General features: G+C 69.4%; 49 protein-coding genes and 1 pseudogene (1 of these 50 running past the window's edge). 28 read left to right on the top strand and 22 right to left on the bottom strand.

The annotated features are described in order from the left end of the window. Positions 1-1,207, top strand: the 3' portion of a protein-coding gene (locus ACWIHT_RS44835) for a sensor histidine kinase (RefSeq protein WP_456174438.1). 491 nt of this gene lie to the left of the window's left edge; the window shows 1,207 of its 1,698 coding nt (coding positions 492-1,698); its start codon lies beyond the left edge, outside the window; the stop codon is at positions 1,205-1,207. Continuing rightward, positions 1,204-1,887, top strand: a complete 684-nt coding sequence (locus tag ACWIHT_RS44830; RefSeq protein WP_456174427.1) for a response regulator — start codon at positions 1,204-1,206, stop codon at positions 1,885-1,887. Before ACWIHT_RS44835 ends, ACWIHT_RS44830 begins: the two co-directional genes overlap by 4 nt. Here the strand turns inward: ACWIHT_RS44830 and ACWIHT_RS44825 are convergent. Further along, a complete protein-coding gene (locus ACWIHT_RS44825; protein WP_456174426.1) occupies positions 1,877-2,443 on the bottom strand; it encodes a hypothetical protein in 567 nt (188 codons plus the stop codon). The genes ACWIHT_RS44830 and ACWIHT_RS44825 overlap by 11 nt on opposite strands. Positions 2,444-2,513: 70 nt before the next feature. Between ACWIHT_RS44825 and ACWIHT_RS44820 the strand changes: the two genes are divergently transcribed. The 5 genes from ACWIHT_RS44820 to ACWIHT_RS44800 all read left to right on the top strand — a co-directional run bounded on the left by ACWIHT_RS44820 (position 2,514) and on the right by ACWIHT_RS44800 (position 8,665). Then, positions 2,514-3,380 (top strand): 5'-methylthioadenosine/S-adenosylhomocysteine nucleosidase, encoded by an 867-nt coding sequence (locus ACWIHT_RS44820; protein ID WP_456174425.1) that lies wholly within the window; start codon positions 2,514-2,516, stop codon positions 3,378-3,380. Positions 3,381-3,417: 37 nt separating this feature from the next. Continuing rightward, a complete protein-coding gene (locus ACWIHT_RS44815; RefSeq protein ID WP_456174424.1) occupies positions 3,418-5,406 on the top strand; it encodes a tetratricopeptide repeat protein in 1,989 nt (662 codons plus the stop codon). Positions 5,407-5,489: 83 nt separating this feature from the next. After that, positions 5,490-6,860, top strand: a complete 1,371-nt coding sequence (locus ACWIHT_RS44810) for an extracellular solute-binding protein (RefSeq protein ID WP_456174423.1) — start codon at positions 5,490-5,492, stop codon at positions 6,858-6,860. Further along, positions 6,857-7,822 carry a carbohydrate ABC transporter permease gene (locus ACWIHT_RS44805; RefSeq protein ID WP_456174422.1) on the top strand — a complete coding sequence of 322 codons (966 nt, stop codon included), beginning with the start codon at positions 6,857-6,859 and terminating at the stop codon, positions 7,820-7,822. Before ACWIHT_RS44810 ends, ACWIHT_RS44805 begins: the two co-directional genes overlap by 4 nt. A 3-nt stretch (positions 7,823-7,825) precedes the next feature. Continuing rightward, on the top strand, positions 7,826-8,665 hold the full coding sequence (locus tag ACWIHT_RS44800; RefSeq protein ID WP_201053255.1) for a carbohydrate ABC transporter permease: 840 nt from the start codon (positions 7,826-7,828) through the stop codon (positions 8,663-8,665). Here ACWIHT_RS44800 and ACWIHT_RS44795 read toward each other — a convergent pair. The 3 genes from ACWIHT_RS44795 to ACWIHT_RS44785 form a co-directional block, all read right to left on the bottom strand. Beyond that, positions 8,655-10,769 (bottom strand): tetratricopeptide repeat protein, encoded by a 2,115-nt coding sequence (locus ACWIHT_RS44795; RefSeq protein ID WP_456174421.1) that lies wholly within the window; start codon positions 10,767-10,769, stop codon positions 8,655-8,657. The genes ACWIHT_RS44800 and ACWIHT_RS44795 overlap by 11 nt on opposite strands. Before the next feature lie 418 nt (positions 10,770-11,187). Further along, complete coding sequence (locus ACWIHT_RS44790) at positions 11,188-11,730, bottom strand: DUF6415 family natural product biosynthesis protein (RefSeq protein ID WP_456174420.1); 543 nt, start codon at positions 11,728-11,730, stop codon at positions 11,188-11,190. Positions 11,731-11,909: 179 nt separating this feature from the next. After that, on the bottom strand, positions 11,910-13,094 hold the full coding sequence (locus ACWIHT_RS44785; RefSeq protein WP_456174419.1) for a helix-turn-helix domain-containing protein: 1,185 nt from the start codon (positions 13,092-13,094) through the stop codon (positions 11,910-11,912). Between the two features lie 117 nt (positions 13,095-13,211). Between ACWIHT_RS44785 and ACWIHT_RS44780 the strand changes: the two genes are divergently transcribed. Together ACWIHT_RS44780 and ACWIHT_RS44775 are read left to right on the top strand one after the other, a co-directional pair. Beyond that, positions 13,212-13,760 (top strand): flavoprotein, encoded by a 549-nt coding sequence (locus tag ACWIHT_RS44780; RefSeq protein ID WP_456174418.1) that lies wholly within the window; start codon positions 13,212-13,214, stop codon positions 13,758-13,760. A gap of 495 nt (positions 13,761-14,255) precedes the next feature. Then, a complete protein-coding gene (locus ACWIHT_RS44775; RefSeq protein ID WP_456174437.1) occupies positions 14,256-14,885 on the top strand; it encodes an XRE family transcriptional regulator in 630 nt (209 codons plus the stop codon). A 16-nt stretch (positions 14,886-14,901) separates the two neighbouring features. Here ACWIHT_RS44775 and ACWIHT_RS44770 read toward each other — a convergent pair whose 3' ends face one another. Next, the gene (locus tag ACWIHT_RS44770) at positions 14,902-15,927 is read right to left on the bottom strand and encodes an ATP-dependent 6-phosphofructokinase (protein WP_456174417.1); all 1,026 of its coding nucleotides are present in this window, start codon (positions 15,925-15,927) and stop codon (positions 14,902-14,904) included. 223 nt (positions 15,928-16,150) lie between these two features. Between ACWIHT_RS44770 and pta the strand changes: the two genes are divergently transcribed. The 3 genes from pta to pyk all read left to right on the top strand — a co-directional run bounded on the left by pta (position 16,151) and on the right by pyk (position 20,983). Next, positions 16,151-18,262 (top strand): phosphate acetyltransferase, encoded by a 2,112-nt coding sequence (pta, locus tag ACWIHT_RS44765; protein ID WP_456174416.1) that lies wholly within the window; start codon positions 16,151-16,153, stop codon positions 18,260-18,262. Next, a complete protein-coding gene (locus ACWIHT_RS44760; protein ID WP_456174415.1) occupies positions 18,259-19,479 on the top strand; it encodes an acetate kinase in 1,221 nt (406 codons plus the stop codon). Before pta ends, ACWIHT_RS44760 begins: the two co-directional genes overlap by 4 nt. A gap of 73 nt (positions 19,480-19,552) precedes the next feature. Further along, positions 19,553-20,983: a pyruvate kinase gene (gene pyk, locus ACWIHT_RS44755; protein ID WP_456174414.1), complete on the top strand. Its 1,431-nt coding sequence runs from the start codon at positions 19,553-19,555 to the stop codon at positions 20,981-20,983. 78 nt (positions 20,984-21,061) lie between these two features. Here the strand turns inward: pyk and ACWIHT_RS44750 are convergent, their stop codons facing one another. The 5 genes from ACWIHT_RS44750 to ACWIHT_RS44730 all read right to left on the bottom strand — a co-directional run bounded on the left by ACWIHT_RS44750 (position 21,062) and on the right by ACWIHT_RS44730 (position 25,951). Then, a complete protein-coding gene (locus tag ACWIHT_RS44750; protein ID WP_456174413.1) occupies positions 21,062-21,544 on the bottom strand; it encodes a hypothetical protein in 483 nt (160 codons plus the stop codon). Positions 21,545-21,643: 99 nt separating this feature from the next. Further along, positions 21,644-22,969 (bottom strand): hypothetical protein, encoded by a 1,326-nt coding sequence (locus tag ACWIHT_RS44745; protein ID WP_456174412.1) that lies wholly within the window; start codon positions 22,967-22,969, stop codon positions 21,644-21,646. After that, the gene (locus ACWIHT_RS44740) at positions 22,959-23,573 is read right to left on the bottom strand and encodes a DUF6114 domain-containing protein (protein ID WP_456174411.1); all 615 of its coding nucleotides are present in this window, start codon (positions 23,571-23,573) and stop codon (positions 22,959-22,961) included. The genes ACWIHT_RS44745 and ACWIHT_RS44740 overlap by 11 nt, the downstream gene beginning before the upstream one ends. A 117-nt stretch (positions 23,574-23,690) precedes the next feature. Then, entirely contained in the window at positions 23,691-24,326 is a 636-nt protein-coding gene (locus tag ACWIHT_RS44735) for a DUF6230 family protein (RefSeq protein ID WP_456174410.1), read from the bottom strand. Between the two features lie 647 nt (positions 24,327-24,973). Further along, positions 24,974-25,951 (bottom strand): tetratricopeptide repeat protein, encoded by a 978-nt coding sequence (locus ACWIHT_RS44730; RefSeq protein WP_456174409.1) that lies wholly within the window; start codon positions 25,949-25,951, stop codon positions 24,974-24,976. Between the two features lie 216 nt (positions 25,952-26,167). Between ACWIHT_RS44730 and ACWIHT_RS44725 the strand changes: the two genes are divergently transcribed. After that, positions 26,168-26,809: a TetR/AcrR family transcriptional regulator gene (locus ACWIHT_RS44725; RefSeq protein ID WP_456174408.1), complete on the top strand. Its 642-nt coding sequence runs from the start codon at positions 26,168-26,170 to the stop codon at positions 26,807-26,809. A gap of 746 nt (positions 26,810-27,555) precedes the next feature. On the opposite strand, the gene ACWIHT_RS44720 is transcribed toward ACWIHT_RS44725, so the two are convergent. Continuing rightward, positions 27,556-29,256: an acyl-CoA mutase large subunit family protein gene (locus ACWIHT_RS44720; protein WP_456174407.1), complete on the bottom strand. Its 1,701-nt coding sequence runs from the start codon at positions 29,254-29,256 to the stop codon at positions 27,556-27,558. Between the two features lie 186 nt (positions 29,257-29,442). Here ACWIHT_RS44720 and ACWIHT_RS44715 point away from each other — a divergent pair, with 186 nt between their 5' ends. Continuing rightward, positions 29,443-30,054: a hypothetical protein gene (locus tag ACWIHT_RS44715; protein ID WP_456174406.1), complete on the top strand. Its 612-nt coding sequence runs from the start codon at positions 29,443-29,445 to the stop codon at positions 30,052-30,054. 16 nt (positions 30,055-30,070) lie between these two features. Here ACWIHT_RS44715 and ACWIHT_RS44710 read toward each other — a convergent pair whose 3' ends face one another. The 3 genes from ACWIHT_RS44710 to ACWIHT_RS44700 all read right to left on the bottom strand — a co-directional run bounded on the left by ACWIHT_RS44710 (position 30,071) and on the right by ACWIHT_RS44700 (position 32,295). Continuing rightward, entirely contained in the window at positions 30,071-30,409 is a 339-nt protein-coding gene (locus tag ACWIHT_RS44710; protein WP_456174405.1) for a DUF3817 domain-containing protein, read from the bottom strand. 66 nt (positions 30,410-30,475) lie between these two features. Continuing rightward, entirely contained in the window at positions 30,476-30,985 is a 510-nt protein-coding gene (locus ACWIHT_RS44705; protein WP_456174404.1) for a MarR family winged helix-turn-helix transcriptional regulator, read from the bottom strand. An 11-nt stretch (positions 30,986-30,996) separates the two neighbouring features. After that, positions 30,997-32,295, bottom strand: coding sequence for an MFS transporter (locus tag ACWIHT_RS44700; protein WP_456174403.1), 1,299 nt, complete (start codon positions 32,293-32,295; stop codon positions 30,997-30,999). A 73-nt stretch (positions 32,296-32,368) separates the two neighbouring features. On the opposite strand from ACWIHT_RS44700, the gene ACWIHT_RS44695 reads away from it, so the two are divergent. Next, positions 32,369-33,352 (top strand): DUF5937 family protein, encoded by a 984-nt coding sequence (locus ACWIHT_RS44695; protein ID WP_456174402.1) that lies wholly within the window; start codon positions 32,369-32,371, stop codon positions 33,350-33,352. A 393-nt stretch (positions 33,353-33,745) separates the two neighbouring features. Beyond that, the gene (locus ACWIHT_RS44690) at positions 33,746-34,738 is read left to right on the top strand and encodes a glycoside hydrolase family 6 protein (RefSeq protein ID WP_456174401.1); all 993 of its coding nucleotides are present in this window, start codon (positions 33,746-33,748) and stop codon (positions 34,736-34,738) included. Between the two features lie 29 nt (positions 34,739-34,767). Here the strand turns inward: ACWIHT_RS44690 and glxA are convergent, their stop codons facing one another. Continuing rightward, the gene (gene glxA, locus ACWIHT_RS44685; protein WP_456174400.1) at positions 34,768-36,723 is read right to left on the bottom strand and encodes a radical copper oxidase GlxA; all 1,956 of its coding nucleotides are present in this window, start codon (positions 36,721-36,723) and stop codon (positions 34,768-34,770) included. Positions 36,724-36,726: 3 nt separating this feature from the next. Next, positions 36,727-38,511 carry a glycosyltransferase family 2 protein gene (locus ACWIHT_RS44680; RefSeq protein ID WP_456174399.1) on the bottom strand — a complete coding sequence of 595 codons (1,785 nt, stop codon included), beginning with the start codon at positions 38,509-38,511 and terminating at the stop codon, positions 36,727-36,729. Positions 38,512-38,686: 175 nt separating this feature from the next. Between ACWIHT_RS44680 and ACWIHT_RS44675 the strand changes: the two genes are divergently transcribed. Further along, positions 38,687-39,562: an SAVMC3_10250 family protein gene (locus ACWIHT_RS44675; protein WP_456174398.1), complete on the top strand. Its 876-nt coding sequence runs from the start codon at positions 38,687-38,689 to the stop codon at positions 39,560-39,562. Positions 39,563-39,588: 26 nt separating this feature from the next. Here the strand turns inward: ACWIHT_RS44675 and ACWIHT_RS44670 are convergent, their stop codons facing one another. Continuing rightward, positions 39,589-39,882: an MTH1187 family thiamine-binding protein gene (locus tag ACWIHT_RS44670; RefSeq protein WP_456174397.1), complete on the bottom strand. Its 294-nt coding sequence runs from the start codon at positions 39,880-39,882 to the stop codon at positions 39,589-39,591. Further along, entirely contained in the window at positions 39,879-40,238 is a 360-nt protein-coding gene (locus ACWIHT_RS44665; protein ID WP_456174396.1) for a DUF3817 domain-containing protein, read from the bottom strand. The genes ACWIHT_RS44670 and ACWIHT_RS44665 overlap by 4 nt, the downstream gene beginning before the upstream one ends. Before the next feature lie 123 nt (positions 40,239-40,361). Here ACWIHT_RS44665 and ACWIHT_RS44660 point away from each other — a divergent pair, with 123 nt between their 5' ends. The 5 genes from ACWIHT_RS44660 to ACWIHT_RS44640 all read left to right on the top strand — a co-directional run bounded on the left by ACWIHT_RS44660 (position 40,362) and on the right by ACWIHT_RS44640 (position 43,422). Continuing rightward, a complete protein-coding gene (locus ACWIHT_RS44660; protein WP_456174395.1) occupies positions 40,362-40,697 on the top strand; it encodes a DUF6191 domain-containing protein in 336 nt (111 codons plus the stop codon). Between the two features lie 77 nt (positions 40,698-40,774). After that, entirely contained in the window at positions 40,775-41,407 is a 633-nt protein-coding gene (locus ACWIHT_RS44655; protein WP_456174436.1) for an AIM24 family protein, read from the top strand. A 1-nt stretch (position 41,408) separates the two neighbouring features. Further along, complete coding sequence (locus ACWIHT_RS44650; protein WP_399122025.1) at positions 41,409-42,059, top strand: AIM24 family protein; 651 nt, start codon at positions 41,409-41,411, stop codon at positions 42,057-42,059. Then, positions 42,056-42,853, top strand: a complete 798-nt coding sequence (locus ACWIHT_RS44645; protein WP_456174394.1) for an AIM24 family protein — start codon at positions 42,056-42,058, stop codon at positions 42,851-42,853. The genes ACWIHT_RS44650 and ACWIHT_RS44645 overlap by 4 nt, the downstream gene beginning before the upstream one ends. Before the next feature lie 92 nt (positions 42,854-42,945). After that, positions 42,946-43,422 (top strand): MarR family winged helix-turn-helix transcriptional regulator, encoded by a 477-nt coding sequence (locus ACWIHT_RS44640; protein ID WP_456174393.1) that lies wholly within the window; start codon positions 42,946-42,948, stop codon positions 43,420-43,422. A gap of 143 nt (positions 43,423-43,565) precedes the next feature. On the opposite strand, the pseudogene ACWIHT_RS44635 reads toward ACWIHT_RS44640, so the two are convergent. From ACWIHT_RS44635 to ACWIHT_RS44625, 3 genes and pseudogenes are all read right to left on the bottom strand, one after another. Beyond that, positions 43,566-44,799, bottom strand: a pseudogene (locus ACWIHT_RS44635) (MFS transporter). Positions 44,800-44,918: 119 nt separating this feature from the next. Beyond that, complete coding sequence (gene meaB, locus ACWIHT_RS44630) at positions 44,919-45,875, bottom strand: methylmalonyl Co-A mutase-associated GTPase MeaB (protein ID WP_200713168.1); 957 nt, start codon at positions 45,873-45,875, stop codon at positions 44,919-44,921. A 30-nt stretch (positions 45,876-45,905) separates the two neighbouring features. After that, on the bottom strand, positions 45,906-47,108 hold the full coding sequence (locus ACWIHT_RS44625; protein WP_456174392.1) for an acetyl-CoA C-acetyltransferase: 1,203 nt from the start codon (positions 47,106-47,108) through the stop codon (positions 45,906-45,908). 149 nt (positions 47,109-47,257) lie between these two features. Here ACWIHT_RS44625 and mce point away from each other — a divergent pair, with 149 nt between their 5' ends. The 3 genes from mce (at position 47,258) to ACWIHT_RS44610 (ending at position 52,885) form a co-directional block, all read left to right on the top strand. Further along, positions 47,258-47,698 (top strand): methylmalonyl-CoA epimerase, encoded by a 441-nt coding sequence (mce, locus tag ACWIHT_RS44620; RefSeq protein ID WP_033285428.1) that lies wholly within the window; start codon positions 47,258-47,260, stop codon positions 47,696-47,698. Between the two features lie 209 nt (positions 47,699-47,907). Further along, on the top strand, positions 47,908-51,756 hold the full coding sequence (gene scy, locus ACWIHT_RS44615) for a polarized growth protein Scy (RefSeq protein ID WP_456174391.1): 3,849 nt from the start codon (positions 47,908-47,910) through the stop codon (positions 51,754-51,756). 193 nt (positions 51,757-51,949) lie between these two features. Continuing rightward, the gene (locus ACWIHT_RS44610) at positions 51,950-52,885 is read left to right on the top strand and encodes a coiled-coil domain-containing protein (RefSeq protein WP_033285426.1); all 936 of its coding nucleotides are present in this window, start codon (positions 51,950-51,952) and stop codon (positions 52,883-52,885) included. A gap of 53 nt (positions 52,886-52,938) precedes the next feature. Here the strand turns inward: ACWIHT_RS44610 and ACWIHT_RS44605 are convergent, their stop codons facing one another. After that, complete coding sequence (locus ACWIHT_RS44605; RefSeq protein WP_456174390.1) at positions 52,939-53,505, bottom strand: TetR/AcrR family transcriptional regulator; 567 nt, start codon at positions 53,503-53,505, stop codon at positions 52,939-52,941. A gap of 96 nt (positions 53,506-53,601) precedes the next feature. On the opposite strand from ACWIHT_RS44605, the gene ACWIHT_RS44600 reads away from it, so the two are divergent. From ACWIHT_RS44600 to ACWIHT_RS44590, 3 genes are read left to right on the top strand one after another with little or no spacing between them, the layout of a single operon-like run. Then, the gene (locus ACWIHT_RS44600) at positions 53,602-54,966 is read left to right on the top strand and encodes an MDR family MFS transporter (protein ID WP_456174389.1); all 1,365 of its coding nucleotides are present in this window, start codon (positions 53,602-53,604) and stop codon (positions 54,964-54,966) included. A gap of 9 nt (positions 54,967-54,975) precedes the next feature. Next, complete coding sequence (locus tag ACWIHT_RS44595) at positions 54,976-55,956, top strand: ABC transporter ATP-binding protein (protein WP_456174388.1); 981 nt, start codon at positions 54,976-54,978, stop codon at positions 55,954-55,956. A 1-nt stretch (position 55,957) separates the two neighbouring features. Beyond that, positions 55,958-56,728: an ABC transporter permease subunit gene (locus tag ACWIHT_RS44590; protein WP_456174387.1), complete on the top strand. Its 771-nt coding sequence runs from the start codon at positions 55,958-55,960 to the stop codon at positions 56,726-56,728. Positions 56,729-56,915: the final 187 nt, after the last annotated feature.

The raw sequence follows: 56,915 nt of genomic DNA, 5'->3' as shown, positions 1-56,915 counted from the left end.
CGAGGCGATCACCCAGCGGGTGCAGGACCAGGTGACGGCCCTGATCGGCGTCGCGGCGGGCGCCCTGGCACTGGGTGCCGTAGGGACGTACGTCATCAACGCCCGTCTCCGCCGCCACACCCACAACATGAACGCGACCGAGCTGAGCCATATGCACGACTACCACCAGGCCGCGCTGCACGCGGTACGGGAAGGACTGCTGATGCTCGACGGGCAGTACCGGGTGGCGCTCATGAACGACGGCGGACGCGAGCTGCTGGGAGTGACGGGTGACGTGGTGGGCCGCTCGGTCGCGAACCTGGGCCTGCCCGCACCACTGACGGGAGCACTGCTCTCGTCGGAGGAACGGGTGGACGAGGTACACCTGACGGCGTCACGAGTGCTGGTGGTGAACACCTCACCGGTGTCGGGTGGTGAACGCCGAGGAACGGTCGTGACGTTGCGCGATGTCACCGAACTCCAGTCCCTGATGGGCGAGTTGGACTCGGAGCGCGGCTTCACGCAGGCGCTGCGGTCACAGGCGCACGAGGCGGCGAACCGCCTGCACACGGTCGTCTCGTTGATCGAACTGGGACGGGCGGAGGAGGCGGTGGACTTCGCGACGGCGGAACTGGAACTGGCCCAGACCCTGACCGATCAGGTCGTCTCGGCGGTCAACGAGCCTGTGCTGGCCGCCCTGTTGCTGGGCAAGACGGCCCAATCCAACGAGCGGGGCGTCGAGTTGGTGGTGTCCGAGGACAGTGGACTGGACGACGGTCTGCTGCCGGATTCGCTCTCCGCGCGGGACTTGGTGACGATCCTCGGCAATCTGATCGACAACGCCGTCGACGCGGCACAGGGAAGCCTGCGGGCGCGGGTCACGGTGACGGCGCGGACGGAGGCAGGGGCGATGGGCACCAGCTCCAGCTCCGGCTCCGCGCTGGTGCTGCGGGTGGCGGACACGGGGACGGGGGTCGATCCCGCGCACGCGGAGGCGGTCTTCCAGCGCGGCTTCTCGACGAAGCCGGCTGGACCGGGCGGCCGGGGACTGGGACTGGCGCTGGTACGGCAGGCGGTGAACCGGCATGAGGGGACGTTGACGGTGGCGGAGGCGGAGGGAGGCGGGGCGGTGTTCGAGGTGCGGTTGCCGTTGTGGGGCACGGACGCGCGTACGGGGGGTGCTCGGGCGTCGTCCCCGGGCACCGCTTCCAGAGGTGAGGGCTCATGACCACGGCCGAGCCGATCCGCGTGCTGATCGTGGAGGACGATCCCGTCGCCGCCGACGCGCACGTCATGTACGTCGGCCGGGTGCCGGGCTTCGTGGCGGTGGGCAAGGCGCACACGGGGGCGGAGGCGAGACGGGCGCTGGAGCGCACGCAGGTGGATCTGCTGTTGCTGGATCTGCACCTACCGGACGCGCACGGCCTGCAACTGGCCAGGTCGTTGCGGGCCGCCGGCTACCACGCGGACGTGATCGCGGTGACGTCGGCACGGGACTTGGCGGTGGTGCGGGAGGGGGTGTCACTGGGTGTCGTCCAGTACGTCCTGAAGCCGTTCACCTTCGCCACGCTGCGGGACCGACTGGTGCGGTACGCCGAGTTCCACGCGGCGGCGGGCGAGGCGAGCGGCCAGGACGAGGTCGACCGGGCGCTGGCCGCATTGCGTGCGCCGTCGCCCGCGGCACTGCCGAAGGGGCTGAGCGCACCGACGTTGGAGAAGGTGACGGTCGCGCTGCGGGACTGCGCGGAGGGGCTCACTGCGGCGGGCGTGGCGGAGGCGGTGGGGATTTCCCGGATTACGGCCCGGCGCTATCTGGAGCATTTGGTGGAGGCGGGGAGGGCGGCGCGGAGTCCGCAGTACGGGACTGTGGGGCGGCCCGAGTTGCAGTATCGGTGGGTCAAGGGGTAGGCGGGCGGGGCGAGTTGAGCGGGCGCGGTCGCGGTCGCGCATAGCTCAGGACCTGGTGGCCGAGACCGACGACGATGAGCGCCTCGACGAGGGAGAGGGCGAGCAGGCCGGGTGTCGTCTGGCCTGCGGCCCAGTAGACGATGAGCCCGGCGAGCGGGACGACGCAGAACGCCAGCAGGTCGATGGCGGACTGGATGACCTTGCGGGAGCGTCGGCGGGTGTCGGAACGGTGGGCGGTCTCCCATGTGAACACGGCTTCGGCGTGGGCGAGTTGAGCGAGCCGGGGCGCCAGGTCGTCGCGTACGTACGTCCCGATCGCGGAGATCTTCTCGTCGTTCACGAGGTAGGTCCACCCGAGCACGACACACACCGGCGGCAGCGCGAGCAGCATCTCGGACTGCTTGGCCTGGGCCGCGGCGGCGATGACTGCGGCGACGATGGTGAGGGTGACGTAGAGGAGGTTGTCGCGGAAGCCGATGCGGGTCTTCTGCTCGTCCTTGACGGTCTGGTACTCGGCCAGGAGGAGTTGGGCCACGGTGACGTCGCGTTCCGGCATGGCCCTGGCCTCTCCCCCGAGTGGTGCCAACACAGCGGCTGCGCAGGCGACTTGGAAGTACCTTATGTGAGTGACGCAACCCATTGTCGCGGTGCTGACCGCTCTGTCGCTGGAGTACAAGGCCGTGCGCGCCCATCTCACGGATGTACGGAAGCGGGAGCATCCGCGGGGTACGAGGGCCGCGGTCGGTCAACTCACCGGAACACCCTGGTCCGTCGCCCTGGTCGAGATGGGCGAGGGAAACCTGACGGCCGCCGCGCTCACCGAGCGGGTGATGACGTGGCTGGAGCCGCAGGCGGTGCTGTTCGTAGGGGTCGCCGGGAGCTTGAAGAGCGACATCGGGCTGGGCGACGTCGTGGTGGCGACGAAGGTGTACGGCATCCACGGCGGCAAGGAGACACCGGAGGGTTTTCTCGTACGGCCGGAGGCGTGGCGCGCGTCGCACCGGCTGGCCTCGGCTGCCCGGGAGGCGTTGCGGGACGACCCGCATGCCCACTTGAAGCCGATCGCCGCGGGTAATGTCGTTCTGGCCGCACCGGAGTCCGCGCTCTTGGAACGCCTGCGGCGGCACTACAACGACGCCGCGGCCATCGAGATGGAGGGCTCGGGCGTCGTGAGCGCGGTGGACCTCGCCGGTGGGGACGCGCTGGTGATCCGGGGAATCAGCGACCGGGCCGACGCGGACAAGTCCCGTACGGACGGGGAGGGTTGGCAGTCACGGGCCGCGGAGAACGCGGCGGCTGCGGCGGTGGCTGTGTTGCGGGAGCTGCGGCCGTTTCGGGGTTCGCGGGTGGGGGGTTCGGGTTCCGGTTCCGACAGGGAGGGCGAGGACTCTGAGGAGGGGCCCCATCAAGGGGCGCGGTACGGAGGGGATCACCTCGACTTTCGGGGGAGCACCTTCAACGGGCCGTTCGTTGCCAAGCGGGTGGAGCGGTAGCGGGGCGGGGCGCGGAACCGTTCATGGTCCGGTGCCGGTGGCTACGGCCGCGCTGCCTGCGGTGCCGGCGGGGTTCACCGGGCGGGACGAGGACTTGGCGCGGCTGCTTCCCGTACTGGACCAGGCCGCTGAGTCCGATCTGCCGGTGGTGATCTGCGCGGTGTCCGGGCTGGGCGGGATCGGGAAGACGTCGCTGGCGTTGTGCGCCGCGCATCGGGCGGTGCGGGACGGGTGGTTTCCGGGCGGGACGTTGTTCGTCGACTTTCGGGGGTACGACGAGGATCCGGTCACGGCGGATCAGGCGGTGGTCGCGCTGTTGGACGGGATGGGGGTTCGGGGGGCGGATCTTCCACAGACGGTGGCCGGGCAGTACGGCTTGTATTGGCGGCTGTTGGCGGAGGAGCGGGGGGCGATGCTGCTGGTCCTCGACAATGCGTCGGATGCGGGGCAGGTGATGCCGCTTGTGCCGGGGACGGATCGTCATCGGGTGCTGGTCACGTCTCGGGATCGGTTGACTGAGCTGGACGCTCAGTTGATCGACCTTGATGTCCTCAAGGCGGAGGATGCCGCCGACCTCATTGACAGGTCCTTGCGGCTCAGCGACCGCGCGGACGATCGGGCGGCGCGTGAACCTAAGGCCGTCTCGGAACTCGCCATGCTGTGCGGCCACCATCCGCTCGCGCTGAGGATCACTGCCGGCATGCTGCGTAAGCGCCGCCACCGGACCGTCGCGTCCCTCGTGGACGAGTTGCGGGGTGCCGAAGATCGGACGGCGGCTGTCGGACTCCGCCCGGTCTTCGAGGCGGCGTATCGGCAACTGCCGCCTGAGCAGGCCAGGTTGCTGCGTCTACTCGCCTTGGCTCCGGCGGCTGAGGTTGGCGGTGAGACGGCCGCTGCTATGGCCGACCTCAGCGTCGACCCGACGTTCGACCTGCTCGAAGAACTCGCCTCAGCGCACCTTGTCACGCCTGTTCCGGGAGAGGCGGACCTGCGGTGGCGGTTGCATGACCTGGTGCGGTCGTTCGGGGTGCGTGTGGTCAAGGGGGATGCGGGGCTGTGGGAGGAGGGGGAGGCCGCGCGAGGGCGGGTACTGGAGTTCTACCTGCCGTGGGCGGAGGCGGCGGACGACCGGTTGCGGTGGCTGCCAGGGATGCCGGAGCCGGAGCGGTTCGCGGACCGGGCGAAGGCGTTGGCGTGGCTGGACTCCGAGCGAGCGGCGCTCGTGGCGGCGGTGCAGTGGGCGAAGGAGGAGCGGTACGCGGACATGGCGGTGTGGCTGTCGCAGTGTCTGGGGGAGTATCTGACCTGGCGACGCTCTTTCGACGACAAGATCACGGTCTGCGGTGCCGCGCAGGAGGCCGCTCACCGCGCCGGACGCCAGGTGGACGAGGCCGTCGCGTGGGACGACCTCGGCAACGCCCTGCGGGAGGCGGGCCGGGCGGAGGAAGCCATCGACGCCCACACGCACGCACGCGACCTCTTCCAGGCGATCGGGAATCGCTCACGCGAGGGCCTCACGTGGAACAACCTCGGCAACGCCCTGCGGGAGGCGGGCCGGACGCAGGAGGCCATCGACGCCCATACCCGCGTCCGCGACCTGTTCCAGACCGTCAGGGACCGCCTCCACGAGGCCATGGCATGGGACAACCTCGGTGTCACCCTGGGGGAGGCGGGCCGGGCAGGGGAGTCAATCGATGCCCATATCTGCGCCCGCGACCTGTACCAGGCCGTCGGGGACCGCCACGGCGAAGCCAGGGCGTGGAACAACCTCGGCGCCACTCTGCGTGACACGGGCCGGGTGAAGGAGGCGGTTGAGGCGTACCAGAAGGCTCTAGAGGGCTACCGGGAGTTCGAGGACTGGTACGGGACGGGCCGCACCCTCTTCAACCTGGCTCTCTCCCACCAGGACGCCGCCCGCCCCGCCGAGGCCCGCACCTGCTACCTCCAGTCCGCCGCCGCCTTCACTCAAGCCAACGCCCCCACCGAAGCCGCAGCCGCCCAATCCCACGCAGACGCATTGACCTGACTAGACCACTCCACTTACCTTCACCGGGCAGCCATCCCCCCAGGCCCTGGCCACAAAGACGTGAGCCGTAGGAGGTCGTGCCCGTGCGCCCCACCGCCGTCGCCCTCGCAGCAGTCTCAGCCCTAGCCCTCGCCGCAACCACCCTCACCGCCTGCGGCAGCGGTTCCGGCAGCAGCCCCGACACCGTCAAGATCTCCTTCAAACAGTCGACGGACAACTCCATCAAGGTGATGGACACCTACCTCGCCGACATGAAGAAGCAGTTCGAGAAGCAGTACCCCGGCAAGAAGGTCGAACTCGTCCCGATCAAGGCCCCGGACTCGGAGTACTACACCAAGCTCCAGCAGATGCTCCGCTCCCCCAAGACCGCCCCGGACCTGGTCTACGAGGACACGTTCCTCATCAACAGCGACATCACGTCCGGGTACTTGAAGCCCCTCGACTCGTACCTCTCCAAGTGGCCGGACTGGAACCAGTTCGTAGACACGGCGAAGTCGGCCGCCAAGGCCGAGGACGGAAAGACGTACGGCGTCCCGGACGGCACGGACACCCGAGGCCTCTGGTTCGACAAGGGAATCTTCAAGAAGGCGGGCCTGCCCACGAATTGGCAGCCGAAGACGTGGGACGACGTCCTCGCCGCGGCCCGCACGATCAAGCAGAAGGTCCCGAGCGTCACCCCCCTCAACGTCTACACCGGCAAACCCGCCGGCGAAGCCGCCACCATGCAGGGCTTCGAGATGCTGCTCTACGGGACGAACGACGGCACCACGGACCCCCTTTACGACAAGTCGTCGAAGAAGTGGATCGCGGGAAGCCAAGGCTTCAAGGACGCCCTCTCCTTCGTGCACACGGTCTACAAGGAGAAGCTCGGCCCGGACGTGTCGGACGCCCTAGACCCCAACATCCAGACCTACGTGTTCGGTGACATGCTCCCCAAGGGCAAACTCGGCATCGCCCTCGACGGCTCCTGGCTGCCACAGGCGTGGTTGAAGGGCAGCGGTCACGAATGGCCGCAGTGGTCACAGGAGTTGGGCCTCGCGTACATGCCCACGCAGAACGGCCAGGCTCCCGGCAAGGTGAGCATGTCCGGCGGCTGGACCTGGGCGATCCCCTCCAAGGCCGGTAACCCGGACCTCGCCTTCGACTTCATCAAGACGATGCAGACGAAGGCGAACGCGGAGAAGTGGTACATCACCAACTCCGGTATCTCCGTGCGGAAGGACGTAGCCGCTGACCCCGCGTACGCGACCGCCCAGCCCGGCATCAAGTTCTTCACGGACCTCGTCGCGAGCACGCACTACCGCCCCGCCTACCCGGCGTACCCGAAGGTCTCCACCGCCATCCAGGAGGCGATGGAGGGCGTGACGACGGGCGACATGTCGGTTGACAAGGCGGCGAGTTCGTACGACGACGAACTCAAGTCGGCCACGGACAATCAGGTCACCCAGAAGTGACCACCGCACCCCGGCAAGCGGCGGGCCCGGACGCGACGAAGTCCGCCCCGGGCCCCCGAGGGTCCACGTACCAGCAGCCAAGTCCCCGCAACGACCACCGGACCCTCCGCCGCATCCTCACCCAACTCCTCCCCCTCTCCCCCGCCCTGACCCTCCTGCTCCTCTTCCTGGCCGTCCCGATCGGCTACTGCGCCTACATCGCCTTCACCGACCTCCAACTCACCGGCCAGGCCCACTCGTCCTTCGTGGGCTTCGCGAACTTCCGTACGGCCTTCAAGGACTCGGAATTCCTCAACGCGGTATGGCTGACACTGGTGTTCACGGTGTTGTCGTCCCTGATCGGCCAGAACACCCTGGGCCTGGCGCTCGCGACCCTCATGCAACGCGCGTCAAAACCGGTCCGCACACTCACAGGCGCGATCGTGATCACGGCCTGGGTCCTCCCGGAGGTCGTGGCAGGCTTCCTCCTCTACGCGTTCTTCCGTCGCGAGGGAACCCTGAACGCCATCCTGGACTGGCTCCATCTCCCGTCCGAGAACTGGCTGTTCACGCTCCCGATCCTGGCGGTGTCGTTCGCGAACGTCTGGCGGGGAACGGCGTTCTCGATGCTGGTGTACTCAGCGGCGCTCAACGAAATCCCCCAAGAGATCACGGAGGCGGCGGAGGTCGACGGCGCCGGCGGCTGGCGCCGCATGTGGCACATCACGCTGCCGATGATCCGCCGCTCGATCGGCACGAACCTCATGCTCAACACCCTCCAGACCCTCTCCGTCTTCGGCCTGATCTGGGTGATGACGAGAGGCGGCCCGGGAAACAAGAGCCAGACCCTCCCCCTCTACATGTACGAACAGGCCTTCCAGAACAGCATGATCGGCTACGCCACGGCGGTAGCCCTGCTCCTGCTCCTGGTCGGCTCCCTCTTCTCGGTGATCTACATGCGCCTGCTGCGAACGGAGGTCTGACCCATGGCACTCACTCTCTCCTCCCGCCGCAGAAGCCGACGCCTGGCGGCGGACGCGGGCCTGCTGGTGGTCGCGGCAACGTTCGCGCTTCCGCTCCTCTGGGTGATCCTGTCGTCCCTAGACCCCCACGCGGACCTGAAGGTGAAAGCCCCCGACGGCCTCACCCTGGACAACTTCCACGCGATCCTGAACTCGGACATCACCTTCACCCCCCTCCTCAACAGCCTGATCCTGTGCGGCTTCGGCACGCTGCTGACGGTGGTGTGCTCGGCGCTGGCGGCATACCCGCTGTCCCGCTTCCGCTCCCGCCTGAACCGCCCGTTCCTCCTGACGATCCTCTTCGCGACGAGCCTGCCGATCACGGCGATCATGGTGCCGGTGTACGCGCTGTTCGTGCAGGTGAATCTCATCGACACGATGCAGGGCACGATTTTCTTCTTCGCGGCCTCCCAACTCCCGTTCGCCATCTGGCTGATGAAGAACTTCATGGACGGCGTACCGAAGGAACTGGAGGAGGCGGCGTGGACGGACGGCGCGTCGTCATTCCAGTCCCTCGTACGGATCGTCCTTCCGCTGATGGGACCGGGCGTCGCGGTGGTGACCGTCTTCTCGTTCGTGATGATGTGGGGGAACTTCTTCGTCCCGTTCATGCTGCTGCTCACCCCGGACCAGATGCCGGCAAGCGTGAGCATCAATGAGTTCTTCGGGAATCGGGGGATGGTGGCGTACGGGCAGTTGGCCGCGTTCTCGGTTGTTTATTCGACGCCGGTGATTTTGTTGTACGTGCTGGTGGCAAGGCGCTTGGGTGGAGGGTTTGCTTTGGGTGGGGCTGTTAAGGGGTGATCTCTTCGGCCCAGCTGCGGGCTTCGGCGGCTTTGGTGGGGGCGTTGGCACGGGTGTAGGCGTCGGCGGACCGGAGGTAGCAGGCGTGGGCCTCGGCGGGGCGGGCGGAGTGCTGGTGGGCGAAAGCCAGGTTGGACAGGGTGCGGCCCGTCCTGTACCAGTCGTCGAACTCCTGATAGAGCTTCAGAGCCTTCTCGTAGGCCTCAACTGCCTCCTCCACCCGGCCCGTGGCGCGCAGGGTGGCGCCAAGGTTGTTCCAAGCCCTCGCCTCGCCATGGCGATCCCCGACGGCCTGGTGCAGGTCGCGGGCACGGGTGTGGGCGTCGACTGCGTCCTCCCACCGGCCCGTCTCCCGCAGGGCGGCGCCGAGATTGCCCCACGCCCTCGCCTCGCCATGGCGATCCCGGACGGCCTGGAACAGGTCGCGGGCACAGGTGTGCGCATCGACCGCTTTCCCTGCCCGGCCCGCCTCCCTCAGGGCGAAGCCGAGGTTGTTCCACGCGCTGGCCTCGCCGTCGCGGTCCCCGGCCTTCTGGTGCAGGTCGCGGGCGCGGGTGTGGGCGTCGACTGCGTCCTCCCACCGGCCCGTCTCCTGGAGGGCGATGCCGAGACTGTCCCACGAGATGGCCTCCGACACCCGGTTACCAGCGCGGTGCGCGGCCTCCCTCGCGAGACCACACACCGTGATCAAGTCGTCGAAAAACCGCCGCCAGTTCAGATACTCCGCCAGACATTGGGACAGCACCACGGCGGTGTCGGCATACCGATCCTCCCGCGCCCACTGCACCACCGCGACCAACCCCGCCCGCTCCGCGTCCAGCCACGCCAAAGCCCCCGGCCGATCCACAAACCGCTCCGGCTCCGGCATCCCCGGCAACCATCGCAACCAGTCATCCGCCGCTCTCGCCCATCGGCAGTAGAACTCCAGCACCCGCCCCCGCGCCGCCTCCCCCTCCTCCCACAACCCCGCATCCCCCTCAACCACACTCACCCCGAACGCCCGGACCAAGTCATGCAACCGCCACCGCCCACGCCCGCTCCCCCGCTCAACAAGGTGGGCGCGGGACAACCCATCAAGCACACGCACCGGAGCAGCACCCGCCCCGTCCAGCACGGCGACGACCTCGTCCGTCACCTCGGGCCCCGGAGCCAAGGCCAACAGCCGTAGCAATCGGGCCTGTTCAGCCGGCAGACACCGGTACGACAGGTCAAAGGCGGCCCGCACACTGCGCTCCCCGTCGTCGAGGTGAAAAAGTCGGTCGCCGGACTCGGCGAGTTCCGCCACGAGTTCGGCCACGGTCTTGTCCCGGTCGAAGACGAGCAAAGCCGCAGCGATCTGAAGGGCAAGGGGTAAATGCCCACAGAGCAAGGCGAGTTCGGCAGCAGCCTCACTCTCATCCACCACCCGCGCATCCCCCTGAGCGGCAATCCGCAACGCCCGGTCCAGAAGGTCGTACGCCTCCCCCGGATTCAACTCCCCCAACGGCACCAACCGCGCCCCGAGTTGGGGCAGCTTGCTCCGCGAGGTGGCAAGCAGCCGGTGCCGCACACCCCCGGGATGCAACGGCCGCACCTGCTCCGCCGAGGACGCGTTGTCGGCAAGGACCAGCACCGCCCCCAACTGCCGCTCCCGCGCCGCAAGCACCGAGCGATACAACGCGGCCCGCGCATCCACCCCGTGAGGAATGTGCTCCGGAGGCGTCCCCAGCCCCCTCAGCAAAGCCTCCAGCGCCTGCTCCGCCGTAACGCGATCATCGTCGTACCCATGCAAATTGACGAAGAGCACGCCACCCGGGAACCACCCCTTGCCGCAGGCCGCATGCGCCGCCTCCACCGCAAGCGCGGTCTTGCCGATACCGCCGAGCCCGGACACCGCTGCGACCAACACGGCTCCCGGCGCTTCGCCGCTCCCATCCGGGTCGAACGCGCCGAACAGTTCCCCGAGTTGGTCACCGCGACCAGTGAACCCGGCCACCTTCGGAGGCAAGGCATCCAGCGCGGTGGGCGCCAGCCCGTGCTGGTGAAACTCCGCCTTCGCGGTGAAGGGGCCGTTGAACTCCCCGCCCCGAAAATCCTGGTGATCCCCGCCGTACCGCTCGCCCATCGCGCCGTCCCCGTGCCACTGCCCCCGAATCGCGTGCCAACACGGTACGCCTACGGTCCCCGCCCAACACCCGCTCTGGCCAGGCGACTTGGCAGTACCGTGAAGAGGTGCCGACACACCACCCGCAGTCGCCGTCCTGACCGCACAGTCGCTCGAATACTCGGCAGTACGTGCCCATCTGACGGAGATCGAGAAGCGGCTACACCCCACTGGCACACGCGCCGAGACCGGCCAACTCCCCAGCACCTCCACTCGACTCTGACAGGCGGTCACTGGCAGTCGGGAACCTTGTCGTCGCACGACGAGCAGTCCGCACCGTCGAAGGCCCACAACTCCTCGTACACAGACCGTCGTTGCGGCGCGGCCCTGACCCGACGCAGGCAGCATGGGGTCCGGTAGCCAGGGCGAGAGGACCTGCCTAGCCGGTCAGCGAGTCATGGTGGTCGCAGAGAGCAAGCACAGAGCGGGCCAGCCGTTGAACCCTCTTGACCTCACCCGCCAGGCCCACGGCCTCGATCTCGTGGAGGCGGCGCCGGGCTTCCGCGACTCCGGCTTGCGCGACCTTGGCCGGGATGTCGTCGTCTGGGAGGCTTCCCGCCAACTGCTCGACTTCCGGGATCAGCTTCAGCAGGTTGCGTTGGCAGTCCGCCGCGAAGCCCTGTACGTCCTCGTAGCGCGGCAACGGCACACCCCCGGCGAGGAATGCGACAGCGCCGGCCCGCATGTGTGCGATGTCGGGAAGCAGCGGTGCCTCTGGGCTGGAGGCGTTGGTGGCCCGGTTTCCCTGCGCCGCGCAGCGGTAGCACTGGCACGGCAGGACAGCAGAGGCCAGTGGCAGCTCCTGCCCCGCCAGGATGTTCACGACACCCCGATCCTCGGTGACCATGCCGTCGCCGTTCACCGAGTACACGCGGATGGTCATCTTGACCTCCGGCTTTCGCAGGGCGGTACCGTTCGTCATGTCGATGCTCCTCAGCAGCGTTGGCCGGCCCCGGAGTCGTTCGCGCGACTGCCGGGGCGCACCTTGCGTCGAACGAAGCCCGACAGCAAGGGCGTTGACCAGGTGTGAGTACAGCGTGACGCTGTGAGAAGAGCGGAACGCTCACAGATCCGTGAGCGTTGTGCGCGCGGTGCGGTGCGCTACAGGCCGACCCAGGCCGCCAGGTGGCCGAGTGTGTCCGGGGCTCGCCGGGAGAGGTGCACCAGACCCGTGATCGTGTCCCGGGCCGCCGGGTGGTAACGGGTTTGCTCGGGAGCCAGACGGCGTGCCTCGACCAGCGACTTCAGGGCCGCCTCGGTGTGCCCGGTCTCCATCTCGGTGCGTGCCTGGTCGATCAGGAAGTGCGCGCGACGGGATGTGGCCAGCTGCGAGGGCAGCCTGATCTTCCGGGCCTGCTTGAGCGCGTCGTCGTAGCGGCGCATCTCTACGGCGGCAGACATCTTGTGCAGGGCGACGTTGGTCGGGCCGAAGCTGAGCCAGTGCACCTCGGAGGCGTCTCCGATGCGCTTCGCGATCCTGTCGGCCTCGGCGATGTGCCGACCGACGCCCGTCTCGTCCTCGGCGCGCGCGGCGATGACCGAGCCGCCGAGATGGAGTTGCCCGGTGACGGCCAGGGCCTCACGGGTCTTGTCGGCCTGGCCGACCACAGTGTGTCCCGAGGTGATCAGCCGCTGTCCGATCCCGTACTCCCCCTCGCGGAAGTAGACCAACGCCCGCATGTACTGGCGAACCGCGCCCAGACAGGCGTCGGAGGCGCGCTCGGCCGCCCAGGCCATGCGGTCCAGGGCGACCGAGGAGAGGTCGTAGTAGCCGAGCTTCACGCTGATGTCGTGGGCCGTGCGATAGGCCGAGGCCAGTGCCTGCCACAGCTCGGTCGAGGGCGTCGACCACGCGCTGTGGGTGAGTTCGGCGATCAGATCCGGGAGTTCGCGGGCCGCATTGCGCAAGTGCGTGGCCCGGATCTCCGCGCACAGATGATCGGCCCCCTCCATGAGCTGATCCCCCGGTCGGACGGTCAGGTCCGGGTTCGGACCGAGGTCGTAGAGGTCGAGGGACTCCCGGATGGGCCGCACCAGTTCGGCGAGCCGGTCTCGCTGCAACTCGGTCACGTATGGCTGCCCAGTAAGCACGGTGACGTCGATCTGGAGTACGCGGGCTACGGCGGCGACGAAGTCGGCCGTGGCCGGACGGGCGCCGCATTCCACCTGGTTCAGCAGGCTGTAGGAATAGGGCAGCAGAGCGGCGAGCCGACGCTGGGTGAGTCGGGCCAGTCTGCGCTGCTCCTTGATACGGGCGCCGGTGTGGTCCTCGTCCGGTGCGGGCATACCGGTCTCCGTTCTGAGCGGCCACCGGAAGAGTACCCAGGTCGGGCCACCCTGCTGCGCGCTTCCGTCCCGAATCCCTCCCGAGCAGGGGCCGTTGTGTGTGATCGGATGGCCCCCATGACCAAGCCCTCCCATGTCCTCTACCTCTTCGCCTCCGCCGCACCCCCCGCCCTCGACATCGCCGAGGTCATCGAGGACGCTCAGTCCCGCGGCTTCGACGTGTGTCTCGGGCTCACCCCCACCGCCGCCCGTTGGCTCGAACCCCAACTCGGTGAACTGGCACGGCTGACAGGCCACCCCGTGCGCAGCGAATACAAGATGCCGGGTGAGCCGGACGTCTGGCCGAAGGCGGATGTGATCGCGGTCGCGCCGGCGACCTTCAACACCGTCAACTCATGGGCGCTGGGGCTGACTCACGACTTCGTGGTGGGTGTCGTCGCCGAGGGCGTCGGGAAGGGCATCCCGATCGTCGCGATGCCCTGCGTCAACTCGGCCTATGTGCAGCACCGGCAATTCGAGCGGAGCATCGCCGAGTTGCGTGCCATGGGCGTGCAACTCCTTTACGGGGAGGGCGGCTTCGTGCCGAACCGGCCCGGGCAGGGCAAGCCAAAGGAGTTCCCCTGGGCGCTGGTGCTGGACGCCGCCGGGGACGCGGTGCGCACCTGAACCACCGGTCGACGGTCGGCGGCCGACGCCCGGCAACCCCGCCCCCACCCCCACCCCCACCGTCGAATTCACGCCACCCCTCACTTCCCCCCACACCCGATCATCACCCCCACCACAAACGCACTCCCCTTCGACCACCGCCCACACACCCGAGACCGGCCGGACCACCCCCACCCCCTCGGCCAGTGCCCGCCACCCACGCAAATGGCAAGGTAGATCGGCATATTCACCGCACCTCGGTCACCATCCGGCTCCCCCGGCCGCCACTCACCGTCACCGCGTAGCCCCACACCGGCCGCCGCCGAGCCCGTCCGTCCGACCGGATCCGTACGTTCCCACAATCCGTAATCCTGGCCGAACAGACCGTAGTCACCGCACGCGGGCGCCCCTAGCTTGTGCCCCGTGCGCCGACCCCCAGCTCAACACAGCCAGTCCACGCCGCCCACTCCGCCGTTCAACGCCCCCGCCGCCCGCAGGCTCAGGACCGCTCTCGACATGGGTCCCGAACACGTCGCGTACGGGATGCGTGTGTCGTTCGGGCTGCCCTATGTCACGCCGGACCTGGTCATCGCCTGGGAGCGTGGGCTCACCGCGCCGTCCAGTCCCGAACTCACCGCGCTCGCGGGCGTGTTGTGGTGTTCCGCGAGTGAACTCATCGGCAAGCCACGCACGCTGCGTGAGCACCGTCTCGCCCGTGGCCTCGCGCCGGAGGACATCGCCCGTGGCGTCGGGCTCGAACTCCTCGTGTATTTACGGATGGAGGAGAACGACGAGTGGCGCGGCACCGAGCGCCAGTCCGCCGCGCTCGCCGATCTGCTCGACCTCTCGCTGCCCGATTTCATCAGTGTCACCGGACGCGACGCGAAACTCGCGGAGTTGCTGCGCGGCGCCATGACCACTCGCTGGCAGGCCGCCGTACGGCCGATCGGCAAAATGGTGCCCCTGGACCGGCACGTCCTGGAGGAATCCCTCAAGGAACTCCACCAGGAATACCAGGGGCGGATGGTCGCCACCCTCAGCTGGGCCGGTGGCAACTCGCCCGGCGACGCGAGCGAGGCCGGGCGCGACTTCCTCGACCAGATCATCAGCCGTTTCTGGGCCGTGGTCGAGAGGAGTACCTACTGAGCGAGCCGGAACAGGCCTAGAAGACCGACTCCGCCTCGTCCATCCGGTCCTTCGGGACCGTCTTCAGCTCGGTGACCGCCTCCGCCAGCGGCACCATCACCACGTCCGTGCCGCGCAGCGCCGTCATCCGCCCGAACTGCCCCTGGTGCGCGGCCTCCACCGCGTGCCAGCCGAACCGTGTCGCCAACACCCGGTCGTACGCGGTCGGTACGCCGCCGCGCTGGATGTGGCCGAGGATGACCGGCTTGGCCTCCTTGCCGAGGCGGCGTTCGAGTTCGTACGCCAGTGCCGTGCCGATGCCCTGGAAGCGCTCGTGGCCGAACGCGTCGATCTCGCCCTTGCCGTAGTCCATGGAGCCCTCGGCGGGGTGCGCGCCCTCGGCGACGCAGACGACGGCGAACCGCTTGCCGCGGGCGAAGCGCTCCTCGACCATCTTGACCAGGTCGGCGGGGTCGAAGGGGCGCTCGGGCAGGCAGATGCCGTGGGCGCCCGCCGCCATCCCGGACTCCAGCGCGATCCAGCCCGCGTGCCGGCCCATGACCTCGACCACCATCACCCGCTGGTGGGATTCGGCAGTCGTCTTGAGGCGGTCCATCGCCTCCGTGGCGACGCCCACCGCCGTGTCGAAGCCGAAGGTCCGGTCCGTGGCCGAGATGTCGTTGTCGATCGTCTTGGGGACGCCCACCACCGGCAGCCCGGCTTCGAACAACATGTGCGCCGCCGTGAGCGTGCCCTCGCCGCCGATCGGGATCAGCGCGTCGATACCGAAGGCCTCGACCATGTCCTCGGCCCGTTCACAGGCCTCGCGCAGCCGGTCGCGCTCCAGCCGGGAGGAGCCGAGGATGGTGCCGCCGCGGGCGAGGATGCCGCTGACCGCGTTCAGGTCGAGGGTGCGGTAGCGACTCTCCAGCAGGCCGGCGTAGCCGTCCTCGAAGCCGATCACCTCGTCGTCGTAGTGATCGACCGCTCGGTGCACGACCGATCGGATCACGGCGTTCAGGCCGGGGCAGTCGCCGCCTGCGGTGAGAACTCCGATGCGCATCGTGCTGTGTCTCCTGCTCGCTGTCGATACCGGTGAGCCGGATCCGATTGTTTCACGTCCCCCAGGGCGACGCCGCTCCCGTCGGACCGAGGGGCGCCTTAACCACCCCCGGAGGTATTGTCAAGAGGCTTCCGCTCACCCCGGTGGGCGATTTTTATGACCACCGGAACGACCACCGGAACCACCATTGAAACGCCCACCGAAACGAAGCGAGGTAGCACGCGTGACCCGCAGCGTGTACGTGACCGGGATCGACCGCGGCGACGGCCGTCAGGTCGTCGAGCTGGGGGTCATGGAGCTCCTGACCCGGCAGGTCGACCGGGTGGGGGTGTTCCGTCCCCTCGTCCACGACGATCCCGATCGACTGTTCGAGCTGCTGCGTGCGCGCTACCGGCTGTCCCAGGACCCCGCGACCGTCTACGGCATGGACTACCACGAGGCGTCCGCCCTCCAGGCCGAGCAGGGTACCGACGAGCTGGTGTCGACGCTCGTCGAACGGTTCCATCTCGTCGCCCGCGACTACGACGTCGTCCTCGTCCTCGGCACCGACTTCGCGGACACCCAGTTCCCGGACGAGCTGGCCCTCAACGCCCGCCTCGCCAACGAGTTCGGCGCGTCCGTGATCCCCGTCGTCGGCGGACGCAAGCAGACCTCCGAGTCGGTGCTCGCGGAGACCCGCAACGCGTACCGCGCCTACGACGGCCTCGGCTGCGACGTCCTCGCCATGGTCACCAACCGGGTCGCCCGCGAGGACCGCGAGGAGATCGCCCAGCGGCTCACCTCCCGGCTGCCGGTGCCCTGTTACGTCGTACCGGACGAGCCCGCGCTCTCCGCGCCGACCGTCGCGCAGATCACCCACGCCCTCGGCGGCCGGGTCCTCCTCGGCGACGACTCGGGGCTCGCGCGGGACGCGCTGGACTTCGTGTTCGGCGGGGCGATGCTGCCCAACTTCCTCAAGGCGCTGACCCCGGGCGCGCTGGTCGTCACCCCGGGCGACCGCGCCGACCTCGTCATCGGGGCGCTGGCCGCGCACAGCGCCGGCACCCCGCCGATAGCCGGCGTCCTGCTCACCCTGAACGAGGTGCCGAGCAACGAGATCCTCACCCTCGCCGCCCGCCTCGCCCCGGGCACCCCGGTGGTCTCGGTGACCGGCACGTCCTTCCCGACCGCCGCCGAACTCTTCTCCCTGGAGGGGAAGTTGAACGCGGCCACCCCGCGCAAGGCGGAGACCGCGCTCGGCCTCTTCGAGCGGTACGTCGACACCGGCGACCTGCTCAGGCGGGTCTCCGCACCGAGCAGCGACCGCCTCACCCCGATGATGTTCGAGCACACGCTCCTGGAGCGGGCCCGCTCCGACAAGCGCCGGATCGTCCTCCCCGAGGGCACCGAGCCCCGTGTCCTGCACGCCGCCGAAGTGCTACTGCGGCGCGGTGTCTGCGAGTTGACCCTCCTCGGGCCCGAGGACCAGATCCGCAAGCGGGCCGCCGACCTCGGCATCGACCTCAGCGCCGCCCAGCTGATCGACCCCCAGACCTCCGAACTCCGCGACCGCTTCGCCGAGAAGTACGCCGAACTCCGCGCCCACAAGGGCGTGACCGTCGAGCTGGCCTACGACGTCGTCGCCGACGTGAACTACTTCGGGACGCTGATGGTGCAGGCCGGGCTCGCCGACGGGATGGTCTCCGGCGCCGTGCACTCCACGGCCGCCACCATCCGTCCCGCCTTCGAGATCATCAAGACGAAGCCGGACGCCGACATCGTCTCGTCGGTCTTCTTCATGTGCCTCGCCGACAAGGTGCTGGTGTACGGCGACTGCGCGGTCAACCCCGACCCGAACGCGGAGCAGTTGGCCGACATCGCCATCCAATCGGCCGCCACCGCCGAGCAGTTCGGGGTCGCCGCGCGGATCGCGATGCTGTCGTACTCGACCGGTACGTCCGGCTCGGGCGTCGACGTCGACAAGGTGCGCGAGGCAACGGAGTTGGTGCGGCTGCGGCGGGCCGATCTGCGGATCGAGGGGCCCATCCAGTACGACGCGGCCGTCGAGCCGAGTGTCGCCGCCACCAAGATGCCGGAGTCCGAAGTCGCGGGCCGCGCAAGCGTGTTGATCTTCCCCGACCTCAACACCGGCAACAACACCTACAAGGCCGTGCAGCGTTCGGCCGGCGCGATCGCCGTCGGGCCGGTGCTCCAGGGGCTGCGCAAGCCGGTCAACGACCTGTCCCGGGGCGCCCTCGTCTCGGACATCGTCAACACCGTCGCCATCACGGCGATCCAGTCCCAGAGCCCGAAGAACCAGGCAGCGAACCCGACCGAGAAGGCCTCCCAGCAGTGACCGCGACCCGTGTCCTCGTCCTCAACTCCGGCTCCTCGTCGGTCAAGTACCAGCTCCTCGACATGCGCGACGGCGAGCGGCTGGCGCTGGGGCTCGTCGAGCGCATCGGCGAGGAGACCTCCCGGCTCAAGCACACCTGCGTCACGACCGGCGCCGTACGGGAGTCGATCGCGCCGATCGCCGATCACGAGGCCGCCCTGAAGGCCGTGGCGGAGCAACTCGCCACGGACGGGCTCGGGTTGGACTCTCCCGAGCTGGCGGCCATCGGGCATCGGGTCGTGCACGGCGGGATGGCCTTCACCGCGCCCACGATCATCGACGACACCGTCCTCGCCGAGATCGAGCGGCTGATCCCCGTCGCTCCGCTGCACAATCCGGCGAACCTGGTCGGGATCCGGACCGCGACGGCGCTGCGGCCCGATCTGCCGCAGGTGGCCGTGTTCGACACCGCGTTCCACACGACGATGCCGGAGTCGGCCGCGCGGTACGCGATCGACGTGGCGACCGCGGACGCGTACCGGATCCGGCGGTACGGGTTCCACGGGACCTCGCACGCGTATGTGTCGCGGGCGACGGCGAAGCTGCTGGGGAAGGCGCCCGAGGACGTGAACGTCATCGTGCTGCATCTCGGGAACGGGGCGTCCGCCTCCGCCGTGCGCGGCGGGCGGTGCGTGGACACGTCCATGGGGCTGACGCCACTGGAGGGGCTGGTGATGGGGACCCGGTCGGGAGACCTGGATCCGGCCGTCATCTTCCATTTGATGCGTGTTGGCGAAATGTCCACTGATGAGATCGACACTCTTCTCAACAAGAAGAGCGGTCTGATCGGGTTGTGCGGGGACAACGACATGCGCGAGATCCGGCGCCGGATCGACGAGGGCGACGAACGGGCGGAACTCGCCTTCGACATCTACATTCACCGGTTGAAGAAGTACATCGGTGCCTACTGCGCGGTACTCGGCAAGGTGGACGCGGTCGCCTTCACCGCGGGGGTCGGGGAGAACGCGGGCGCGGTGCGGGAAGCCGCCGTCGCGGGCCTGGAGCTGCTGGGGCTTGAGGTGGACGGGGCGCTGAACGCCGTACGGAGTGACGAGCCGCGGCTGATCTCGCCGGCTTCGTCGCGGGTCGCGGTCGCGGTGGTGCCGACGGACGAGGAATTGGAGATCGCCACACAGACCTATGCACTGGTCGCACTGGTCGGAAATTCCAACGCCTGAGCGCCTGCCCGCCCATTTGTATCTTCCGCCAGACGGAATATTCCGTAGCGAAACAAACCGATAGGATCGTCCCATGCGCCGTTCGAAAATCGTCTGTACTCTCGGCCCCGCGGTCGACTCCCACGAGCAGTTGGTGTCGCTGATCGAGGCCGGCATGAATGTGGCCCGCTTCAATTTCAGCCACGGCACCCACGCCGAGCACCAGGGCCGGTACGACCGTGTCCGTGCCGCGGCCAAGGAGACCGGCCGTGCCATCGGCGTCCTCGCCGACCTCCAGGGCCCGAAGATCCGTCTGGAGACCTTCGCGGAGGGTCCCGTCGAGCTGGTGCGCGGTGACGAGTTCACCATCACCACCGAGGACGTCCCGGGCGACAAGACCATCTGCGGTACGACGTACAAGGGCCTGCCCGGTGACGTCTCCCGCGGTGACCAGGTCCTCATCAACGACGGCAACGTCGAGCTGAAGGTCCTCAGCGTCGAAGGTCCCCGCGTGAAGACGATCGTCATCGAAGGCGGCGTCATCTCCGATCACAAGGGCATCAACCTGCCCGGCACGGCGGTGAACGTCCCCGCGCTCTCCGAGAAGGACGTCGAGGACCTGCGCTTCGCGCTGCGGATGGGCTGCGACATGGTCGCCCTGTCCTTCGTGCGCGACGCGGGCGACGTGTACGACGTCCACAAGGTGATGGACGAGGAGGGCCGCCGGGTCCCCGTCATCGCCAAGGTCGAGAAGCCGCAGGCGGTCGCCAACATGGAGGCCGTGGTCGCGGCCTTCGACGCGGTGATGGTGGCCCGCGGTGACCTCGCCGTGGAGTACCCGCTGGAGAAGGTCCCGATGGTGCAGAAGCGCCTGGTGGAGCTGTGCCGTCGGAACGCCAAGCCGGTGATCGTGGCGACCCAGATGATGGAGTCGATGATCACCAACTCCCGCCCCACGCGCGCCGAGGCCTCCGACGTGGCCAACGCGATCCTGGACGGCGCGGACGCGGTCATGCTGTCCGCCGAGTCCTCGGTCGGCGCCTATCCGATCGAGACCGTGCAGACGATGTCGAAGATCGTCCAGGCGGCCGAGGAGGAGCTGTTCTCCAAGGGCCTCCAGCCGCTCGTGCCGGGCAAGAAGCCGCGTACGCAGGGTGGTTCGATCGCGCGGGCCGCGTGCGAGATCGCCGACTTCCTCGGCGGCCGGGCCCTGGTGGCGTTCACGCAGTCCGGTGACACCGCCCGCCGACTGTCCCGCTACCGCGCCTCCCAGCCGATCGTCGCCTTCACCACCGACGAGAGCACCCGCAACCAGCTCACGCTCAGCTGGGGCGTGGAGTCGCACGTGGTGCCGTTCGTCAACAGCACGGACGAGATGGTCGACATGGTCGACGGCGAGATCGCCAAGATCAACCGCTTCAACCCGGGCGAGACCGTCATCATCACCGCCGGTTCGCCCCCCGGTGTGGCCGGCACGACGAACATGCTCCGCGTCCACCACCTCGGCGGCGGCGAGGGCAACTGACGTACGCCTGAAGGTTGTTGTACGGCACTGAGGGCGTCCCCTGTGATCAGGGGGCGCCCTCGGTCCTTGTCTGTCGGATCAGACCGTCGACGGTGCTCCGACCGTCTCGCGCAGCCATGTGTGGGCGCGCAGCTCCGGGTGGGCGGTGGTGATCAGCCGGTACGCCTCGGCCTTGGCCCGGTCGGTGAGCTGCCGCAGTTCGGTCCAGGTCAACTCCGCCACCCGCGGCGCGTAGTTCGTCGTGAGGGTGACGGTCTCCCCTCCCCGGCTGAGCGAGAACACGTGGCCGCTCACGGTCGTCTCCACGGCGATGTCACTACCGGTTTCCAGCTCTCTTCTCGCGTACTCCAGCATGAGAGCGAAGTCGACGACGGGCAGTCCCGGCGTGCTCAGGCCGAGATCCACGCCGTGGACGACCAGCCGTACGTCCGCCCGGAAGAAGCTGGCGCAGAAGTCCGCGCCGGTCAGCTCCGGGTGTTCCGGCCGGTACGGGTGCTCCAGCGGATGCGCCGGGGACCAGAAGGGGTCGTCGGCGTGGGGCACGAAAGTGAAAGCGATCATCTGTCCTCCCCCCTCCTTCGAACGGAGCGATGCCCCGCCGAGAGGGTACTCGGCGGGGCACTGCCCCTTCGCGGCTCCCGAACGGGCTTGTGGACGGGCTCAGTTCTGGTAGCTGCGCAGACCGGGGACGGTCAGCGTGCCGCCGAACTGGCCGGCCTGGACCACCTTCACGTTGGTGAAGTAGATCAGCGGGATGTTCAGCGGCGGCGGGCTGGCCGGACTGAACGTGATCGGGATCAGTCCGAACAGGTTGCCCGAGATGGACTCCGTGTACATCACGGTGTCGCCGTCGCGGATCGTGGAGGTCGACCCGGAGGCCGCCTGCACGTGGTACGTCTTGCCGGACTGCTTGTCGTCCACCGTCTGGTGCAGGTCGCCGATGTCGGTGCCACCGGAGATGACGTACTTCAGGACCTTCTTGACCTTGCCGCTGGCGGTCTTCACCTCGACGATGCCCTGGTAGTCGGCGCCCTTGAGCAGCAGTGAACTCGCGTTCAGGTACCAGGGGTCGTCGGGCAGCAGCACCTTGTTGTCGACGCCGCTCAGGTCGTCCGTGGCGACCGGGCAGTCCGAGGTGTCGGTGCTCGCGCTCGCGGAGGGGCTCGCCGTGTCCGAAGCGGTGGCGGTGGGGGTGGCCGTGTCCTCGGCCGCCTTCGTCGCCGTGTCGGTCGTGTCCTTCACGGTGTCGTCGACCGTGTCGGTGACCTTCTTCGTCGTCTCCTTGACGGTGTCGGACGCGCTGGAGGAGTCGTCCGTGGACGTGTCCTTCGTGGCGCTCGCCGAGGCGGACGCGGTCGGCGTCGGCGTGGCGGTCGCCGTGGAGTCCGAACTCGACGAACCGCCGGTGAGGATGCCGGTGATCGCGTCGCCGATGGTGTCCAGGAGGCTTTCGCTGCTCGCGGTCGCCGAGGGCGTCGCGGTGGCGGTGGAGCCGGACGACGTGGTGCCGGACTCGGTCGACTTGCTCGCCGAGGCCGAAGCGGTCGGCGTGGGCGTGGACTCGTCGTCGGAACCTGAATCCGACGAAGACGTCTTGCCCGAGTCCTTCGTGGCGGAGTCCGTCGCCGTGGCCGACGGTGTCGTCTCGTCCTTGGTGGAGTCCGAGGACTCGCTCGCGGACGCGGACGGCGTGGCCGAGGCACTGGTCGTCGACTTGGCGAGGGCCGCGACGCAGTCCTTGTACTCGTCGGCGGTCAGGCTCTTCGACGACGGCGAGGTCGTCGAACCGTTGTCGGCGAGGGCGAGCGAGGACGTGAACCCCAGCCCCACGATCACGGCGGTCGGCATCGCCACCGTGGCTATCGCCTTGCCGGCGGGCATGTGGAACCTGGTGAGCAACGGCTTCTTGGGCGCCGCGTGCCGCGGCCCGGTTCTCACACGGGACGCGTCCACGTCAGTCCCGTGGGTCACCTCGTCAGCCGGCACTGTGCCTCCCGTTCGCCCCGTTGCTCACCGGGCTCGTTCCTGACAGATCCTTGGGCTCGTCCGCGTCGTCGGCGGACTCGTGCGGCGTCGGCTCCTGAGGCGCGGCTTCGTAGTACGCCGACGACTCGTGGGGCGCGGCCTCGTACGGTACGGCTGCGGGTGCGCCGCCTTCTCCCTGCGTGTCGTCCTGTACCGCCTGCGGCTCCGGCGGTGCGCCCGGCGCCCACGACACGGCCAGCGCTCCGCCGACCATGGCGAAGAGGAAGCCGATGAGGAAGCCGCCGAGGTTGGACACGGGGATGGACACCAGCGCCAGCAGAATCGCCGCGACACCCGCGAAGGTGCGCACGTGCTTCTGGAACCAGAGGCTGAAGCCCAGGACGACGAGCAGCACACCGATGATCAGGGACCCGGCGCCCGCGGTGGTGGCCATCGCCAGCGTCAGATGCCCGATCTGGAGATGCGCGTACGGGAAGTAGGCGATCGGGAGTCCGCCGAGCATGACGTACAGACCGGCCCAGAACGGCCTTGTGCCACGCCAGGCGCGGAACTGCAGCCTCCGGCGGGCGAACTGACCGGGTGCGGCAGGAGTCTCGGCGCTCATGGAAAACAGCTCCCTGGTACGGCGTTGCTGTGGTGGAGAGTTGCACCTCGTGTGAAGGTGCGGGTGGAAGGTGGACGGGCGGGGGCGCCACCGGCTCCCCCGCCCGCCGTCAAGTGCCTAGTAGCACTCGTGGGTGCCGGCCGAGACCGACATCTTCAGCCCGCTGAGCTTGAAGGTTCCGGCAGTGGTGGCCCACGCCGTCTGCTTCACGTTGGTCAGCGTGGCCGACTCGGCCTGCTGCGCGAATCCGTACGGGTTGGCAGCCTCGCTGCCGCCCTTCATGCCCGGACCCTTGGTCGCACTGCCGGCGGCAACACCGATGTCGATGTTGTGGAACACCGCGTCGGCGGCGAGATCCTGGACGTCGATGTACAGGTTCTCGGCCTGGACCGGCGTACCGTCGCCGCCCGCCTTCAGCACGAGGCTGACCGATCCGAAGATCGGGATGTTCGGGGTGACCACCGACTGGCACATGTTGGTGATCGAAGCGGACTTGAACGCCGAGACGGCGACGGGGTGAGCCGTCTTGCTGCCGTCCAGGTTGTAGCCCGAGTCCAGGGCTCCGTACTGCGTGAAGCCCGTGCCGTCGAGCTGGTCGGCCGTCACCTTGAACGACTGGCCGGAAACACTGAACGACGCGGCCAGGGCGCCCTGCGCGAGGGCGACACCTATACACGCCGTAGCGGCGACGCTGGGCACCATGACCACAGCGAAGCGCTTCCATCTCGTCCCGCCACGCACCTGGGACTCCATATTTCCTCCTTCTCGGACGTACATCTCCTGGCCCTGACTGCCCCCAGATGGCGGCTCAGCCGGGCAGGGATGGGAGAAGTGCTACGTCCTCGGGAAGGGGAGCGCCTGTACCCGGAGGCGCGAACCCGCGCACCGATCACCGGCGATCACCCCCGAGCGACAACCACTGGTCGCGCCTGACGCACATCACGCACAACCTTGCTGGACAGGCTCCGCCTCGCGGCGAAGACCCCCCTGCCCAAGAGCCGACTCCATTGTTTCCGGCTCTACTCGGTGGGGACCCAGGAGACCCCGTCGCCCCGACCGGCTGTCGGGGTACGGAAACGGACCGAGCGTCGCCGATCGTGGTGCATTCTCGCCGCCCGCACAAGGGGCTTCGTTACTGGGTAGTAACGACCGGATAACCGAACAACGACCCGCCGGTATCGGCCGACGACGCTGGGTGTCATCGTGGGCCAGGACAAAACCGTTGATCTTCGGACGGAATCCGACAGAACAACGGCCTCGGCTTACTCCAAGTAACAGCGACCGCGATTACCAAGATTTGGTAAAGCGCGGTCGCAGTGACACTCCGTCGGCAAATCTTTCACACCGGCAACACCGTTCCCGAGGTTTACCGACTGGTCAGAACCGGCCTCGCGCCCCGCTCAGAACAGCGCCCGCGCCAGCGCCCGCCGGGCCGCCGTCACCCTCGGGTCGTCGGCCCCGACGACCTCGAACAGCTCCAGCAGCCGCAGCCGTACGGTGTCCCGGTCGTCACCCACCGTGCGCCGCACGGTGTCGATCAACCGGCCGAAGGCGTCCTCGACATGACCGCCCACCAGATCCAGGTCGGCGGCGGCGATCTGCGCCGGCACGTCACCCGGCTTCTCGGCGGCCTCCGTCCGCACCTGCTGCGGGTCGAGCGTCGACACCCGCTGCAACAACTCGGCCTGCGCGAGCCCGAGCTTGGCCTCCGAGTTGGCCGGGTCGTCGCTCAGCACGTTCCTGTAGGCCTGTACGGCCCCGCCGAAGTCGCCCGCGTCCAGGGCCCGTACGGCGGCTTCCAGCAGCCCGTCGTAGGGTCCCGCCGGAATCTCGGAGACGGCCTCGGGGCGGTCGCCCGGCACGGCGTCCGGGTCGACGGTCAGCCCGGTGAGACCGAAGCGCTGCTCGGCGACCTGGATCAACTGGTCGAGCGTCTGGCGGATCTGCGGCTCGGTGGCGGCCCCCTGGAAAAGAGGCAGCGCCTGCCCGGCGACCACCGCGAAGACGGCCGGGATGCCCTGCACCCCGAACTGCTGCATCAGCATCTGATTGGCGTCGACGTCGATCCTGGCGAGGACGAAGCGTCCGGCGTAGTCGAGGGCGAGCCGCTCCAGGATCGGGCTCAACTGCTTGCACGGCTCGCACCACTCGGCCCAGAAGTCGATGACGACCGGGACCTCGGTGGACCGCTGCAAGACCTCGCTCTCGAAGCCCGCCTCATCTACGTCGATCACCAGGTCGGCCGGCGAGACGGCTCCGCCACCGCCCTGCCTGGCGGATTCGGCTCGCGCCTGCTCCGCCTTGGCCTTGGCCTCCTGGGCCGCCTTCACCGCGGCGAGGTCGACGACTCCGCTCATGGACATGTTCCGTGGCTGCATGCGTCTATCCTCCCCCGTCCGCGCGTGTGAATGAAAAGCGTTGTGAAAGCCGGTCCGGTCAGTGCGGTTCGGTTGATGCTGTTCGGCGTCGGGTCCCCACCCCACACCCATGGTTTCGCTACGGGTCGTAGCGTAATCGTGCCGGGTGCCTCGCGGAAAGGGATACCCCGTGATCTCCCTCACTGCACCACAGGAACCGCCGGTTATGGTCAAGGGATGCAGAGCCGCACTCCCGTCCCACGCGCCGCGGGCCGCCCCCGCAGCACCACCGCGGACACCGCGATCCTCGCGGCCACCCGGGAGGCCCTCGTCGAACTCGGCTGGTCCAAGCTCACGTTGGGAGACGTGGCGACCCGCGCCGGGGTTGCGAAAACCACCCTCTACCGCCGCTGGGCGGGCAAGAACGAACTCGTCGTCGACGCCGTCGCCGAACTCTTCGACGAACTCGAACTCCCCGACCGCGGCACCCTCGCCGCCGACATCGAGGGCGTCGTCCTCCAGTTCGCGGCGATCCTGGCCCGCCCGGAGGCCAAGAGCGGACTGATGGCGGTGGTCGCCGAGTCCGTCCGCGACGACGCCCTGCGCGAACGCATCCGCGAATCGATCGTCGACCGGCAGAAGTGCCTGGTCGTCGAGGGCCGGGCCCGCGCCCAGGCACGCGGCGAACTGCCCCCGGAATCAGACCCGTTGGAGGCCGCCCGCACCGCCGACCTGATCTTCGACGTGGTCGCCGGCGCGGTCGTCCACCGCACCCTCGTCAGCGCGGAACCGGCCGACGAGAACTGGGTCCACAGCTTCACCCAGGTCCTACTGCTGGGCCTGACCTCACTGAGCGGGGCACAGACGCCTCCGGGTTAGGCGGGGCGTGGGGGCCGCTGAGTGAGGTCAGGCGCGGCTCCGGCGGTGCGGTGCCGCTCCGGCGGTCCAGCGCGGCTCCGGCGTTGTGGTCGTGGCCGCGAAGTCCCGTCGTCCGCCCGGAGGGCGGGCTCCGCGGGGGCCGGTGCCTGTTCTGCGGGTCTCCCCGGCCGAAAGGGTGGGGGGAACCTCAGGCCGAGGCTGGAGGAGTGGCGGACGTCGCGGGGCAGGCAGGACTTCGCGGACACGGCCCGGCGCCGGTCCGGCGGGGCAGGCTGCGGGAGAGCTGGGGTGCCTGAACAGCGGCTCTCGCCGCGGGTGACGCGATGGGGTCCCCGCGCGAGGTCGTTCGAGTGCGGAGGCATCGACGGATGACGGCAACGCCGCCGCGGTCCGGCGGACCAAGCCGCAGGAGAGCAACGGCACTTGAGCAATGGCTGCCGCCGCGCGCGACGCGACCGGGCCCCCGCGCGAAGTCGACCGAGCGCGGAGGCATCAACGGGCGACGGCAACACCGCCCCGCTCCGGCAGACCAAGCCGCAGGAGAGCAACGGCACTTGAGCAACGGCTGCCGCCGCGCGCGACGCGACGGGTCCCCGCGCGAGGTCGTCTAAGCGCGGAGGCGTCAACGGGGGACGGCAACGCCTCCCCTGGTCCCCCACGCCCTCAAGGCAGTTGGGGAGTGCGGTCGACGCGACGCGTCCCGCGTGCGTCTGCGGCAGGGGCCGCCGGGGAGGCGCCCTGGTGCCCTAGAAGCCGGCCGGTTCCGTGTAGACGCCCCACTCCTCCCGCAGTACCCCGCAGATCTCACCCAGCGTCGCCTCGGCGCGCGCCGCGGCCAGCATCGGGCCGATCATGTTCGACCCGTCCCGCGCGGCGGCGAGCATCGCGTCCAGGGCCGCCGCTACGGCCGCCTCGTCCCGCGCTCCCTTCCGCGACCCCAACTCCCGGATCTGCTCCCGCTCCACCTCGTGGCTGACCCGCAGGATCTCCAGGTCCCCGGTGACCGACCCGTGGTGCACGTTGACGCCCACGACCCGCTTGTCGCCCTTCTCCACGGACCGCTGGTACTGGAACGCGGCCTCGGCGATCTCGCCGGTGAACCAGCCGTCCTCGATCCCGCGCAGGATCCCGGAGGTGATCGGCCCGATCGGGTGCCGACCGTCCGGGTGCGCCCGCAGCCCCCGCTCCCTGATCTGCTCGAAGATCTTCTCGGCGTCCGCCTCGATCCGGTCGGTGAGCTGCTCGACGTACCACGAACCGCCCAGCGGATCCGCCACGTTGGCGACCCCGGTCTCCTCCATCAACACCTGCTGCGTGCGCAGCGCGATCTCCGCGGCCTGCTCGCTGGGCAGCGCGAGGGTCTCGTCCAGGGCGTTGGTGTGCAGCGAGTTGGTCCCGCCGAGCACGGCCGCGAGCGCCTCAACCGCCGTACGGACGACGTTGTTGTACGGCTGCTGCGCGGTCAGCGAGACGCCGGCGGTCTGGGTGTGGAAGCGCAGCCACTGCGCCTTCTCGGACCGCGCGCCGTAGACGTCCCGCATCCAGCGGGCCCAAATCCTGCGCGCCGCACGGAACTTGGCGATCTCCTCGAAGAAGTCGACGTGCGCGTCGAAGAAGAAGGACAGGCCGGGGGCGAACACGTCCACGTCGAGGCCCCGGGACAGGCCGAGTTCGACGTACCCGAAGCCGTCGGCCAGCGTGTACGCCAGCTCCTGCGCGGCCGTGGAGCCCGCCTCGCGGATGTGGTAGCCGGAGACGGAGAGCGGTTTGTAGGCGGGGATGCCGGTCGCGCAGTACTCCATGAGGTCGCCGATGAGGCGCAGGTGCGGCTCGGGCTGGAAGAGCCACTCCTTCTGCGCGATGTACTCCTTGAAGATGTCCGTCTGGAGCGTGCCGTTGAGGACGGCGGGGTCGATGCCCTGGCGCTCCGCGGCGACCAGGTACATGCAGAAGACGGGGACGGCCGGTCCGCTGATGGTCATGGAGGTGGTGACGTCGCCGAGCGGGATGTCCTTGAAGAGGACCTCCATGTCGGCGGCGGAGTCGATGGCGACCCCGCAGTGGCCGACCTCGCCCAGCGAGCGCGGGTCGTCGGAGTCGCGGCCCATGAGGGTCGGCATGTCGAAGGCGACGGAGAGGCCGCCGCCGCCGTTGGCGAGGATCTTCTTGTACCGCTCGTTGGTCTGCTCGGCGTTCCCGAACCCGGCGAACTGCCGGATCGTCCAGGTCCGCCCCCGATAGCCCGTGGCGTGCAGCCCGCGCGTGTAGGGGTACTCGCCGGGCCACCCGATCCGCTCGAAGCCGTCGTACGTGTCCCCGGGGCGTGGCCCGTACACCGGCTCTACGGGATCCCCGGAGAGCGTGGTGAAGTCGGCCTCGCGCGTGCGTGCGGCGTCGAACCGGGCCTGCCAGCGTCGGCGGCCCTCTGCGATGGCGTCAGCGTCCATGCTCTCAAATTTACTAGGACGTCCTAGTAAATGTCGAGGATCGCCATCGCTACGGCCCGCACACCTTCGCCCGTGACCCCGGGCACCGGCGCGGGACCCGGACTGGCAGGGTTGCTTCGGCGAGGCGCGCCCTCGGTACGGCCCACCGGCCGGACGAGGGCGTGAAGGACGCAAGGGAAGGCAGGCGTGGTGCCACGTTTTACGGAGTTCGACTTCGGTGTGTCGTGGGTGATGAGGTTCTTCCATCAGGACTGGACCCATGACGGGGACACAGCCGCCGAGGTCGTCGCGAACCATCTCGCCGCGTGGAGCGACGAGTCGGCCCTGGCGGTGCGCCGTGACGCGCGGACCCTCGGCAACCTGCCCTCGGAGACGCTGGAGGTGCTCTGGAACGCCGGGGCGGAGTGCCTGCCGAGTTTCGAGACACGGCTCGGCAGCGGGGCGAAGTGGACGCGGACGATCGTCCGCCTCTGCGACGCGCGGCTGTCCACGGAAGCCGGCATACGCCCACTCGCGGGAGCGGACACGGAGGACGGCACGGCCTGTCTCGACGCTGTCGTCGCCGAGATCGAGGAGGCCCGGTTCCTGACGGCCGAGGTACGGGCGGCGCTGGTCGACTGCGCCCGCCGCTGCACTCCGGACCTGGCGTTCCGGGTGCTGCTGAGAGCGACGCTCCGCGCCACGCCGTCCGCCTCGCTGTCCCCGGACCAGTACGGGCGGCTGGAGGCCATCGGATCGGCCCTCCGCTACGGCGAGTTCGTGGTGGACGACGTCAGGTTCCTGGTCGAGGAGTCCTGACAGCGGGCCAGGGGCCCTACGCCTTCGCGGCGACCGGAGTCGGCTCGACGAGCTTCGACTCCAGCTCGTGGCTGATCTTCCGCTCCACGAAGAACGCGGCGGTCGGGATCGTCCCGGCGAGCAGCACCCAGAGCTGCTTGCCGACCGGCCACTTGGCCTTGGAGCCCAGGTCGAAGGCGAAGAGCAGGTACACGACGTACAGCCAGCCGTGCGCGATGGCGACGACCTCGGTGAAGCTGCCGGCGCCGTCGATCTTGAGGAGGTACTTGGCGATCATGCTGAGGCACAGCAGGACCAGCAGGACACCCGTGACATACGCCATGACGCGGTAGCGGGTCAGCACGCTCTTTTTCATGAGGACGAGCGTAACGACCGGTTCCGGGCGATCTTTCCCCGGGTCAGTCCTCGTCCTCCGCCCGGGTCATTCCTCGTCGAAGTCCGCCGCCGCGACCCTCAGCGGGCGCAGCATCGCGAAGATCTCCCCGCACTCCTCCGCGTCGTACGCGCTGAGCCCGAAGTCCATCTCCATCAGGTCGCGGGTCGCCGCGTCGCAGACCTCGCGGCCCTTGTCGGTGATGGAGGCTAGGGTGCCGCGGCCGTCGTTGGGGTTGGGGCGCTTGTCTACGAGCCCGGATCTGACCAGCCGGTCCACGGTGTTGGTGACGGACGTCGGATGCACCATGAGCCGCTCGCCGATCTTCGACATCGGCAGCTCACCCGCCTTGGAGAAGGTGAGCAGCACCAGCGCCTCGTACCGCGCGAAGGTCAGTCCGTACGGTTTGACGACCGCGTCGACCTCGGCGAGCAGGATCTGCTGTGCCCGCATGATCGAGGTGATGGCGGCCATCGACGGTACGTTTCCCCAGCGCTGCTTCCAGTGTTCGTCGGCACGGGCGATGGGGTCGAAAGGGAGACTGAGCGGCTTCGGCACGGCACCAGACCTTACCGGCCGGTCACATCGTGGTCAGCCCCGTCTCGTCTTTCGGTCCGGCGGCGGTCCGGCGGCGGTCCAGCAGCGGTCCCCGGCAGTCTCGCGGCAGTCCTGCGGGCTTCCACGGCGAGCAGGACGCAGCACACCGTACCGAGCGCCCCGGCCCCCACCACCGCCCCGCGCACCCCCGCGAACTCGGCGGCCGCACCGGCCAGGGCCATGCCCACGCCCTGGATCGTCATCAGCCCGGCGGTGAGCAGGGTCATGGCCCGGCCGCGCAGTTCCTCGGGGACGTCCCGGACGAACCACTGGTCGAGGCCGAGCGTGTACGCGGACCCGGCGCCCGCGACCGCCAGCAGCGCGAGGGAGACGGCGAGGCCCGGCCGGGAGGCGTAGGCGAGGTAGGGCAGGAGGGTGCAGCAGACCAGCGGGAGGGCGATCCGTTCGCGGGTGGCGGGGCGGAGTCGGGAGCCCGCGTACAGTTCGCCGGCGATCGTGCCGACGGGCAGCGCGCACATCAGCAGCCCGAGCCCGGTCGAACCGGCGCCGAGTTCGGCCGCGTAGGGCGCGGCGAGGGCCTCGGGGGCGACGGAGAACATCGCGGGCAGCCAGAACAGCAGGAGCAGCGCCCGTACCCGGCGGTCGGCGAGGACCTGCCGGGCGCCCTTGAGGGAGTCGGCCAGCAGGGCGCTCCCGCCGCTCGCCCGGGCGGGGCGGCGCCGGGTGCCGAGCCGCAGCAGGGTCGCGGAGGTGAGGAAGGTGCCGACGGTGATCAGCAGGGCGTGGCGCGGAGAGACGACGGTGAGCAGCAGGCCGCCGAGTCCGTATCCGACGAGCAGCGCGCTCTGCGAGACGATCCGCAGCAGCGAGCGGCCCAGCACGAAGAGGTCTCCGTCGCCGAGGATGTCGGCGAGGGTCGCCATCCGGGTGCCCGCGAACACCGGTGAGACGACGGCGAGGGCGCAGCGGAGCAGCAGCAGTACGGCGATGCCGGTGCCCGGCGCCACCATCGCCGCGACGCAGCCCGCGCACACCAGGTCGCAGACGACCAGCACGCGCCGGGCCGGGTAGCGGTCGGCGACCCCGGCGAGCAGCGTCCCGCCGACGAGATACGGGAGGAATCCGACCGCGAACGCGAGCGCGCTCAGCAGGGGCGAGCCGGTGAGGTCGTAGACGAGGACGGAGAGCGCGATCTCGGTGACGACCACGCCGAGCAGGGACAGCGCGTGCGCGGCGAAGACGAAGCGGAACTCGGGGACGGCGAGGACGCGGCGGTAGCCGGTGGGCGGCGCGGGAGGGGCTTGGAGCATGGGGAGCAGCGTGCTCAGAGGCGGCCCGGCGTCCTAGAGTTTCGGACAGGGCCGAATCTCTGGGGGTTGGCGCATGCCGTCGCGGCTGTATTTCGGGGAGGACGACTTTCTCCGGTGCCGGTTCGCGGTGTCGCCGCTCTGGGAGACGCAGGAGGTGGTGCGCACGCTGAAGCGGCCGGAGCGGCACGGGTATCACGTGCCCTGGCTGCGGCGGACCGGCGCGGCGGTGGCCGGTCTCGATCTCGCGCCGCTGTGGCTGCTGATGCCGCAGACCGGGCACTGCCCCGGCTGGCTGTGTCCGCCGCCGAGCGGTCCGGCGGCCACCTTCGAGGAGGAGATCGCCGCCGTCCGCGCGGCCGATCCGGCCCGGGCCCGTACGGACACGGCCCGGTCGCTGGCCTCCACCCCGGGCGCGCTGGAGTCCGCGCGCGGCCGGGCCTGGCTGCGTGAACCCGCCCGCATGATCGAGGAGTTGGCGGACGCGATGGAGGCCGTCTGGCACACCCTGGTCGCGCCGGACTGGCCCCGGCTGCGCGCCCTGCTGGAGGCAGACATCGCCTTCCACTCACGCCGGCTCGCCGAGGTGGGGCTCGGCGTGCTGCTTCCGGAGATCAGCGGGCACTGCGCCTGGGACGGGGGGACGCTGACCGTGGAGTTCCGCGGCGAGCACGAGCGCGATCTCGGCGGTCAGGGCCTGGTCCTGCTGCCGAGCGTCTTCATCTGGCCGAACGTCGTGAGCACCTTCGAGCACCCCTGGCAGCCGACCCTGGCCTACCCGGCCCGGGGCATCGGCGCCCTGTGGTCCAGGCCGTCGGACCACACCCCCGACCCGCTGCTACGACTACTGGGCCGGGGCCGGGCCACCGTACTGACCGCGCTCACCGAACCCACCTCCACGACCGCCCTCGCCCACCGCCTCCGCCTGGCCCCCTCGTCGGTCTCCGCACACCTGACGGTCCTGCGCGACGCGGGCCTCCTCACGGCGCGACGCTACGGCCACCAGGTGCTCTACGAACGGACCGCACTGGGAACAGCACTGACGACGGGCGGGGGCTGACCGGCGCACCGGGACCCGACCTGGCGCTCGAACACACACCACGGGGAGTCCGCGCCCGACCGACGCGCCAGGCCCGGCACGGTCCGCCAACACCCGACACCGCGCGCCGACAGACACCGCCGGAAATCCACACCGCCCTCGAACCGCGACCTACCGACGCACCGGCACCCAACCCGGCACGCGGACGTGTACCGCCGGGAATCCGCGCCCACCTCAAGCACCGCCCGACCAACGCACCAGCACCCGTCCCAGCGCACGAACGAACACCACCACCAGCAGCCCGCACCCACCTCCCGCACCGGCCGACCGGCGCGCCAGGGCCCGGCAGGGTGACGGATCGTCCACAATTACTGACGAATCGTCACTTAATGTCCCCTCGCGCAAGGGAGCGGCATGTCCCGGCTGATCCGCACGTTCGCGGTGGTCTCGGTGTTCGGGCTCGCGGTGGGCTGTTCGTCCGCCGCCGACGTCGACGAGGCCTCCGTCGCCGGTGCCCGGTCCAAGGACCCGGCACACGCCACGTCCTTCTGGATCGACCCGGCGAGCCCGGCCGCCGAGCAGATCCAGATGTGGGAGCGGGAGGGGCGTAAGCACGACGCCACGCTGCTCAAGCGGATCGCCGATCAGCCGACCGCGCTGTGGCCCGCCGGCGAACTCGACCCCGGCCCGGTGATCCGGGCGGCGACCGCGTCCGCGCGTCAGGAGGGTCGTACGCCCATCTTCGTGGCGTACGACATCCCGCACCGGGACTGCGGTCAGCACTCGGCGGGCGGAGCGGCGGACGCGGACGCGTACCGGGCCTGGATCGGCAGGTTCGCCGAGGCGCTGGGCGACTCCAAGGCGCTCGTCGTGCTCGAACCGGACGCCGTCGCGCACATGGTGGACGGGTGCACCCCGGGCGAGTACCAGGGCGAGCGGGAGCAGTTGCTGGGCGAGGCGGTGGTCCGGCTGAAGCAGCAGTCAGGTACGAGCGTGTATCTCGACGCGGGCAACCCGGCCTGGATCAGGGACCCTTGGAAGCTGGTGGAGCCGTTGAAGCGGGCGGGTGTCGAGGAGGCCGACGGGTTCTCGCTCAACGTCTCCAACTTCCAGACGGACGCCGTGACGAAGAAGTACGGCGTCCAGTTGTCGAAGGACCTCGGCGGCAAGCACTTCGTCGTCGACAGCAGTCGGAACGGCAACGGGCCGCTGGCCGGTGCCTGGTGCAACCCGCCGGGCCGGGGTCTTGGCACCCGGCCGACCACCGACACCGGCGAACCCGCCCTGGACGCCTACTTGTGGATCAAGCGGCCCGGCGCCTCGGACGGCACCTGTGCGGGTGGTCCGGACGCCGGGCAGTGGTGGCCGGAGTACGCCTTGGAGCTGGCACGCAACTCCAAGGCGTAGCAAGGCGGTTCAGTTCATCCGGGTCAACTTCAGTGCACCTGGATCCACTTCGCCTCTGACGGCGTGCCCTGCGCGTCCGTAACGAACAGCATGTACCACCCGGGCGGCACCAGTGCCCGGTCGTTCGGTACGTCCACCGTCACCGACTTGCCGTCCTTGACCAGACCAAGCTCGATGGAACGCTGCTCGACGTCCGTCGTGTGCGTGACCGAACTCGGGCGCATCAGGCGGGCCTTGACGACCCGGTCGGGGTGGTCGGTGCGGAAGGTCGCCCGGTGGTGGCGGTCCAGGGTCTCCGGACCGTCCTGGAGTACGGGCCTGTTGCCGCCGTTCTTGTGCAGCGCGGGCGGGGTGAAGATCTCCATGCGCTGCTCGAAGTGGCCGAGTTTGGTGTTGGCCTGGTCGTCGAAGAGCGGGTCGGAGCCGAAGGTGACGACGCGGCCGTCGGGCAACAGCAGTGCCTCGGAGTGGTAGTTGCGGCCGACCATCGGGGCGGCGGCCTCGCGGAAGGCGTTGCCCTTCGGGTCGTAGAACTGCGCCTTGAAGATGTTGCTGGCGCTGCGGCCCCGGTAGTCGGAGGAGCCGTTGGTGGTGAAGACCGAGTCGTCCGGCATGATCACGCTGTTCAAGTACCGGGTGCCCTGGGGGAGGTTGGGGCCGTCCTTGAAGACGGGGCTGTCCTGCTTCAGGTCGACCACGGCTGTGCGCGGGGTCGACTTCTTGGACTCGCCGACGCCTCCGCCGCCGAGGATCATCACCTTCTGGTCCTGCGCGGGGGGCAGCAGGAGCGAGGACGAGGTCTCGGTCTCTTCGGGGTCGCGCAGGCCCGCCACCGTCGTGAACTTGTTGGTCTTCAGGTCCCAAATGCCGGGCTCGCGGCCCTTGTTGGCGGGGCCGTAGCCGGCGTTGGAGGCCGGGTAGAAGAGCTTGCCGCCCTTGGTGAGGAAGAGGGCCGGGTAGGTGGGGAAGTAACGCTGGGGGCCCGGGGTCCACTTCTTGGTCTTGGGGTCGTAGATCTCGTTGTCGCCCTGGTCGATGACGCCGACGTCGTCGAGCCCGGAGACGGCGAGGACGCGGCCGTCGTCGAGGCCGACGAGGGTCGGGTACCAACGGGCCTTGTCCATCGGGTCGACGGCGATGTACCGCTCGGCCTTCGGGTCGAACTCGTAGGCGGCGCGGATGCCTTGGTAGTCCTGCTTGTCGAGCGTGATCTTCTCGGAGAGGCCGTACGTGTTGTTCGCGTCGATGCCCTTGAGGCCGACGACGTCGTACTGGGCCTGCTTCTCGGTGACCGACATCGGGCCCGCCTCGGTGGCCTCGACGAAGACCCGGACCTCGCTCGCGGTGACCTTGGTCTGCCAAGGCTGCATCACACCACGGGCGTTGTACGTGACCTTGAACTCGCGCTTGGCCTTGGGGACGGTGACGTCGAACCTGGTGACGTAGTCGACGCCGGCCGGGGAGCGGAAGACGGTGCCCTTCTTCAGGAACATCGGCTTGTTGGGGTTCTCGTTCTTCACGCGCATACCGCCGCCGGCCCGCTTGACCTCGCCGTCGAGGAGCTCGTAGCGGGCCGTGCCACCGGCCACCAGCAGGTTGCCGCTGGGGAGTTGGCTGTGGCCGCCGCAGAAGAAGTCGACCGGGGTGGGGATCTTCTTGAAGGTGTTCGCCTTCGGGTCCCACAGGACGGTGTCGAAGGACCCGGCGTTGAACTTCTTCTGCTCATTGCCCGATCCGGCCACGATCAGCACCTTGCCGGTGTGCAGGAGCGAGGCGTGGATGGCGTTGGTGCGGTACTCCTTCGGGATGTCGATCTGGTCCCAGGAGCCGTACTTGGCCATGTAGTCGGGCCGGGTGATCTTGTACTCGTGGTACTGCTCGCCGGCGAATTCGAGGGCGGCCGGGGCGTTGAGACCGGCCAGGACGGCGATGCCGCCGATGCCGAGGACGGTCTTCCTGGTTTTCTGGGACGGCTGGTACGCCATGGTCTAGTTGCCCCCTGTCGTGGTGCCGGAGACGGACGGCCCGGCGCCGGTGGTGGCGAGAGCGGGTTCGACGGTGTCGAGGGTGCGCGCGGCGCCGAGCAGCGCGTGCCGCTCCCGGCGCTCCTTGACCAGCGAACCCACCCAAACGCCTATCGGCGCAAGGGAGATGACCATCGCGAGGACGGCCCAGGTGCGCATGGCCGCGTGGGTGTGGTCGAGGACGACGGAGGCGGCCAGCGAGGTCGCCAGGAGGATCGCCCAGAAGAGGTGGATACGGAAGGTCATCAGCCGGTCCGGGCTGGCGTCGCCGCCCTTGGGAGTGACGACGAACCGGCTGGGGCGCCGGATCAGCGCCTCGCCGAAGGACTTCAGATAGATCGGCGCGGAGAGCGCGGACATCGCCATGCCCGCGAGACCGCCCGACCCCTCCGGCTCGTGCGGGGAGACGTTGTGCCGCCGGTTCCACAGATACAGCCCGATCTGGAGCGCCGCCGCGTCGCTGTAGAGCATCAGCCACACGGACGCGGCGACCTGCGTGCCGGAGGCCCCGAACCACAGGAACAGGAAGCAACTCATGATGCCCAGCAGCCAGTTGACGGCCGTCATCGGGTAGTAGACGAGCATCATCGTGTACGAGAACAGCCGCCCCGGAGGCATCGTGAACGGCGCCTTCCAGTACTGCTTGATCAGCGTCTCGTACGTGCCACGCGACCACCGCATCTGCTGCGTGAAGAAGTCGGTCCAGGAGGCGGGCCCCTCCCCCACGGCGAGCACGTCGGGCGTGTAGACGGACCGCCAGTGCGTACGCGTCAGGGGATTGCGGTGCCGGTGCAGCTCGAAGCCGGTGGCCATGTCCTCGGTGATGGAGTCGTACAGCCCGCCGATCTGCTTGACGGCGGCGATCCGTACGACGTTGTTGGTGCCGACGAACATGGGAGCGCGGTAGCGGTTTCCGGCGCGCTGGATCAGCGCGTGGAAGAGGAACTGCTGCGACTCGGCGGCCTTGGTGACGGGGTTGTGGTAGTTCCCGTACACCTGCGGTCCCACGACGAAGGCGATGTCCGGGTCGCGGAAGTAACCCATCATCCGCTCAAGGAAGTTGGGGAGCGGAACGTGGTCGGTGTCGACGGAGGCGAAGAACTCGTAGTCGCCGCCGTGCATCGCGATCCAGGCGTTGTAATTCCCGTGCTTGGTACGGGCCTTGTGGACACCCTTGGGTCGGTTCCACTCCGGGACGCCGTGCCGCGTGAAGTGCCGTACGCCCAACTCGGCGCACAGGGCCTTGGCTTGCTCGTCGTCGCCTTCGTCGAGGAGCCACACGTCGACGGGTCCGGTGTGCGTGACCCTGACGGCACCCTCAAGTGTGGCGCGGACCATGGAGAGGGGTTCCTTGCCCGGGACGTACGTCGTGAGGAAGGCGACGCGGGTGCCGGGGGCGGGGACGACGGGGACCGGGTCGCGGGCGACCAGCGTGGCGTGGGCGACGGAGGCGACGTTGACGACCATGAACAGCTCGATGAGGCCGATGGCTATCAGCATCGTGATGTCGAGCCCGACCATCCACTCCTGACCGCCCTCGCGCTCCACCCAGTGGGTGGGCCAGACGAGATAGACGAGCAGGGCGGCGGTCAGCACCGGGGCGAGGCTCATCAGGAGGACAGCGCGTATTCGGTGGGGCTCGCGCGAGAGGAGCGAGTTGTACTGCACCTGGTACGACGCACCGGACGGCTCGGTGAGCGGCCCGGCCAGTCGGCTGTAGGTGTCGTAGTCGTAGCCCTCCGGCCGCACAGCGCCCTCCAAATGATTGAGGAGTGATCGACGCCCGGGGGGCCTCCGGAACCGCTGGGTTCCGAAGATCGACCGGGCCGATAACCTCACACAAGTGGAGAATTGAGGGCGTGTCGAACTGGGTGCGTCCAGGTGGGTGGGGGGTTGACCCCGGCGGCGGAACGGGGGCCGGGGTGTGCCCGGCGGGTGTTCACGGCCGGCTGTGTGTTCCGTAGCGTTCGTATCGGCCGCCGACCGCGCGAGGAGGAACCGTGGCGGACCTTGTGTACGTGTCCGAGCAGAGGCTCTTCGGACGGCTCGGAGTTCCTCGCACCAGTTCTCAGCGGGAGGTCAACGGATCGGTCGGGTTTCCCCCGGAGCACCGGTCCTGGAGGTTTCCGGATCCCGCTCCCTGAGTGACGAGCCGCATGCGCGGGCTACGCTCGCCGAGCTGGCCAAGGGAGTCAAAGAGGTCGAGGACAGACAGAATCCCGCCCAGTTCACCGACTTCGGTCTTCGGCCGAATCGTTGGATCCATTTCGACCTGGACATGACTCACGCCGCAGTCCATGAGGACGACGGCGAACCACCGGAAGACGTTGTCCTCTTCGTCGGAGACATAGCTGCCGGCAGTCGGGGCCAACCACGCGACATGGGACTTCTGCTGTGTGGCTCCGTTCAACACCTGCGCACCCGAGCGGTCGCCGCGGGGCGCATGGGGTCGGACACCACGTGGCTGCACGACCTCGTCCTCGGACTTGAGCGGAGAGACCAAGAAGGCCACCAGGTGACTCCCGAGTCTCCGACCTACGGGGCCCCCAGCCGGAGACGGGATCAGAGGCGCGAGGAGGCGGCCATGGGCGTGTTCTTCTGGGTCTCGCGCGACTACCCGGCCAACTGCCGATCGCGTATGCGCGGACACGCGGTCGTGCTCATGGACATCGAGGACTCGTCGTGGTCCGAACGCCTGGTCGTGGCTTCTCCGCTCCACGTCGAGGCACTTCCGCCGAGTTCTGGTCGCCGTCGGCGCCCGCGCGCTCCCTGGTCCTGGCGTCGACGCGCTCCGTCATAGGCACCGTCAGGACGCTGTCCCGTCGGCTACCGCTCCAGGTGTCGTTCGATCGTCTCCACCTTGGAGGTGAGGCCGTCCGTCACTCCGGGGCGGATGTCCGCCTTGAGGACCACGGAGACGCGCGGGGCGCGGGCTTCCACGGCGGCGACCGCCCGCTTGACGACGTCCATGACCTCGTCCCACTCGCCCTCGATGGACGTGAACATCGCGTCGGTGCGGTTGGGCAGGCCCGACTCGCGGACCACGCGGACGGCGTCGGCGACGTACTCGCCGACATCCTCGCCGACACCCAGGGGTGTCACGGAAAAGGCGACGATCATGCCTTCACGGCTCCTTCCTGCTCCTGGCGGGCACGGGACGCGATGGCTTCGTTGACTGCGTTCTCGGACTCGCGGCGGAGCTTGCGCTCGGCGAAGAAGCCGCCGGTGGGCAGGACCGAGAGGACGAAGTAGAGGGCCGCCGTCTTCGGGCCCCACTTGGTGCGGTTCCAGGCGTCCGCCCAGAAGAGGACGTAGAGGATGAAGAGGACACCGTGGACCATGCCCATGACGGGCACCGCGTTGAAGTCCGTGGTCCGCTTCAGGACCGAGCAGACGAGCAGGAGGAGGAAGGACACGGCCTCGGGGGCCGACACCAGGCGGAGGCGGCGGATTGCGGTGGCGGTCTTGATGTCCACAGGTCACCTTCGGTGAGGGAGACGTCCACAGCTTGTGAACGCGAGCACAAACGTTCACCCATTGTGGCAAACGGCCGAGCGGGCCAAGACTGGGGGTCCGCCGCCGATCCCCCGGGAGTGTCCGTGCAGTTCGTTTTCTTCATGACGCTGCCCGGACTGGTGGTCCTGCTGACGCTCCTCGCCTTCCTCGACCAGCTGCTTCTGAGGGCCGGCCGGGCCGGGGTGCTGCCCTGGCGGAACGCCGGGCGGCAGGGGCAGATCTCCGCGACCGGCTTCGAGCAGCTGCACGCGAGCCTCTCGCCGGGCAAGCAGACCGAGTTGAAGGAACGGCAGAGCGCGCTGGTGATGCGGGACGACGAGGAGGACGGGGACCCGCCGTGGTCGACGGTCGACCTGCGGGCGGGTACGGCCGTCATACGGCTGGCCGCACCTCACGACACGCCCCGCGACACGCCCTAGGGGGCAGGTCAGGGTCGTTCTCCACCCACGGGCCCTGTCCGCGACCGCGCCCCTGCGGTTACCTTCGCACGGTGGCGATGTTTCGACTCCAGGGCAGCAAGGTGCTCGCCGTCGACATGACCGGGGACGCCGTGAAGGCGAAGAACGGCTCGATGGTCGCGTACGACGGGCAGATGGCCTTCAAGAAGATGAGCGGCGGCGGTGAGGGCATCCGGGGGATGGTCACCCGGCGGCTCACCGGCGAGCAGATGACGGTGATGGAGGTGAGGGGGCAGGGCACCTGCTGGTTCGCGGACCGGGCGTCCGAGATCAACCTCGTGAACCTCCAGGGCGACAAGCTGTACGTCGAGTCGAGCAACCTGCTCGCGACCGACGCGGCACTGAGAACGGGCACGACGTTCACGGGACTGCGCGGCGCCTCGCAGGGCAACGGGCTGTTCACGACGACCGTCGAGGGCCACGGCCAGGCGGCGATCATGTCGGACGGCCCCGCGGTGGTGCTGCGGGTGAGCCGGCAGTACCCGCTGACCGTCGACCCCGGCGCGTACATCGCGCACCAGGGGAACCTGAACCAGTCCTTCCAGTCCGGTGTGACGTTCCGCACCTTCTTCGGGGAGGGCGGCGGCGAGGCCTTCCAGATCCGCTTCGAGGGCGACGGGCTCGTCTACGTCCAGCCCAGCGAGCGGAACACGATCGCGGGGGACGTGTGACATGACGTTCACGGAGATCAACTCGAAGATGATCCAGGCGACCGTCATGCCGGGGCAGCGGCTGTACAGCCAGCGCGGCGCGATGCTCGCCTACAAAGGTGACGTCTCCTTCACCCCGAACATCCAGGGCGGCCAGGGCGGCGTCATGTCGATGCTCGGCCGCCGCGTCGCCAACGAGGCCACTCCCCTGATGACGGTCGAGGGCAGCGGCACCGTGATGTTCGGTCACGGCGGCCACCACATCCAGATCATCCGTCTCACCGGCGACACCCTCTACGTGGAGGCCGACCGCCTCCTCGCCTTCGAGGGCACCCTCCGGCAGGGCACGATGTTCATGGGCTCACAGGGCGGCGTCATGGGCATGGTCCGCGGCCAGGTCACCGGCCAGGGCCTGTTCACGACGACGCTCCAGGGACAGGGCGCGGTCGCCGTGATGGCCCACGGCGGCGTCTTCGAGGTGCCGATCACCCCCGGCAGACCCGTCCATGTCGACCCGCAGGCCTACGTCGCCCACCACGGCGACGTCCGCAACAAGCTGTCCACGGCGCTCGGTTGGCGCGACATGGTGGGCCGGGGCTCCGGCGAGGCGTTCCAGCTGGAGCTGAGCGGCAGCGGCGCGGTCTACGTCCAGGCGTCGGAGGAGAAGCTGTGAGCCAGTACGCGGGGTCCGGCCCCACGGTCTTCGACCCGATGACCCTGCCGGTCGACGACAACGTCAACAAGTACACCTTCTGCGTGGAGCTCAAGGGGAGCCAGTGGTTCCTACAGAAGGGGAAGATGATCGCCTACTACGGCTCGATGGAGTTCAACGGCATCGGGCACGGGCGACTCGACCGACTTGTCCGTACGTCCTTCCATTCGCCTCTGCACGCGAGCGACTGGGTCGTGGCGGACGGCTCGGGCAAGATGCTGCTCGCCGACCGGGCCTTCGACGTCAACGCGTACGACCTCGAAGACGCCAACATGACCATTCGCTCCGGCAACCTGCTCGCTTTTCAGCCAAGTCTCGCTCTGAAGCAGTCGATTGTTCCCGGCTTTCTGACACTCATCGGAACCGGAAAGATCGTGGCCGCCTCCAGCGGCCCGGTGGTGTTCATGGAACCCCCGATCCGGGTCGACCCGCAGGCGCTCGTCGGCTGGGCCGACTGCCCCTCCCCGTGCCACCACTACGACCACGCGTACATGACCGGCCTGTTGGGCGGTCTACGTGCGATGACGGGCATCGGCGGGGCCTCCGGGGAGGAGCACCAGTTCGAGTTCGTGGGGGCGGGCACGGTACTGCTCCAGTCCTCGGAGAATCTGATGCCCGAGCAGGCCACAGGGGTTGTGCCGCACGAGCCGAGGGTACCGGGCGGGGGCGGGGTTCGCACAGGTCCCGCACAGCAAGCGGGCGCACCGCGCCTTCCCGGACAGCTGGGAGATCTCCAGCGTCGCTTCGGGCTGTGAGCGGTAGTCTGCGGAGTGTGACGTCGAACGTGTGCGCGCCGTCACGCCACCCTCACTAGTTCGCCTTTCAACATTTTAGGTAGACTTCATTCATGGAGACCGAGACGGCCACGCGCTGGCTGACCGATGAGGAGCAGTGCGCCTGGCGCACCCACCTGGAGGTCAACAGGCTGCTGACGTACCAGCTCGAAAAGGACCTGCAGCCGTTCGGCCTGACGATGAACGACTACGAGATCCTGGTGAACCTCTCCGAGGCGGAGGACAAACGGCTGCGGATGAGCGACCTCGCCGCCGCCACGCTCCAGTCCAAGAGCCGCCTCTCGCACCAGATCACCCGCATGGAGAACGCGGACCTGGTACGCCGGGAGAACTGCGAGTCGGACCGCCGGGGACTGTACGCGGTGCTCACCGAACACGGCCTGGAGACGATGCAGAAGGTCGCGCCCCATCATGTGGCGTCGGTACGGCGGCACTTCATCGACCTCGTGCCCCCCGAGGGCCTGTCGGAACTCGACAAAACACTGAAGCCGATCGCGGAACATCTGCGGGGGCAGCGGGGCCGTCCCTAGGTTGAGCGGGATGGCCGGGACGTCTGGGGGCTGCCGCCCCCAGACCCCCGCTTCGGCCCTGAAGGGGCCTCGTCCTCAAACGCCGGACGGACTGGATGATGCCGACCGGAACGAGTGAGTCCGGGGCGCTACAGCACCCGACTTCAGGGGCGCGGGGAACTGCGCGACCAGCCACGACGAACCGGCAGGCAAGACGCAACCCCCGCCGCACCCGCCACCACCCCGGCGATCACAAAGCACACCCCCACCGGCAACCGCCCAATGACCAGCCCCGTCACCACCGATCCCCCCCGAACTCCCCGCGTTCACCGCCATGTTGACCCACGCCCCCGCCTGAGTCCGCGCCTCCGGCGCGGCCACCTCGTCGGCCAGCAGATACGCGGTGGTCAGCGCCGGTGCGACAAAGAACCCCGCGCACGCCACCGCCACGGTGAGTGACCACATCCCCGCCGCCAGCCCGGCCGCGGCCAGCGCCAGCCCAAGACCCAGCGCCGACAACGCCAGCCGTACCCGCGCGGCCCGACGCCAGTCGACCGCACCGTTCAGCAGGCCGCCGACCGCACTGCCCGCGGACACCGCGGCCAGCACCCAGGGCACGACACCGTCGCCGTACCCCCGTTGTTCGGCGAAGGCCATCACCAGCAGGTAGACGGCGCTCAGCGCGAGCCCCATCCCGGCGGCCACGACGACCGGTGCGAGGAGCCCGCGAACCCTGGCGAGCCTCAGCCCCGGTCGACCCCCGGCGGGAACCCGTACCCCGGCCAGCGCCGGTGACGTGACGAAGGCGAAGGTTCCCGCGCCGATCAGCACCGCGCTGAGCAGGACCCCGGCGGCCGGCGGGGCGAAGCTCATCAGCGCGCCGATCGCCAACGGGCCGACGACGTACAGGAGTTCCTCGGCGACACCGTCCAGGCTGTACGCGCGCCGCAACAGCCCCTGGTCGCCGACCAGTTCGGCCCACACGGAGCGCATGGTGGGTCCCAGTGGGGGCGCGCACATGCCGGTCAGCGCAGCCACCGTGCCGAGCACCACCTCCGGTGTCCCGGGGCGCCAGGTCACCGCCGCGAGGACGCACAGGAGGGTGCCGTAGAGCAGGGCCATGGGGAGCAGGGCGCGGCGGGGGCCGTGGCGGTCGACCAGGGCCGCGCGCAGGGGCAGCAGGAGGACGGTCGCGGTGCCGAAGACGGCCATGACCGTGCCGGCCGCGGCGTACGAGCCGGTGGAGTGGACGACCGCGAGCAGCACGGCCGGTGACACCGTGCCGTAGGAGAGGCGGCCGACGAGGGCGGCGGTGAACGTGCGGCGTGCGTACGGGACTTGGAGTACGGCGGCGTACGAAGGGCACGCCGGAGTCGGCGTGGAAGAGGGCGCGGACATGCGAATGTTCCTCAACTGGAGGCATGGGAAAGGGACGCCGGTGTGTTCGGCGTGCCCTATGCCATGAGGAGGAACATGTGGGTCAACGTAGCAGCGGCGCAAGGACGTTGACCAGCGTATTAACCCTCCGTGATGCCCGCGATCAGTTCGTCCGCCGCGCGGTACGCGTCCAACTCCCCCGCCACGACCCGCTCCGCGAGCGCGCCGACACGGCGGTCCCCGTGCAGGTCGCCGATGCGGGCGCGCAGGGCAGTGACCGCGATCGTCTCGATCTCGCGGGCCGCCCGGGCCGCTCGACGCTCGGCGAGAACCCCGTGCTCCTCCATCCACGCCCGGTGCTTCTCCAACGCCTCCACCACCTCGTCGATGCCCTCCGCGCGGGAGGCGACCGTCTTGACGATCGGGGGGCGCCAGTCGCCGGGGCCGCGGGACTCGCCGAGGCCGAGCATGTGGTTCAGCTCGCGGGCGGTGGCGTCGGCGCCGTCGCGGTCGGCCTTGTTGACGACGTAGACGTCGCCGATCTCCAGGATTCCGGCCTTCGCCGCCTGGATGCCGTCGCCCATGCCGGGGGCGAGCAGCACCACGCTGGTGTCGGCCTGGGAGGCGATCTCGACCTCCGACTGGCCGACCCCGACCGTCTCCACCAGGATCACGTCGCAGCCCGCCGCGTCGAGGACGCGGATGGCCTGCGGGGCGGACCAGGCGAGGCCGCCGAGGTGGCCGCGGGTGGCCATCGAGCGGATGTAGACGCCGGGGTCGGAGGAGTGGTCCGACATGCGGACGCGGTCGCCGAGCAGGGCGCCGCCCGAGAACGGCGAGGACGGGTCGACGGCCAGGACGCCGACCCGTCTGCCCTGCTTGCGGTAGGCCGTGACGAGCGCGGAGGTGGACGTCGACTTGCCGACGCCCGGGGAGCCGGTCAGACCCACGACGTACGCCCCGCCGGTCAGCGGTGCGAGGGTCGCCATGACCTCCCTGAGCTGGGGGGACGCCCCCTCCACCAGGGAGATCAGCCGGGCCACGGCCCGCGGCCGGCCTTCCCTGGCCTGGGCCACCAGCGAGGCGACGTCCTGCATCACAGCTCCGTTCCGTCGGGAAAGTACAGCTCAGGCCTTGGGTACCCGCACGATCAGTGCGTCACCCTGACCGCCGCCGCCGCACAGTGCCGCCGCGCCGACCCCGCCGCCGCGCCGCTTGAGCTCCAGGGCGAGGTGCAGGACGAGCCGGGCGCCGGACATGCCGATGGGGTGGCCCAGGGCGATGGCGCCGCCGTTGACGTTCACCTTTTCCGTGGACACCCCGAGGTCCTTCATTGACTGGACCGCGACGGCGGCGAAGGCCTCGTTGATCTCGATCACGTCGAGGTCCTCGACCTCCAGGCCCTCCTTCTTCAGGGCGTGCAGGATCGCGTTCGACGGCTGCGACTGGAGCGAGTTGTCGGGTCCCGCCACATTTCCGTGGGCGCCGATCTCGGCGATCCACTCCAGGCCCAGCTCCTGCGCCTTGGTCTTGCTCATCACGACCACGGCCGCCGCACCGTCCGAGATCTGGGACGAGGTACCCGCGGTGATCGTGCCGTCCTTGGTGAACGCGGGGCGCAGCTTGCCCAGCGACTCGACCGTGGTCTCCGCGCGGATGCCCTCGTCCTTGCTGAAGACGACGGGCTCGCCCTTGCGCTGCGGGATCTCGATCGGGGTGATCTCGGCCTCGAAGACGCCGTTCTGCTGGGCGGCGGCGGCCCGCTGGTGGGACAGGGCCGCGACCTCGTCCTGCTCGGGCCGGGCGATGCCGAGGCGCGTGTTGTGCTTCTCCGTCGACTCGCCCATGGCGATGTTCTCGAAGGCGTCGGTCAGGCCGTCGTAGGCCATCGCGTCGAGCATCTCGATCGCGCCGTACTTGTATCCCTCGCGGGACTTGGGGAGCAGGTGGGGGGCGTTGGTCATGGACTCCTGGCCGCCCGCGACGATCACGTCGAACTCACCTGCACGGATGAGCTGGTCGGCGAGCGCGATGGCGTCGAGGCCCGAGAGGCAGACCTTGTTGATGGTGAGCGCGGGGACGCTCATGGGGATGCCCGCCTTGACGGCGGCCTGGCGTGCCGGGATCTGCCCTGCCCCGGCCTGGAGCACCTGGCCCATGATCACGTACTGCACCTGGTCGCCACCGATACCCGCACGGTCGAGGGCGGCCTTGATCGCGAAGCCGCCGAGGTCGGCTCCGGAGAAGGTCTTCAGGGAGCCCAGCAACCGTCCCATGGGCGTGCGGGCGCCCGCGACGATCACCGAGGTCGTGCTGTTCGTTCCAGACATGAGGTGCGATCCCCTTCCAGCGTGTTTCAGCTGAGGAGTGAACGAGGGTTTACTCGAAATGTACTGAGCGGTAGACCACCCCGTCATCGGGCCGTCGGTGTGATCGCGCGCACGTTGCGTAACCACCGCGCGAGCGCTGCACTACATACATGCTGACGCGAATCGACCACATCGGGATCGCCTGCTTCGACCTCGACAAGACAGTCGAGTTCTACCGGGCCACGTACGGCTTCGAGGTGTTCCACTCCGAGGTCAACGAGGAACAGGGCGTGCGCGAGGCCATGTTGAAGATCAACAACACGGACGACGGCGGCGCCTCCTACCTCCAGCTCCTCGAACCCACCCGCGAGGACTCCGCCGTGGGGAAGTGGCTGGCGAAGAACGGGGAGGGCGTCCACCACATCGCCTTCGGCACGGCCGACGTCGACACGGACTCCGAGGACATCCGCGGGAAGGGCGTACGCGTTCTGTACGAGGAGCCGCGACGCGGCTCCATGGGGTCACGGATCACGTTCCTGCACCCAAAGGATTGCCATGGCGTACTGACAGAACTGGTCACTTCGGCGCCTGTTGAGTCACCTGAGCACTGACCCTCGTACATATGGGCCGGTAGGGTTGGGGTCGGTCGTCGCTCGCAACCAGGGCAACGGCATGCCGGGGTCCGGTTTCGGGGGGCGAGCGTCGGGGCAGCAGCCCGGGCTCCGCCGTTGATCTGACACCATTCCCCGGGAGCACCGTTCGGTGGATGGACGGCGCTCGTTGGAGTAAACCGCGACCAGGGGACGGATGGGACCGCGCAGTGCGGGGCTACGAACGCCAGGAGCGAGAGCCGGCGGCTGACGTCGACCACCTCTCTCGGTTCGAGGCCGAGATGGAGCGGCTGAAGACCGAGCGGGAAAAGGCGATCCAGCATGCCGAGGACCTCGGCTACCAGGTCGAGGTGTTGCGCGCCAAGCTCCACGAGGCGCGCCGCACCCTCATGTCCCGGCCGGCCTACGACGGCGGTGACATCGGCTACCAGGCCGAGCAGATGCTCCGCAATGCCCAGGTCCAGGCCGACCAGCTGCGCCAGGACGCCGAGCGGGAGCTGAGCCAGGCCCGCGCGCAGACCCAGCGCATCCTCCAGGAGCACGCGGAGAACGCGGCCCGCCTCCAGGCGGAACTGCACCAGGAGGCCGTGACCCGGCGCCAGCAGCTCGACCAGGAACTGGGCGAGCGCCGGCAGACCGTCGAGTCGCACGTCAACGAGAACGTGGCATGGGCCGAGCAGCTGCGCGCCCGCTCCGAGGCACAGGCCCGCCGGCTCGTCGAGGAGTCCCGCGCCGAGGCCGAACAGGCCCTGGCCGCCGCCCGCGCCGAGGCCGAGCGGGTCGCCGCCGAGGCCCGGCAGCGGCTGGAGATGGACGCCGAAGCGGCCCGCTCGGAGGCCGAGCAACTGCTGCGCCGCGCCCGCACGGACGCCGAACGCCTGCTGAACGCGGCCTCCAGCCAGGCCCAGGAAGCCACCGACCACGCCGAGCAGCTGCGCAGCTCCACGGTCAACGAGTCGGACTCCGCCCGCCGGCAGGCCACCGAGATGAGCCGGGCCGCCGAGACGCGCATGGCGGAGGCCGAAACCTCACTGCGCGAAGCGCGCCTGGAGGCCGAGAAGGTCCTCAGCGAGGCCACGGAGGCCGCGGCCAAGGCCCTCGCGAGCGCCGAGTCCGCCAACGAGCAGCGCACCCGTACCGCGAAGGAGCAGGTCGCCCGCCTCGTCACCGAGGCCACCAAGGAGGCCGAGACCACCAAGGCGGACGCCGACCAGGTCGTCGCCGACGCCCAGGCCAAGGCCGACAAGATCGTCGCGGAGGCCGAGGAGAACGCCCGCAGCCTCACCGCCGAGGAGACAGCCTCCCAGCTCGCCAAGGCCGCCCGCACCGCCGAGGACGTCCTCGACAAGGCGTCCGAGGACGCCAAGAACACCACGAAGGCCGCCACCGAGGAGGCCGAGCGGATCCGCTCCGAGGCGGAGGCCGAGGCCGACCGGCTGCGCGCCCAGGCGCACGACATCGCCGAACAGCTCAAGGGCACGGCGAAGGACGACACCAAGGAGTACCGGGCCAAGACGGTCGAGCTCCAGGAGGAGGCGCGCCGGCTGCGCGGCGAGGCCGAGCAGCTGCGCGCCGACGCGGTCGGCGAGGGCGAGCGCATCCGCGCCGAGGCCCGCCGCGAGGCCGTCCAGCAGATCGAGGAGGCGGCCAAGACCGCCGAGGACCTGCTCTCCAAGGCCCGCGTCGACGCCGACGAACTGCGGCAGACCGCCACCACGGACAGCGAGAAGGTCCGCACCGAGGCCATCGAGCGCGCCACCACCCTGCGCCGGCAGGCCGAGGAGACCCTCGACCGCACCCGCAAGGAGGCCGAGCGGCACCGCGCGGAGGTCATCGAGCAGTCCGAGGGCATCAAGGCGGACGCCGAACAGGCCGCACGCGATCTGCGCGACGACACCGAGCGGGCCATAGAGGCACGCCGCGAGGAGGCCGCCGAGGGCCTGACGCGGCTGCACACCGAGACCGAGGAGCGGCTCGCCGCGGCCGAACAGGCCCTGACCGACGCCCGCGAGGAGGCCGAGCGGATCCGCCGCGAGGCCGCCGAGGAGACGGAACGCCTGCGCGGCGAGGCCGCCGACCGCATCCGTTCCCTTCAGGCGCAGGCCGAGGCGGAGGCCAACCGGCTGCGCAACGAGGCCGCGGGCGACGCGTCCGCCTCCCGCGCCGAGGGCGAGACCATCGCCGTACGCCTGCGGTCCGAGGCCGCGGCCGAGGCCGAGCGGCTCAAGACCGAGGCGCAGGACACCGCGGACCGGGTCCGCGCGGAGGCCCAGGCCGCCGCCGAGCGCCTCGCGATCGAGGCGTCGGAGACGCTGGCCGCCGCCCAGGAGGAGGCCGTACGGCGTCGTCGTGAGGCCGAGGAGCTGCTCGGGTCGGCCCGTGAGGAGGCCGGGCAGGAGCGCGAGCGGGCCCGCGAGCAGAGCGAGGAGCTGCTGGCCTCGGCGCGCAACCGCGTCGAGGAGGCGCAGTCCGAGGCGCTGCGGCTGGTCGAGGAGGCCGACCGGCGCGCCACCGAGATGGTGTCGGGCGCCGAGCAGCACGCACAGCAGGTGCGGGAGTCCGTCGCGGGGCTGCACGAGCAGGCGCAGGACGACATCCAGGGCATCAGGTCGGCCGCCGAGCACGTGGCGGACCGCACCCGGCGCGAGGCGCAGGAGGAGGCGGACCGGGTCCGCGCCGACGCCTACAGCGAGCGGGAGCGGGCCACCGAGGACGCCAACCGCATCCGGCGCCGGGCGAACGAGGAGACGGACGCCGCCAAGGCCCTTGCGGAGCACACCGTTTCGGACGCGATCGCGGAGGCCGAGCGGCTGCGGTCGGAGTCCGCCGAGCACGTCCAGCGGGGGCGCACGGAAGCGGCGGACGCGATCGCGCAGGCCGACCAGGACGCGGCGCGGGCCCGGGCGGACGCCCGCGAGGACGCCAACCGGATCCGTTCGGACGCGGCGACGCAGGCCGACACCCTCATCACCGAGGTGACGGCGGAGGCGGAGCGGCTCCAGACGGAGACGGTCAACGAGGCCGAGCGGGTGCGTTCGGAGGCCGTGGCCAAGGCCGAGAAGCTGATCTCGGACGCGACCGGGGACGCGGAGCGGCTGCGCGCCGAGGCCGCCGAGACGGTCGGCGCCGCACAGCTGCACGCCGAGCGGACCCGGGCGGAGGCCGCGCGGCTGCGGGCGGACTCGGAGGCGCAGGCCGAGCGGGTCACCTCGGCGGCCCGCGAGGAGTCCGAGCGGACGTTGGACGAGGCCCGCAAGGAGGCCAACAAACGCCGGTCGGACGTGGCCGAGCAGGTCGACACGCTCATCACGGAGACCGCGGCGGAGGCCGACAAGCTCCTCAACGAGGCGCAGCAGCAGGCACAGAAGACGACGGCGGACGCCGAGGCACAGGCCGACTCGATGGTCGGCGCGGCCCGCGCCGAGGCCGACCGGCTGGTGTCCGAGGGCACGGTCGAGGGCAACTCCCGGGTGGAGCGGGCCCGTACGGACGCGGACGAGCTGCTGGTCGGCGCGCGCCGGGACGCCACCGCCATAAGGGAACGGTCCGAGGAGCTGCGCGACCGCATCACCAGCGAGATCGAGAGCCTGCACGAGCGGGCCCGCCGTGAGTCCGCGGAGACGATGAGATCGGCCGGCGACCGCTGCGACGCGCTCATCAAGGCGGCCGAGGAGCAGCTCGGCAAGGCCCAGATGAAGGCCAAGGAGCTGGTCTCGGAGGCCAACTCCGAGGCGGGCAAGGTCCGTATCGCCGCGGTGAAGAAGGCGGAGGGTCTCCTCAAGGAGGCCGAGCAGAAGAAGTCCACGCTGATCCGTGAGGCCGAGGACCTGAAGGCGGAGGCGATCCGCGAGGCCCGGCGCACGGTGGAGGAGGGCAAGCGCGAACTCGACGTGCTGGTCCGCCGCCGCGAGGACATCAATGCCGAAATCTCCCGTGTCCAGGACGTCCTGGAAGCGTTGGAGTCTTTTGAGGCCCCGACGGCGGCCAAGGACGGCGGGGTCAAGGCCGGCGCCGCCGCGGGCGCAACTCGTTCGGGTGGCAAGTCGGTTGAGGGCTGACGAAGCCTAGGAACCTCCTGTGAGGTTCGGGCGTTCTGGGGCCTTTGACCCGGTCTTTGGCAAGCGGTCGGACGGTTAGCCACTCAAAAGGGGTGTCATTCTCCAGATCAAACACGCATCCGCTCGATGACACACCGCTTCGGCCCCTAGGATTCCACCTATCACCTCACCGGTCTCATTCGACAGGAACCCCATGAGCGACACTTCCCCCTACGGCTTCGAGCTTGTGCGGCGTGGGTACGACCGCGCTCAGGTGGACGAACGCATCTCGAAGCTCGTCTCCGACCGTGACAGCGCTCTGGCTCGTATCACTGCTCTTGAAAAGCGCATCGAGGAGCTCCACCTCGAAACGCAGAACGCCGCGGCCCAGGTAAGCGACGCCGAGCCGTCGTACGCCGGTCTCGGCGCGCGGGTCGAGAAGATCCTCCGCCTCGCCGAGGAAGAGGCCAAGGATCTGCGCGAGGAGGCCCGGCGCGCGGCCGAGCAGCACCGCGAACTCGCGGAGTCCGCTGCCCAGCAGGTCCGCAACGACGCAGAATCGTTCGCTGCGGAGCGCAAGTCCAAGGCGGAGGACGAGGGCGTCCGGATCGTCGAGAAGGCCAAGAGCGACTCCGCGCAGCTGCGTGGCGAGGCCCAGAAGGACGCCCAGCAGAAGCGCGAGGAGGCCGACGCCCTCTTCGAGGAGACCCGCGCCAAGGCCGCGCAGGCCGCCGCCGACTTCGAGACGAACCTCGCCAAGCGCCGCGAGCAGTCCGAGCGCGACCTGGCGTCGCGTCAGCAGAAGGCGGAGAAGCGTCTCGCGGAGATCGAGCACCGCGCGGAGCAGCTCCGACTGGAGGCCGAGAAGCTGCGCACGGACGCCGAGCGCCGCGCCCGCCAGACGGTGGAGACGGCCCAGCGCCAGGCCGAGGACATCGTGGCCGACGCGAACGCCAAGGCCGACCGCATCCGTTCGGAGTCCGAGCGCGAGCTGGCCGCCCTCACCAACCGCCGCGACAGCATCAACGCGCAGCTGACGAACGTGCGCGAGATGCTCGCCACGCTCACCGGCGCCGCGGTGGCCGCCGCGAGCTCTCCGGTCGAGGACGAGCCCATCTCCCGTGGGGTTCCGGCTCAGCAGTCCCGGTAGTCACGCAGTAGCTCGTACGGCTGAGGCCCGCATTCCCTCCGGGGGTGCGGGCCTCAGCCGTGCCCGCGCAGCAACGGCAGATACACATCGTCGACGATCTCCACGAGCGTGGAGTCGACGACCGGTTCATGTGAGATGACCATCTCGTAGCGCAGCAGTTGAGCCGGGACCGTGACAACCCGTCGGGAAAGTTCGGCGGTAGGGATCTCACCCCGCCGCACAGCCCTCTGAAGCATGGGCAGCAGGATGTCGTAAACGATCCCGAACACCTTCGGGTCCAGGTCGGGCGCGTCCGCCAGCAGGCCCCGGATGACGTCGGACCCGATCTCCCGCTGCCGCGCGACCATCATCCGCAACAGAGTAAGCACGTCCTCGCGCAGCTCCCCGGTGTCGGGGATCCGGCCGGCGATGGTGCCGGTGCGGTGGGACATGGCGGCCTTGACGAGTTCGGCGCGGTTGGGCCAGCGCCGGTAGAGGACCTGCTTACCGGTACGGGCACGGGTGGCGACGCCCTCCATGGTGAGCCGGGCATAGCCGACCGCGGCCAGCTCCTCCCACACGGCGTCCAGGATGTCGGCCTCCAACGCGGCCCCACGCCGCCGCGTCTGCTCTCCGACCATCACAAGCACCTTCCACCTAGGAGACCTTGCGTCTCTTATCGCATCCAGCCTATCGTGGACAAAATAAGAGACGCAGCGTCTCTAAGGGGGACCATCTTGCCTGCCACCACCGCCGGCCCCGCCGAGCGCCTCGACCCGGCCGTCCGCAAACTCGCCGGCATCCTCGTCCTGGGCGCCCTAGCCCCACTCCTCGACAGCACGATCGTCTCCATAGCCCTGCACACCCTGGGCCACGACCTCGGCGCCTCGACGGCAAGCCTGCAATGGGTGAGTACGGCCTACCTCCTGGCCCTCGCGACGGTCGTCCCGGTCTCCGGCTGGGCGGTAGAGCGCTACGACTCCCGCCAGGTCTGGCTAGGCGCACTGACCCTCTTCCTGGCCGGATCCATCCTCTGCGGCCTCGCCTGGAACATAGGCTCACTGATCGCCTTCCGGGTCCTCCAGGGCATAGGCGGCGGCCTCCTGCTTCCCATCCTCCAGACCCTGGTGATGCGGGCCGCCGGAGGCCGCAGCCTCGGCCGCCTGATGAGCGCGATCACCCTCCCCGCCATGGTCGTACCGATCCTCGGCCCGGTCCTCGGCGGCCTGATGGTCGGCCACCTCAGCTGGCGCTGGATCTTCTACGTCAACCTGCCCGTCTGCCTCCTGGCCCTGGCCCTGGCCTGGCGCGGCGTCCCCAAGGACACCCCTCGCCCCGGCCACCACCTGGACCTGACCGGCCTCCTGCTCCTCTCCCCCGGCCTGGCCACCCTGGTCTACGGCCTGTCCGAGACCGGCACGGCCCGAGCGACCGCGATCCCGGCCGGCGCCGTACTGATAGCCCTCTTCACCCGCCACGCACTCCACACCCGCGCCCCGCTCGTCGACCTCCACCTGTTCAAGAACCGCACCTTCACCGTTTCCTCCCTCCTGACGTTCCTGAACGGGCTCACCCTCTTCGGCGGGATGTTCCTGCTCCCCCTCTACTACCAACAGGTGCGCGGCGAGGGCGTGATAGCGGCCGGCCTGCTCCTGGCCCCCCAGGGCCTGGGCAGCCTGCTGGCCAGGGCCACCGGCCCCCTCACCGACCGCCTCGGCCCCCGCCCGATCACCGTGGCGGGCATGCTCCTCTGCACTCTCGGCACCCTCCCCTTCCTCCTCCCGCACCCCGGCGCCGCACTCCTGGCCCTCGCCCTGGTCGTGCGCGGACTCGGGGTGAGCGCGGCCAACATGGCGGTCATGGTGGGCGCCTACCAGGGCCTGGACCGGGCCCACATCCCGCACGCGAGCACCAGCATCCGGATCGTCCAGCAACTGGGCGGCGGCGTAGGCACCGCCGTACTGGCGACGATCCTCGCGCACGGCCACGGCACCACGGCCTTCGCGCACGCATTCGCCTGGGCGACGGCGTTCACGGTTGTTGCCTGCGCCGTCGGACTCTGTTTGCCCGTCCGGGTGGCATCAGCCCAACAGCGGTCCTAACGTGGCCGCATGATCGAGCTTGAGGGGCTGACAAAGCGGTACGGCGAGAAGGTGGCGGTGAACAACCTCACCTTCGCCGTCCGGCCCGGAATCGTCACGGGCTTCCTCGGCCCGAACGGCGCCGGCAAGTCGACGACGATGCGCATGATGCTCGGTCTCGACCGACCGACCGCAGGTGACGTACGCATCGACGGCCAGCACTACGACCAGCTCAAGGACCCGCTGACGTATATCGGCGCCCTCCTCGACGCCAAGGCCATGCACGGCGGCCGCAGCGCCTTCAACCATCTCCTGTGCCTGGCACAGAGCAACGGCATCCCGAACAGCCGGGTCCACGAGGTGCTCGACACAGTCGGACTGACAGCCGTAGCGAAAAAGAAGGCCAAAGGCTTCTCACTGGGCATGGGCCAGCGACTCGGTATCGCGGGCGCGCTCCTCGGCGACCCACGGATCCTCATGTTCGACGAGCCGGTCAACGGCCTCGACCCCGAGGGCATCCACTGGATCCGCAACCTGATGAAGTCCCTTGCCGCGCAAGGCCGTACGGTCTTCGTCTCCTCGCACCTGATGAGCGAGATGGCGCTGACGGCCGATCACCTAGTCGTCATCGGCCAGGGCCGCCTCCTCGCGGACACGTCCATGGCGGACTTCATCCAGCAGAACTCGCGGTCCTACGTCCGCATCCGCACCCCACACCGAGAGCGGCTGCTCGATGTACTGCACCAGGCCGGCATCACGGTCGTCGAATCCGGCAACGGAACCCTTGAGGTGGACGGCGGCAAGTCCGAGCAGATCGGCGAACTGGCCGCACAGCACCAGCTGGCGCTGCACGAGCTGAGCCCCCAACAGGCCTCCCTGGAGGAGGCGTTCATGCAGTTGACCGCGGAGTCGGTGGAGTACCACGCACATTCCGACGCCCCCCTGGTGACACCCCCCGTCGCACCTGCCGAGCAACAGCAGGGCTGGGGCGACGGCTGGAAGAAGGACTGACATGGCGGCGACCCAGGTCATCCGTTCGGAGTGGACGAAGATCCGCTCCGTGGCATCGACAATCTGGACACTGTCCCTCGCGCTGGTGGTGACGATCGGGCTCGGCATGCTGATCTCGGCACTGTCGAAGAACCAGTTCAACGACATGAGCGAGAAGGACAAACTCTCCTTCGACCCGACCTTCATCAGCTTCGCCGGAATGAGCCTCGGCCAGCTGGCCATGATCGTGTTCGGGGTCCTGGTCGTATCGAACGAGTACAGCACCGGCATGATCCGCACGTCCCTCGCGGCCGTCCCCCAGCGCGGCACCTTCCTCTTCGGCAAGATCGCGGTGGCCACCGGACTCTGCCTCCTGGTCGGCCTGGTGACCAGCTTCGCCACGTTCTTCCTCGGCCAGGCGATGCTCGGCTCCCACAAGGCGGAGATCGGCGACTCCGGCGTACTGCGCGCGGTGATCGGCGGCGGCCTCTACATGACCCTGATCGCGATGTTCTCCATGGGCGTCGCGTCGATGCTCCGCTCACCGATGCTGTCCCTCGGCATCCTGATGCCCTTCTTCTTCCTGATCTCCAACATCCTCGGCAATGTCTCCGCGACGAAGAAGATCGGCCAGTACCTCCCCGACCAGGCCGGCAGCAAGATCATGCAGGTGGTCACCCCGGTAGACGACTCGGCACCGTACGGCCCCTGGGGCGGCTTCGGAATCATGGCCCTCTGGGTGGCGGCGTCCCTGCTGGGCGCATACGTCCTGCTGAAGCGACGAGACGCGTAGAACTACTCCCCCGCACGGCAGAAGCCCCCCGCACCCCGCACCCCCACGGACCGGCACCCGCCGACGCACGGGAGCGGGGCGTGGCGGTACGGCGAGCCCGCCGCTTAGCTGGTCCCCACGCCGTCCACTGTGACAACACCAGAGGGGCACAACCGCGGCGGGCTCGCCGTACCGCCACGCCCCCGAC

Source organism: Streptomyces sp. NPDC002276 (genome assembly GCF_053891435.1).
Note: the sequence above shows the minus strand (reverse complement) of the source record. Positions and strands in the feature narration are given on the sequence as shown.

What these genes read in the sequence shown, in the direction of transcription:
- ACWIHT_RS44830 (WP_456174427.1), top strand. Translation starts at nt 1,204, where the DNA reads ATGACCACGGCCGAGCCGATCCGCGTGCTGATCGTGGAGGACGATCCC.
- ACWIHT_RS44825 (WP_456174426.1), bottom strand. Translation starts at nt 2,443, where the DNA reads ATGCCGGAACGCGACGTCACCGTGGCCCAACTCCTCCTGGCCGAGTAC.
- ACWIHT_RS44800 (WP_201053255.1), top strand. Translation starts at nt 7,826, where the DNA reads ATGGCACTCACTCTCTCCTCCCGCCGCAGAAGCCGACGCCTGGCGGCG.
- ACWIHT_RS44795 (WP_456174421.1), bottom strand. Translation starts at nt 10,769, where the DNA reads ATGGGCGAGCGGTACGGCGGGGATCACCAGGATTTTCGGGGCGGGGAG.
- ACWIHT_RS44790 (WP_456174420.1), bottom strand. Translation starts at nt 11,730, where the DNA reads ATGACGAACGGTACCGCCCTGCGAAAGCCGGAGGTCAAGATGACCATC.
- ACWIHT_RS44785 (WP_456174419.1), bottom strand. Translation starts at nt 13,094, where the DNA reads ATGCCCGCACCGGACGAGGACCACACCGGCGCCCGTATCAAGGAGCAG.
- ACWIHT_RS44780 (WP_456174418.1), top strand. Translation starts at nt 13,212, where the DNA reads ATGACCAAGCCCTCCCATGTCCTCTACCTCTTCGCCTCCGCCGCACCC.
- ACWIHT_RS44775 (WP_456174437.1), top strand. Translation starts at nt 14,256, where the DNA reads ATGGGTCCCGAACACGTCGCGTACGGGATGCGTGTGTCGTTCGGGCTG.
- ACWIHT_RS44770 (WP_456174417.1), bottom strand. Translation starts at nt 15,927, where the DNA reads ATGCGCATCGGAGTTCTCACCGCAGGCGGCGACTGCCCCGGCCTGAAC.
- pyk (WP_456174414.1), top strand. Translation starts at nt 19,553, where the DNA reads ATGCGCCGTTCGAAAATCGTCTGTACTCTCGGCCCCGCGGTCGACTCC.
- ACWIHT_RS44750 (WP_456174413.1), bottom strand. Translation starts at nt 21,544, where the DNA reads ATGATCGCTTTCACTTTCGTGCCCCACGCCGACGACCCCTTCTGGTCC.
- ACWIHT_RS44740 (WP_456174411.1), bottom strand. Translation starts at nt 23,573, where the DNA reads ATGAGCGCCGAGACTCCTGCCGCACCCGGTCAGTTCGCCCGCCGGAGG.
- ACWIHT_RS44735 (WP_456174410.1), bottom strand. Translation starts at nt 24,326, where the DNA reads ATGGAGTCCCAGGTGCGTGGCGGGACGAGATGGAAGCGCTTCGCTGTG.
- ACWIHT_RS44730 (WP_456174409.1), bottom strand. Translation starts at nt 25,951, where the DNA reads ATGCAGCCACGGAACATGTCCATGAGCGGAGTCGTCGACCTCGCCGCG.
- ACWIHT_RS44725 (WP_456174408.1), top strand. Translation starts at nt 26,168, where the DNA reads ATGCAGAGCCGCACTCCCGTCCCACGCGCCGCGGGCCGCCCCCGCAGC.
- ACWIHT_RS44720 (WP_456174407.1), bottom strand. Translation starts at nt 29,256, where the DNA reads ATGGACGCTGACGCCATCGCAGAGGGCCGCCGACGCTGGCAGGCCCGG.
- ACWIHT_RS44710 (WP_456174405.1), bottom strand. Translation starts at nt 30,409, where the DNA reads ATGAAAAAGAGCGTGCTGACCCGCTACCGCGTCATGGCGTATGTCACG.
- ACWIHT_RS44700 (WP_456174403.1), bottom strand. Translation starts at nt 32,295, where the DNA reads ATGCTCCAAGCCCCTCCCGCGCCGCCCACCGGCTACCGCCGCGTCCTC.
- ACWIHT_RS44695 (WP_456174402.1), top strand. Translation starts at nt 32,369, where the DNA reads ATGCCGTCGCGGCTGTATTTCGGGGAGGACGACTTTCTCCGGTGCCGG.
- ACWIHT_RS44690 (WP_456174401.1), top strand. Translation starts at nt 33,746, where the DNA reads ATGTCCCGGCTGATCCGCACGTTCGCGGTGGTCTCGGTGTTCGGGCTC.
- glxA (WP_456174400.1), bottom strand. Translation starts at nt 36,723, where the DNA reads ATGGCGTACCAGCCGTCCCAGAAAACCAGGAAGACCGTCCTCGGCATC.
- ACWIHT_RS44670 (WP_456174397.1), bottom strand. Translation starts at nt 39,882, where the DNA reads ATGATCGTCGCCTTTTCCGTGACACCCCTGGGTGTCGGCGAGGATGTC.
- ACWIHT_RS44655 (WP_456174436.1), top strand. Translation starts at nt 40,775, where the DNA reads ATGTTTCGACTCCAGGGCAGCAAGGTGCTCGCCGTCGACATGACCGGG.
- ACWIHT_RS44650 (WP_399122025.1), top strand. Translation starts at nt 41,409, where the DNA reads ATGACGTTCACGGAGATCAACTCGAAGATGATCCAGGCGACCGTCATG.
- ACWIHT_RS44640 (WP_456174393.1), top strand. Translation starts at nt 42,946, where the DNA reads ATGGAGACCGAGACGGCCACGCGCTGGCTGACCGATGAGGAGCAGTGC.
- meaB (WP_200713168.1), bottom strand. Translation starts at nt 45,875, where the DNA reads ATGCAGGACGTCGCCTCGCTGGTGGCCCAGGCCAGGGAAGGCCGGCCG.
- ACWIHT_RS44625 (WP_456174392.1), bottom strand. Translation starts at nt 47,108, where the DNA reads ATGTCTGGAACGAACAGCACGACCTCGGTGATCGTCGCGGGCGCCCGC.
- mce (WP_033285428.1), top strand. Translation starts at nt 47,258, where the DNA reads ATGCTGACGCGAATCGACCACATCGGGATCGCCTGCTTCGACCTCGAC.
- ACWIHT_RS44610 (WP_033285426.1), top strand. Translation starts at nt 51,950, where the DNA reads ATGAGCGACACTTCCCCCTACGGCTTCGAGCTTGTGCGGCGTGGGTAC.
- ACWIHT_RS44605 (WP_456174390.1), bottom strand. Translation starts at nt 53,505, where the DNA reads ATGGTCGGAGAGCAGACGCGGCGGCGTGGGGCCGCGTTGGAGGCCGAC.
- ACWIHT_RS44595 (WP_456174388.1), top strand. Translation starts at nt 54,976, where the DNA reads ATGATCGAGCTTGAGGGGCTGACAAAGCGGTACGGCGAGAAGGTGGCG.
- ACWIHT_RS44590 (WP_456174387.1), top strand. Translation starts at nt 55,958, where the DNA reads ATGGCGGCGACCCAGGTCATCCGTTCGGAGTGGACGAAGATCCGCTCC.